34 protein-coding genes are annotated in these 46,023 nt (G+C 47.7%); 17 read left to right on the top strand and 17 right to left on the bottom strand.

Annotated features, from left to right (window positions below):
- Nucleotides 1-64: 64 nt before the first annotated feature.
- Both COV52_03540 and COV52_03535 read right to left on the bottom strand, forming a co-directional pair.
- Nucleotides 65-1,018: a hypothetical protein gene (locus tag COV52_03540; protein ID PIR11547.1), complete on the bottom strand. Its 954-nt coding sequence runs from the start codon at nucleotides 1,016-1,018 to the stop codon at nucleotides 65-67.
- Nucleotides 1,019-1,065: 47 nt separating this feature from the next.
- The gene (locus COV52_03535; GenBank protein PIR11546.1) at nucleotides 1,066-2,043 is read right to left on the bottom strand and encodes a glycosyltransferase; all 978 of its coding nucleotides are present in this window, start codon (nucleotides 2,041-2,043) and stop codon (nucleotides 1,066-1,068) included.
- Nucleotides 2,044-2,107: 64 nt separating this feature from the next.
- Between COV52_03535 and COV52_03530 the strand changes: the two genes are divergently transcribed.
- Entirely contained in the window at nucleotides 2,108-3,919 is a 1,812-nt protein-coding gene (locus COV52_03530) for a hypothetical protein (protein ID PIR11545.1), read from the top strand.
- Here the strand turns inward: COV52_03530 and COV52_03525 are convergent.
- Genes COV52_03525 through COV52_03515 form a run of 3 tightly spaced genes read right to left on the bottom strand, consistent with a single transcriptional unit; the run spans nucleotide 3,750 to nucleotide 6,360 of the window.
- Entirely contained in the window at nucleotides 3,750-4,535 is a 786-nt protein-coding gene (locus COV52_03525; GenBank protein PIR11544.1) for a sulfate transporter CysZ, read from the bottom strand. The two genes, COV52_03530 and COV52_03525, sit on opposite strands and share 170 nt — an antisense overlap.
- A gap of 26 nt (nucleotides 4,536-4,561) precedes the next feature.
- Entirely contained in the window at nucleotides 4,562-5,716 is a 1,155-nt protein-coding gene (pncB, locus tag COV52_03520) for a nicotinate phosphoribosyltransferase (GenBank protein ID PIR11543.1), read from the bottom strand.
- Complete coding sequence (locus COV52_03515) at nucleotides 5,713-6,360, bottom strand: nicotinamidase (GenBank protein ID PIR11542.1); 648 nt, start codon at nucleotides 6,358-6,360, stop codon at nucleotides 5,713-5,715. Before COV52_03515 ends, pncB begins: the two co-directional genes overlap by 4 nt.
- A 136-nt stretch (nucleotides 6,361-6,496) precedes the next feature.
- Between COV52_03515 and COV52_03510 the strand changes: the two genes are divergently transcribed.
- Entirely contained in the window at nucleotides 6,497-7,402 is a 906-nt protein-coding gene (locus tag COV52_03510; protein ID PIR11541.1) for a multidrug ABC transporter permease, read from the top strand.
- Here COV52_03510 and COV52_03505 read toward each other — a convergent pair.
- On the bottom strand, nucleotides 7,377-8,426 hold the full coding sequence (locus tag COV52_03505; GenBank protein ID PIR11540.1) for a GMP reductase: 1,050 nt from the start codon (nucleotides 8,424-8,426) through the stop codon (nucleotides 7,377-7,379). The genes COV52_03510 and COV52_03505 overlap by 26 nt on opposite strands.
- A 55-nt stretch (nucleotides 8,427-8,481) precedes the next feature.
- Here COV52_03505 and COV52_03500 point away from each other — a divergent pair, with 55 nt between their 5' ends.
- A complete protein-coding gene (locus tag COV52_03500; GenBank protein PIR11539.1) occupies nucleotides 8,482-9,072 on the top strand; it encodes a rhomboid family intramembrane serine protease in 591 nt (196 codons plus the stop codon).
- On the opposite strand, the gene COV52_03495 is transcribed toward COV52_03500, so the two are convergent.
- Entirely contained in the window at nucleotides 9,050-9,739 is a 690-nt protein-coding gene (locus tag COV52_03495; protein PIR11538.1) for a 5'-methylthioadenosine/S-adenosylhomocysteine nucleosidase, read from the bottom strand. The genes COV52_03500 and COV52_03495 overlap by 23 nt on opposite strands.
- Nucleotides 9,740-9,813: 74 nt before the next feature.
- Here COV52_03495 and COV52_03490 point away from each other — a divergent pair, with 74 nt between their 5' ends.
- The 5 genes from COV52_03490 (at nucleotide 9,814) to COV52_03470 (ending at nucleotide 14,453) form a co-directional block, all read left to right on the top strand.
- A complete protein-coding gene (locus COV52_03490) occupies nucleotides 9,814-10,695 on the top strand; it encodes a hypothetical protein (protein PIR11537.1) in 882 nt (293 codons plus the stop codon).
- Between the two features lie 46 nt (nucleotides 10,696-10,741).
- The gene (locus COV52_03485; GenBank protein ID PIR11536.1) at nucleotides 10,742-12,532 is read left to right on the top strand and encodes a hypothetical protein; all 1,791 of its coding nucleotides are present in this window, start codon (nucleotides 10,742-10,744) and stop codon (nucleotides 12,530-12,532) included.
- Between the two features lie 153 nt (nucleotides 12,533-12,685).
- The gene (locus tag COV52_03480; GenBank protein ID PIR11535.1) at nucleotides 12,686-13,075 is read left to right on the top strand and encodes a hypothetical protein; all 390 of its coding nucleotides are present in this window, start codon (nucleotides 12,686-12,688) and stop codon (nucleotides 13,073-13,075) included.
- Between the two features lie 50 nt (nucleotides 13,076-13,125).
- Nucleotides 13,126-13,716, top strand: a complete 591-nt coding sequence (locus COV52_03475) for a phosphoheptose isomerase (protein ID PIR11534.1) — start codon at nucleotides 13,126-13,128, stop codon at nucleotides 13,714-13,716.
- Nucleotides 13,713-14,453: a hypothetical protein gene (locus COV52_03470; GenBank protein ID PIR11533.1), complete on the top strand. Its 741-nt coding sequence runs from the start codon at nucleotides 13,713-13,715 to the stop codon at nucleotides 14,451-14,453. Before COV52_03475 ends, COV52_03470 begins: the two co-directional genes overlap by 4 nt.
- 172 nt (nucleotides 14,454-14,625) lie before the next feature.
- Here the strand turns inward: COV52_03470 and COV52_03465 are convergent, their stop codons facing one another.
- Nucleotides 14,626-17,007 carry a hypothetical protein gene (locus tag COV52_03465; GenBank protein PIR11532.1) on the bottom strand — a complete coding sequence of 794 codons (2,382 nt, stop codon included), beginning with the start codon at nucleotides 17,005-17,007 and terminating at the stop codon, nucleotides 14,626-14,628.
- 98 nt (nucleotides 17,008-17,105) lie between these two features.
- Between COV52_03465 and COV52_03460 the strand changes: the two genes are divergently transcribed.
- Together COV52_03460 and COV52_03455 are read left to right on the top strand one after the other, a co-directional pair.
- Nucleotides 17,106-24,185, top strand: a complete 7,080-nt coding sequence (locus tag COV52_03460) for a hypothetical protein (protein PIR11531.1) — start codon at nucleotides 17,106-17,108, stop codon at nucleotides 24,183-24,185.
- An 8-nt stretch (nucleotides 24,186-24,193) separates the two neighbouring features.
- On the top strand, nucleotides 24,194-24,925 hold the full coding sequence (locus COV52_03455) for a hypothetical protein (protein PIR11530.1): 732 nt from the start codon (nucleotides 24,194-24,196) through the stop codon (nucleotides 24,923-24,925).
- A 49-nt stretch (nucleotides 24,926-24,974) separates the two neighbouring features.
- Here the strand turns inward: COV52_03455 and hda are convergent, their stop codons facing one another.
- Genes hda through COV52_03440 form a run of 3 tightly spaced genes read right to left on the bottom strand, consistent with a single transcriptional unit; the run spans nucleotide 24,975 to nucleotide 27,867 of the window.
- The gene (gene hda, locus COV52_03450) at nucleotides 24,975-25,670 is read right to left on the bottom strand and encodes a DnaA regulatory inactivator Hda (protein ID PIR11529.1); all 696 of its coding nucleotides are present in this window, start codon (nucleotides 25,668-25,670) and stop codon (nucleotides 24,975-24,977) included.
- The gene (locus tag COV52_03445; protein ID PIR11528.1) at nucleotides 25,667-26,734 is read right to left on the bottom strand and encodes an AI-2E family transporter; all 1,068 of its coding nucleotides are present in this window, start codon (nucleotides 26,732-26,734) and stop codon (nucleotides 25,667-25,669) included. Before COV52_03445 ends, hda begins: the two co-directional genes overlap by 4 nt.
- The gene (locus COV52_03440) at nucleotides 26,731-27,867 is read right to left on the bottom strand and encodes a hypothetical protein (protein PIR11527.1); all 1,137 of its coding nucleotides are present in this window, start codon (nucleotides 27,865-27,867) and stop codon (nucleotides 26,731-26,733) included. Before COV52_03440 ends, COV52_03445 begins: the two co-directional genes overlap by 4 nt.
- Between COV52_03440 and COV52_03435 the strand changes: the two genes are divergently transcribed.
- A complete protein-coding gene (locus tag COV52_03435) occupies nucleotides 27,851-28,477 on the top strand; it encodes a hypothetical protein (protein ID PIR11526.1) in 627 nt (208 codons plus the stop codon). The two genes, COV52_03440 and COV52_03435, sit on opposite strands and share 17 nt — an antisense overlap.
- A 30-nt stretch (nucleotides 28,478-28,507) precedes the next feature.
- The gene (locus COV52_03430; protein PIR11525.1) at nucleotides 28,508-28,807 is read left to right on the top strand and encodes an integration host factor subunit beta; all 300 of its coding nucleotides are present in this window, start codon (nucleotides 28,508-28,510) and stop codon (nucleotides 28,805-28,807) included.
- Here COV52_03430 and COV52_03425 read toward each other — a convergent pair.
- The 3 genes from COV52_03425 to COV52_03415 all read right to left on the bottom strand — a co-directional run bounded on the left by COV52_03425 (nucleotide 28,804) and on the right by COV52_03415 (nucleotide 30,952).
- Complete coding sequence (locus tag COV52_03425; GenBank protein ID PIR11524.1) at nucleotides 28,804-29,196, bottom strand: hypothetical protein; 393 nt, start codon at nucleotides 29,194-29,196, stop codon at nucleotides 28,804-28,806. The genes COV52_03430 and COV52_03425 overlap by 4 nt on opposite strands.
- A gap of 147 nt (nucleotides 29,197-29,343) precedes the next feature.
- Entirely contained in the window at nucleotides 29,344-29,916 is a 573-nt protein-coding gene (locus tag COV52_03420) for a dCTP deaminase (protein ID PIR11523.1), read from the bottom strand.
- Nucleotides 29,917-29,920: 4 nt separating this feature from the next.
- Nucleotides 29,921-30,952 (bottom strand): iron-sulfur cluster carrier protein ApbC, encoded by a 1,032-nt coding sequence (locus COV52_03415; protein ID PIR11522.1) that lies wholly within the window; start codon nucleotides 30,950-30,952, stop codon nucleotides 29,921-29,923.
- 146 nt (nucleotides 30,953-31,098) lie between these two features.
- Between COV52_03415 and COV52_03410 the strand changes: the two genes are divergently transcribed.
- From COV52_03410 to COV52_03395, 4 genes are all read left to right on the top strand, one after another.
- Entirely contained in the window at nucleotides 31,099-32,739 is a 1,641-nt protein-coding gene (locus tag COV52_03410; protein ID PIR11521.1) for a methionine--tRNA ligase, read from the top strand.
- A complete protein-coding gene (locus tag COV52_03405; protein ID PIR11520.1) occupies nucleotides 32,736-33,317 on the top strand; it encodes a 4Fe-4S ferredoxin in 582 nt (193 codons plus the stop codon). Before COV52_03410 ends, COV52_03405 begins: the two co-directional genes overlap by 4 nt.
- 383 nt (nucleotides 33,318-33,700) lie before the next feature.
- Entirely contained in the window at nucleotides 33,701-34,111 is a 411-nt protein-coding gene (locus COV52_03400; GenBank protein ID PIR11519.1) for a hypothetical protein, read from the top strand.
- Between the two features lie 214 nt (nucleotides 34,112-34,325).
- Nucleotides 34,326-35,363 (top strand): pyridine nucleotide-disulfide oxidoreductase, encoded by a 1,038-nt coding sequence (locus COV52_03395; GenBank protein PIR11518.1) that lies wholly within the window; start codon nucleotides 34,326-34,328, stop codon nucleotides 35,361-35,363.
- 163 nt (nucleotides 35,364-35,526) lie between these two features.
- On the opposite strand, the gene COV52_03390 is transcribed toward COV52_03395, so the two are convergent.
- The 3 genes from COV52_03390 to COV52_03380 all read right to left on the bottom strand — a co-directional run bounded on the left by COV52_03390 (nucleotide 35,527) and on the right by COV52_03380 (nucleotide 44,926).
- Nucleotides 35,527-37,170 (bottom strand): acetolactate synthase large subunit, encoded by a 1,644-nt coding sequence (locus COV52_03390; GenBank protein PIR11517.1) that lies wholly within the window; start codon nucleotides 37,168-37,170, stop codon nucleotides 35,527-35,529.
- 168 nt (nucleotides 37,171-37,338) lie between these two features.
- Nucleotides 37,339-38,706 (bottom strand): succinate-semialdehyde dehydrogenase, encoded by a 1,368-nt coding sequence (locus tag COV52_03385; protein ID PIR11516.1) that lies wholly within the window; start codon nucleotides 38,704-38,706, stop codon nucleotides 37,339-37,341.
- 79 nt (nucleotides 38,707-38,785) lie between these two features.
- The gene (locus COV52_03380; GenBank protein PIR11515.1) at nucleotides 38,786-44,926 is read right to left on the bottom strand and encodes a hypothetical protein; all 6,141 of its coding nucleotides are present in this window, start codon (nucleotides 44,924-44,926) and stop codon (nucleotides 38,786-38,788) included.
- A 307-nt stretch (nucleotides 44,927-45,233) separates the two neighbouring features.
- Between COV52_03380 and nth the strand changes: the two genes are divergently transcribed.
- Complete coding sequence (gene nth, locus COV52_03375) at nucleotides 45,234-45,866, top strand: endonuclease III (protein PIR11514.1); 633 nt, start codon at nucleotides 45,234-45,236, stop codon at nucleotides 45,864-45,866.
- The last annotated feature ends 157 nt before the right edge of the window (nucleotides 45,867-46,023 follow it).

Genomic DNA, 46,023 nt, shown 5'->3' with positions numbered 1-46,023 from the left:
GAGTTTTTAAAAAAGGTGTTTTCATCACTTAAATCCGAGATTTTTCGACTAAAGTGAGATTATTTCAGCTTCTAACTGCGGAATCTAGGATCAACAAATGCGTTATTGTTTCATACACAAGATGATGCTTTGTGAAAGCAATAAACCCAGGCAGCTTTAAATCACTTAGCTGATCAACCAGCGTTTTAACCAATACGCCGAGCGGACTGCGATTACACTCAGCCTTTTCAGGGTGGAGCAGTAGCCCTAAAGCACAGGCATCGCTCAAAAAATTGATACACTCTGATTCTGTTTTTCCTTGAAATTCCTTGAATGCCCTACAAAACTTCTTCGCCGTTTGAATAAAGCCTTCTTCTTCACCTAGCGCTTTAACAATATCAGAAAAATCTTGCCCCAATAGAGCTGAAACGTTTGTCTGGCTAAGCTGTGCCTGAAGCAGCGCTATTGAACTGACAGGCGAGTCGTCGGCTTCGCCTCTCCCTGGCGAGGGCGGTAGAGTTAAAGCGTTTGTCTGGCTAAGCTGTGCCTGAAGCAGCGCTATTGAGCTGACACGAGATAAATACCGGGGCAGTGCTGGTCTCCGTTGAGCTTTTGGTTCTAGTGGGTCCACTGGAGGATCATCAACACCTGAAGAAGAAGAAGAGAGCGGGTCGCTAGCCTCAGGTGGCTGGGCCCGGGCAGAAAGAGTTTCAGGACTCGCTACGCTCTTCGGAGAATCGTCAGCTACCGCGGGCTGCGCGCCGTCGGCTTCGCCTCTCCCTGGCGAGGGCGGACGCCGAGAATCCATAAACAGCGATGCACTAGCCATTGTGGCCCCAAGAGAGAGACGCTGCTCCTTATTTTTACGCAATTCCTGCTCAAGAAAAGCGGCGTAGCGATAGGCTTCTGCCATGGCGGCATACCAAGCCGGCCTTGCCACATTGGCTGAAAGAAATTGACTCAAACTTCCCGTGTCAGTCAACGCCCGCTGAATAACAGCAAAAAACCCGTCCAATATAGCGATCGACGTCATCGTCATAAGTCACCTGCCTACCTTTTAAAGCGCGCCCCCAGGATCATTTGTTGTCAAGCTTCTTCCACATCAAAACCGTATTTTTCGGCAACAATATACTGTGGGCGCCGCTTCACCTCTTGGAATACGCGAGAAATGTACTCACCCAAAATGCCAATGGAAAGCATTTGCACACCGCCAAAAAACACCACGACTGTCAGTAAAGTGGCATAGCCCGGCACGGTTTCACCAAACAGCAAAGTATCAATAATGATATAAAGTGCCGCCAAAAATGATAGTGCTGAAACAAACAAGCCCACCAAGCTCCAGACGCGCAAAGGGATATCTGAAAAAGAAAAAATACCGGTAAGCGCAAGCTCCGTTAAGCGAAAAAAATTCCAAGACGAGTCGCCAGCACGACGCTCGGCAACGGGATAGACCACCTCGATAGACTTAAAGCCCACCCAAGCATACAAACCCTTCATAAACCGGCTACGCTCGCCACAACGGTTTAAGGCATCCACGACAGTTTTATCGAGCAGACGATAATCGCCTGCGTTAGCGGGGACAGAAATTTCGCCCATGTTTTTCATGAACCAATAAAACATGCGCGTGAAACTGCGCTTTAACCAGGTCTCGGCGTTGCGATTATCGCGCACGCCATAGACCATATCATAGCCCTCAGACCAACTTGCCAAAAAATTATCAATGGTTTCAACCGGGTGCTGAAAATCCGCATCGATCAAAATACAGACTTCACCCGAGGCGCGATTCAAACCGGCTGTGAGCGCTTTTTCTTTACCGAAATTGCGTGAAAAACGAATGAATTTGACCTGATCAGATAAGAGCTTTGAGACCACAATAGCGGCCGTGTCATCACGACTGCCATCATCAACCAAAATAATCTCAGCATGATCAGTGTGTTCTGTAAGCTTTGCGCTTAAAGCCTGAACAAAAGCCTCAATATTTTCAGCTTCATTGTGCAATGGCACCACACAAGAGATAAAGAGCTCTCGGCTGGCCAGACGATTTTTTCGGGTATTTTTTGGCATAGCATGCTACACTTCGCGACCTAATTTGCCGTAAGTATAACCCCATTTAAGGTTTGCGTAAAAGATGAACCGCACAACTCTTGCTTTTTTCGATCTCATTTTTATCCTTGCTGCTTGCACCCTTTTTTACATCGTATTTATCCACAGCTACATCCTTCTTACCCCAGACGAAGGTCGCTACGCCGGGATTGCCCAAGAAATGCTACGACACCACCAATGGATCACCCCAAAACAAGACGGGAACACGTTCCTGGATAAACCCATTCTCGTGTATTGGCTGGAAATCTTTTCCATGAAAGCTTTCGGCATCACCGAATTTGCCGCACGTTTTGTACCCATGTGTTTTGGGATATTGGGTGTTGGCTTGATCTACATCGCAGGACGAGCCTTATTCAATCGCCGTACCGCCATCGTGGCGAGCTTTATTTTAATGACCAGCCCCTTGTATTTTTTTGAGGCACACTACACCAATATGGACGAGGGCATTGCTGTGCTCTTATCCGGCGCACTGTGGTTTGCGATCATGGGCTTAGAACTCAAACCGGGTCTCGCCCGCAAAGCCTATTTCTGGGTGGCCTACGTGTTTGCCGCTTTGGCTATTCTCACCAAAGGACTCATGGGCATTGTGTTTCCGATCATGATTATCGGCATGTGGACGCTGATTTTACACGAGTGGCGCCAGCTAAAGCATATGAGCCTATTCAGTGGACTTATTATCATTCTATTACTCGTTTCGCCCTGGTATTTCATGGCGGAATATCAAACGCATGCGTTTTTTCACTATTTTTTTGTGGTTCAACAATTTGATCGCTTTTCTGGCAATCACTTTAATATGCATAACCCCATTTATTATTATCCGCTTATTGTATTGGCGGGCATGCTGCCTTGGTCTGTTTTTATTCCACAAACATTACTTGACCAGTGCAAACGCTTAAGACACCTGCGCACTGCCAGTAAAGAATGGTACCTAATCCTTTGGACTGTACTGATTCTTGTTTTTTTCTCGATCCCGGCCTCAAAAATCTCAAGCTATATTCTGCCTATTTTCCCGCCACTGGCGATGCTGATCGCCCGCTACTTCGACTTACATTGGCAGCAGCTTTTTGCTAGGCGCTCAACACGCATCAGCTTATGGGCCTTGGCGATATTGATCACTGCCTGCATTGTGGCGATTTTTTTCCTACCACAACATTTAATTCACTCAGGCAAAGCACCCACGGTGTTCATCGTAAGTTTTGCCTTATCACTGGTCCTTACCTTATTTTTAGGCGCAAAACTTCGCTGGCTGAGAACAAGCTTCACACGCTATTGCAGCTTCATGATCATTGCGAGCATGGCAATTTTCACGCTGACGTACAGCAGCCTACACTACTATGTACCCTCAACCGACAAGCAAGCCGCGCAATTTATCAAATCACATCTAAACAAGAATGGGATTGTGGTGAGCTACATGAATTACGATGGCGACTTACCCTTCTATATGCAAAAGAACATGTACGTTGTCACGTATGGCTGGCATGACCCAGCAATATTACGGGGTGACAACTGGCAAGGTGAGCTCGCAAAAGGCGCGAAAATGCAGCGCAATTTTTCACTCTTGCTCAACGAGCAAGAGCTACAGAAAAAATGGCAGTCATCCCAACAGGTCATCGTGTTTGTTTATGAGAAGAGCCTAAATCAGTTCTATCAAAAAATCGATAAGAACCCTACGATACTGGCTCAATTTGGTCCGTACTATGTGCTGACGCAGAATCGCCCAGCCACTGATGCCGGTAATCCAGCCACATCAGCGTCGCACCAATTACCGCAGCCGGAATCACCAAAAAGTTCAGCACCGGAATCATCAAGACAATCACCACCGCGCAACCAAAGCTAAGGCTTAAGCTTAACTGTTGGCGCATGGCTTTTCGCATGAGTACCAGTGACACTTTATGATTATCCATGGGGTAGTCTAAATATTGCATGCACATCGACCAACATCCAAAAACAAACCAAAGAACCGTGGCCACCAAGTTAATGCCGGGAATTAAAAAGAGAATCAGCAAAACCACGACCCTGGGCAAATAATACTTCAGCTTTGCGAGTTCGCGCGATAACACACGAGGAATATCTTTCAGTGCATCTGTCATCGTGTCGTCAGGATTAGGCTTATGGCCCGCCTCTATCCACTCGACCTTTTCAGCCAAGAAACTATTAAAGGGGGCTGAAATAATATTGGCGACAATCACAAAGAAATACGCCAACACAAACAACACAGATAAAACAAACAGCGGCCACAGTATCCAATTAAGCCAATGCAACCAAGTCGGCAGCTTATGATCCAACCAGCCAACAAAATCACCAAAATAATGGCCTGCGAAAAAAAACAGTACTGCGAACAAAGCAACGTTGATCACCAAAGGAATGAGGACAAATCGCTTAACGCCCGGTTTCGTCAGCATACTAAAGCCCAACAGCAAATAACCAAAACCGCTTGAAGAACGTCGTTGCATAGATCACCTCACCTTTTCAAAGAAGTTTACGCTTGCCGAGCGCTTTGCTCAAGGCGCGCCAAAAACTCACTGTCTTTACAAAAAATTTTCTCAGGCGTGTCAGATAATTTTGCCACGGCTTGTCCACGACACCCTGAAAGTTTAATCACAATAGGCAAAGCCGCCACACCCACATCATTCATCAAATGTGTGCCGATACCAAACACCACACGAATCTGGCCGGCAAACGCCTGATGCAGGGCCAATGCCTTGTCAATTGTGAGTGCGTCGCTAAACACCAAGATTTTCGTCGCCGGATCTACACCTAACGCCTTGTAGTGGTCGATGATCTTCTCACCCCACTCAAACGGATCGCCAGAGTCTTGTCTGACACCTGCAAAGGCTGTCGCAAAATGCGTATCAAAATCACGCAAGAATGCCGCCTGACCCAACGTATCCGTTAACGCGATACCAAGCTGATCGCCATATTCATCAAGCCACGTTTGCCAAGCAAAACGCTGGCTATCGCGCAAATTGCCTGCCAGGGCTTGACCGGCCTGAATAAATTCATGCGCCATGGTGCCAATGGGTGAGAGCCCAAACTGTTTAGCAAAATACACATTGCTTGTAGTTTTAAAATTCGCCAACTTGCTTTGAAACTCTTTCAGGACAAACGCTTGCCAGTCATGACTCAAGCGACGGCGCGTACCAAAATCAGCAAACGCAAAACCCGAGGCTTCTGCACCCTGCGCCTTAGTGATTTTCTGAGCTAAACGTTGTTTGCCCTCAGAAAGGTCAAGACCAGGATAAGTGTTTCGATAATATAATTCGCTGATACTCATCAACAAGGGAATTTCAAACAGAATCGTTTCAAGCCAAGGACCGCACACCCTTAAGTGCAGGCCCGCCCCCTCTTCGATATGCACATAATCTGGGTTCAAGCGAAAACCGCTCAAATAGTTAATATAGTCTGGCTGAAAAAACGGCAAGTTGTCTAAATACGCTAATTCATCTTTTTGAAAAGCAAGCGATGGCCAAGTCTTTAAAGATTCAATCAGAGGCGCTTTAACACAGGATAAATCCAAATCATCATCACGCACAATTAAGGTATATTCGGCTTCAACATCAGAAAAGCGATGAAGCACTGCTTGCTGCATCGTGAATTTATAGAGATCATTATCCAATAAAGAAACGAGCCTCATGCAAGCATCAACTCATCGCAGGAGTCAATCACATGTGAACCACGCTCGAGAATCCTATCACAGACTTTTTCAGCACCGAGCGTGTTAATCGCCCGACTGGCTGAAAGGTTCAACACTACCGTAAAGTCGGCATCTATTAATTGATCCACAGTTTCAGCCACACAAAAATCCGTGGCCAAACCGCCGACCAGCACCCACTCAACCCCTTTGTGCCGCAAAAACTCTATCACACCCGTCGATAGCTTTTTGTGCAAATCATGGTAACACGCACCGTACGGGTGCAAATCCAACTCAATACCTTTCCACACGAAAAAATCATAATCAGTGGGCTTGGGCAAGCCATCAATCGCTTCGAAACCCAAAGTACCCGGCACTGCGTGAGCAGGCCAATAGGAATCCATATTCGGCGCATCCATTTTTGTAAACGCCGGGTGTTTTTCGCTCGCCACCCAATGCGCCCTAGGACAATGCGCTTCTTTTGAACCAATGCGGTAAGCGGCATACTCGGCTTGTCGGTTCAAAGCATCGGCAATCTGGCCACCGCTCGGCACAGGCAACTCATCCGGGCATTCCGGTGTGAAGGTTTTCTGTGCATCCACATCAAAACTCGCGATCAATCGCTTCTCAGGCAGTTGAACACTCATAAGCTCCCCTTGTGCTTTTTGGCTTCAACAAAGACAGCCAGTATACGCGGCTTTTTATCATCTGTCAGGGTTGGCTTGATAGAAAGCAGCCTGTTATTATCAGCCAACAAAACCACTGAACACAAGCGAGCTGATCGTGCCAAAGGCCTTAAAACTGCTTATCTTACTCGGCTTGATTTGGGGATCAGGCTACTCGATTGCTCGCTTTGCCGTGCTCCATGGCGTCACACCCCTAGGTTATGCATTCTGCCAAAGCTTGGGGCCTGCACTTTTCTTGCTAGCTCTATGCCTTAAACGCAAAGCACCCTTACCGTTTCAACCCAAAATTTTAATCTATTTCCTGGTCACAGGCCTACTGGGCGTGGCGTTACCGAACACCACCATGTATATCACCGCAGCGCATTTACCCGCCGGGCTTTTGGCCGTGGTTGTGAACACGGTGCCGCTGATGATGTACCCTTTAGCAAGACTATTTAAGCTTGAGCGATTCTACTGGTCCCGCTTATTCGCCGTACTCCTCGGCTTTGCAGGCCTGATGCTCATGACGCTTCCCGGCGCTCACGGTGTCTTAGGCTATCACACGGCTTGGATTTTTATTGCACTGATTTCACCCTTGTGTTTCGCGCTTTGCGCGCTCTTTGCTGCTCACTTCAGGCCAGAAAAGCCAAGCTCCTTAGTCTTATCCATGGGCATGCTCATGAGCTCAGCCATATTAATCTCACCCGTACTTTTGACCAGCCAACATTTTTTTGAGCCCCATGTTGCTCATGGCGCAGGTATTCTAGCGGTGATCATCGAGATCATTCTCTCAAGCATTGGGTATATCTTGTTTTTCGACGTACTCGATAATGCAGGACCTGTGTTTTACAGTTTCGTGGCCTGCGTGGTCAGCATCACCGGTCTGATTTGGGGCTTTATCTTTTTTGATGAGACCTTAAATACCATTAGCACGACCGCTGTCGTGCTGATTTTAATCGCTTTATATCTCGTGACACGAAAAATTAACGCCTATCGTGCTAACCCGAGACATGATGAGGATTAAACACCTCATTGAGCTGTTGTGATACACGCACAAAGGTGGTGCGCTTTGACAACTCCTTGAGCGAGCTTGCGCCGACGTAGGTACAGGTTGAACGCACACCGCCTAAGATATCCAAAACCGTTTCTTCGATAGGTCCACGGTAAGGCACATTCACCGACTTACCTTCACTCGCGCGATACTCTGCCACACCGCCACGGTGTTTTGTCATCGCTTCAGCCGAGCTCATGCCATAAAAACGCTTAAATCGCTGGCCATTTTCTTCAATGACTTCGCCCAAGCACTCATCATGACCGGCAAACATACCGCCCAGCATGACAAAATCCGCGCCAGCAGCAAAGGCTTTAGACACATCGCCAGGGACCGTGCAACCGCCATCGGAGCAGACCAAGCCTTTCAAACCGTGCGCCGCATCGGCACACTCAATAACAGCTGAAAGCTGCGGATAGCCCACACCTGTTTTTTTACGCGTGGTACAAACCGAGCCCGGGCCAATGCCGGCTTTGACAATATCAGCACCGGATAAAATCAACTCTTCCGTCATCTCGCCGGTCACAACGTTACCTGCCATAATGATCTTATCTGGAAACGCATCACGCGTGCGCTTCACAAAATCCACGAAGTGTTGGGAGTAGCCGTTGGCCACATCCAAACAAATAAACTCGGCGCCCGTTTTTCTCAACACGTCTGCCAGTTTATTAAAATCATCATCACGCGTGCCAGAACTCACAAAAGCAAAGTTCAAGGCTTCAGGGTGATGTTGCTTCATCATCTCCCAATCTTCAACCGTGCGAAACTTATCAATCGCCGTCATCATCTGATGTTTAGCTAAAACCTTAGCCACCTCAAACGTACCGGTATGATCCATGTTTGCTGCGATCATAGGTACGCCCTGCCAAACTTTATTGGCATGGGGGAATTTAAACTCACGAACAAGCTCAACTTCAGAGCGAGAACGCAAGGTGCTGCGCTTGGGACGAATAAGGACGTCTTTAAAATCCAGCTTGATATCTTCTTCTATACGCATGATGATTTGACCTTTTCAGCTCACAATAAGGGCTGTATTCTACCAGAAACTTTGGATGAAAAACATGAACAACTGGGCCAAGCAACTCTCAGCGTTGATCGATGTCAGCCGCCAGAATTTGACGCTGACCCTGGGCATCGTGGCCATTTTATGGGCTGTTCACATAGTGAACGTTGCTTTGCGGTATCGACTGAATTATTTTGGCATCATTCCGCGCAGGGTCGCCGGGCTGCCAGGGGTGATTTTTGCGCCCTTTTTACACGCCAATTTCTCCCATTTACTGTTCAACTCGATCCCGCTGTTTTTGTTGATCAACCTGATGTTGCTGTACGGACAAACCGCCTTTATCGAAGCCACACTCATCATCGTTATCGGTGGTGGGCTAGCCACCTGGCTCTTGGGGCGAAAAGCGATCCACATCGGTGCCAGCGGCGTGATCATGGGATATTGGGGATTTTTGCTATTCAAGGCCTACCTAAACCCGAACCTCATCGCCGTGTTCACCGGTGTATTGTGCTTGTACTATCTCAGCGGCTTGTTCTTGCAAATTGTCCCCAGCGATAAGGGTGTGTCTTGGGAGTCACATCTCTATGGCCTGATCGCAGGTTTAGCAGCGGCCTATTTTATATACACGCCAATAATCTAAGCACGGCTTGCGAAGAAGTTTTGGCGGCCAGGGGCAAAAACTCTTCATGCGTGAGGGCAGCTTTGTGATCCGCCGTATCAGAAATCGCACGCATGACCACCACAGGTGTTTTAAAGTGGTGACAGACCTGAGCCACAGCTGTTGACTCCATGTCCACAGCACAGATATCGGGAAAGTGCTGGCGTATCTCCTTAACTTGCCGATCTGAAGCGACGAACGATTCGCCTGAGCTGACCAAGCCTGTCATGAGCTTGTGTCCATCGAGCAATACACTCTTCTGAGCGAGACCGCTCAAATGTGCATCGGCAAGGTATTCAGCCGGCATCTGAGGTACCTGACCAAACCTGTAACCCCAAATTCGGTTATCCACGTCGTGATACACCAAGCGATCAGCTAAGACCACATCGCCCGGGCGCAAGTCAGCATGCAAGCCGCCTGCCGTACCGGTATTGATTACGGCCAGAGGTTTAGCCGCCTGCAGCAACAGGCTCGTGGTCATCGCTGCATTCACGCGACCAATACCCGATTGCATCAAGACGACCTCACGCCCTGAAAGCTCACCCGAGTAATAGACTTGATCGCCAATAGCGTGGGACACGGGCTTAAGAAGCGCATCTTTTAAAATGGAAATCTCTTCTGTCATCGCCGCTAAAATAGCTACCATCATACACTACTCCTGAAAATTTCGCGCAGTATACCATGAAATTTGACGGCCTCATCAAACGAAGGAATAATTGAAATATGGCCAGACCACTTCGCATTTTAAAACCCGAAACTTGTTATGTAGTGTCCCACCAACTGCTTGACCAGCACCGTTTTGATCAAGATGAGGCCCTACACGAGGCCTTTTTCAACGGGTTAAACACTATTCCAAAACGTTATAAAATCAGCCTTCATGCCTACGCACTCACACCCACGCGTTACTTTTTATATTTAAAGGCTCACAAAGGTAACCTTGATCAGTTCATGCATCAGCTGCACCTTAGCATCAGCCAATCCCTTGGAAAACGCACTCATTTTAAAAACCGCTATCGCGCCGTGGTCATTGAACCCGAGCGCTACCGCCAAGCCATCCTAAACTACCTGCATACAAAAGGCAGTGATAACAGCGCTCAGTATTACCGTGAAAATCACTTTCCAGACTGGCTTGAAAAACTGCCGGTCACACGCCATGAAGAGGCTGATGCTCGCCTAGCCGAAGTCGAGCGGTTTTTTGAAAAACAACGTTGGCCTGCCATTTTGGCCACACGAAGCTTTCAACATCAACTGCGTCGTGGTGGCTTAAGCAGCGAAGGCTCACCCGCTTATCAAGAAACCCTGTCGTTTGAAGCAATGATTCAGCTTGTGGCCGAACACTTTGGCTGCAGCGCCGAGCAGATCAAAGCACCAAGCCCAAGGGGCCGTGGCCACACGAATCTCGCAAGAAGCTGCGCCATCAAGCTTGCCCGCGACTGCCTCGCTTACTCGTTAAAAGACATCGCCGAGCACTTTTCCCTACACCACCCTGCCAGCGCCTCGCATGCCGCCAAACAATTTGAGAAACACTTGTCCCAATACCCAGAGCAACAAAAACACTATGAACAGCTGATGAAAAAGATGAGAACCCCAGCAAAAATATGCTAAATTGAGCAGCAATAGCAAACCGCATTCTCCAACAGGCTAGGCAGCAATGAAAAAAAACGCTTTACTCATAACCACCCTTGGCGTACTCGCAGCCTTGCTATCAAGCTGCGCCAATCAATCAAGCCTATCGCACAAGCCTATTTTATCAAGCCAAACCACACACTACCTTTCGCTAGCCAGTGAACCCAACACGAACAACCGCAATGCATACGATGATGATCTTTTGGCACTACAAAACATGATTGCCAATGATAATTTAAACGCGGCCAAGCAATTAATGCAGACCTTAAAATCTGCGCCGCTTTCAAACCATCAACAACCGTCTTTAATCATTCAAGAAGCCTATTACACTTTACAATCTGGGCAACCCTACCAAGCCCTATTGAAACTTGGAAAAATCAAGCACTGGGACAGCCTTCCAAGCACCACCCAACAAAACTATTTCGCCATTAAAAGCCAAGCCTATGCGCGCAACAATCAGATCGCACAAAGCTTGGTGCTTCAGCTAAATCACTCGCAAAACCTTAACCAAAGCCAAGAGCTTAGCCTATGGTATGCACTTCAAAATTTACCCTTAAAAACACTGAATCACTTGGCGACAGAATATAGGGCGCAAAGCCTCGTGTCAGGCTGGCTACGCTTAGCCATCATTGCCCAGGAATACAGCAATACAAATATTCGCCTGGCCAACGCCATTATCGCCTGGCAACAAAATTTTCCAAACCACCCGGCTAACGCCTTCATCCCAGACCAAGCCACGCTGGCGAGTATTCAAAACACACAAACACCACAACAAATTGCGGTGCTACTGCCTAGCGAAGGTGACTTAAAAGCCATCAGCCAAGCGATTCGTGACGGCATCATGAGCGCGTATTTACAGCAAAACGACAAAAAACGAATCGCGCTTCGCTTCTATGACACCTCGACTCAATCGGCTTCAGACGCTTACCAATTAGCCGTGAACAACGGCGCACAAATCGTCATTGGACCATTACTAAAAAGTCACGTTAGCCGCATTGCAGGCGATGCAAGCGTGCCCACTATTGCATTGAACTACACAGATGATAATGACAGCAACTTGATTCAATTTGGTTTATCACCCACGCAAGAAGCCGAACAAGCCGCCCAAGAAGCCTGGCTATTCGGCGTTGATCGCGCATTGACGATCACACCCAACAGTGACTGGGGCCAAAAAGTGCTGGGGGCATTTTCTCAAACCTGGTCAGACAATAATGCGATGATCACCGGTCAACTAGCCTTCCAAACTGATAACTTAAAACAGCAACTTGCCAAACTGCTCGGCGTCGAACAAAGTGAGCAGCGAGCTGATGCGGTGAAAAAAGTCGTGAAATTCGCCCGCAACCAATACACTGACTTTGTCCCACGTCGCCGTCAAGACAGCAACGGTATTTTCCTCGCAGCCACAGCGTCGCAAGCCAAAACTATTATGCCCTTGCTGCGCTTTTACTTTGCAGGTAAGCTGCCCGTGTTTGCACTGTCTTCCATCTACCGTCCTGATGCATCAGCCGACTACAATCGTGATCTCGACAATGTGTATTTCTGTGATATGCCGCTTATGCTTAGCACACAGCCAACGATGATTAATCGCCGCCATCGCATCCAACAACTTTGGCCTACACAATATCGACATTACGCACGTTTCTACGCGATAGGTATCGACAGCTATTTATTGGCTGAACACATCACACACCTAGTGAACCTACCTTATTTCGGCCTTCAAGGCGTGAGCGGGCGGCTTTATTTGCACCCGAAAAATCGCATCTATCGCCAGCTGAATTGGGCACAAATGAAAAACGGCAAGCCCAAAACCCTTTAGACAACCAACATTAAAAACCCGGATGATCACCCGTCTTCGCATTCGCTACGACGAGGCTCAATACAGGCTACATTTAGGGCTTGTTTGGCGAGCATAGCGAGGATAACCCGGATAAATGTAAACCACTCACCCAAAAAACCACACAAGGATTTTATGCACCATTGGAAACAGATCATCAATGTCCCGAGCCATCCGAAAGCCTTGGGTTTGCTCGCGGAGAAACTTAGCATTGAACAGGCAAAGCAGCGATCTTATCGACTCATACAACACAGTTACGCCTGCAAAATGGGCGAAATTGACATTATTTTACTCTCACCCGAGCAAACTCTCGTGTTCGTTGAGGTCAAAGCCAGACAAAAAGACGACGGGCGCTGCGTCTTTGAAAGCATCACTGACAGCAAGCAACGAAAAGTTCGCTTAAGTGCAGAGTATTTCCTGATGGAGCACCCAGAATTTGCTGAATACGATTGCCGGCTTGATGCGATTGGCGCCGAACTTTTCGATAACACCCTCTCCTTCACCTGGCTAGAAAACGCTTTTTAGGGCTGTAAAATCCGTGTTATGATTCGCCGTTCGATGAGAAAGGATCCAAAATGAACTTACTTGAACGCATTGAATCACACTTTCAAGCCAGCATAGCGACCAAAGAGCGAGCCCTGGCAAATATGCCAGGCTTAATTGGTCAGGCCGGCCAGAAAATTGTCGAGGCATTATTAGCCGGTCAAAAAGTTTTAAGTTGTGGCAATGGCGGCTCAGCCGGTGATGCCCAGCACTTCTCCTCAGAAATGCTCAACCGCTTTGAGCGTGAGCGCCCAAGCCTTCCCGCGATTGCCTTAACCACAGACACCGGCACATTAACAGCGATTTCAAATGATTATTCCTACGACGAAGTGTTTGCCAAGCAAATTCGCGCACTCGGCCAAGCGGGCGATATTTTGCTGGCTTTTTCAACCAGCGGAAACTCCCGCAATGTGATTGAAGCTATTAACGCGGCCCATGACAGAGGCATGATTGTCATCACGGTGACTGGTAAAGATGGCGGCCAAATGGCCTCTTGTTTATCGGCCAACGATATCGAGCTTCGCGTGCCTTCAGACATCACCGCACGCATACAAGAAACGCACCTGCTCATCATTCACTGCCTGTGTGACTTTATCGATCAAAGTTTATTTGGTGAAGCATGAGAAAATTTAGTCTCTGCCTTCTTGTCACATTATGCTGCTCATTAAGCGGTTGTTTCATTATTGCAGGTGGTGCCGTCATAGGTGGCATGGCCTATGTGATTCACGATCACCGAAGCATTGCTCAAGCCCACGAAGACCAAAACTTACAATACGCCATAGCAGCTAAGCTCAATCAAAACGCGAGCATTAACCAGCCCAACACCTATATCTACGTGACCGTGTTCTATGGCCAAGTCTTATTATCCGGCCAAGTCCCTAACGCGGATATCAAATCACTGGCAGGCTCTATCACCAAGGGCGTCAGTGGTATCAACACGCTATATAATGAATTGCAAATTCGTGGTCGCGCCTCAGACATGACCCGCTTGAGCGACAGCTGGATCAACACTAAAGTCAAAATGCACATGTTGACAATAAAAGACCTGAAAAGTAGCCAAGTGAGCATTAACGTAAACAATGGCATTGTGTATGTGCTAGGTCACAACCTTACACCGCTGCAGGCACGATGGATGGCCGATAACTTCGACCAAATCGATGGCGTGCAAAAAGTGGTGATTTGCGGCACTCAACCGGCCAGCATAAATACGCAAAGTGACAACACCCCCATCGGCGCAAACAGCCAAGAGCCGAAAACCAACGAAGCAAAAACCAGTGAAGCCGCAAGCCCTGCAAGCGCCGAAGCGCAAACCGCCAAGCAAAAACCGGATTCACAGGATTTAGAATACGTGAATGACTAGGGCGCGCCCCTGAGCTCTCGGTAGGTGCGAAAAACAAGATAATCGAGGAAAAATAGAGGAAGGTTTGAGGCGAATATTGGACATATTTAACGAAAAGCTTCCTGTATGTTTACCGATTTGGCTTGTTTTGCAGCCCAGCGATGAGTTTAGGGACACGCCCTAGGGCGTGCCCCTAGCTCGTTAAGCGATCAATCACTTCGCGAAGTTTTTCTGCAAACACGGGCTTAACCAAAAAGTCATCCATACCAGCAGCCAAGCATTTAGCTTCATCGTCACTGTGCGCATGCGCCGTCAATGCAATAATGGGCAATCGTCGCTTTGAGGCTTCCTCGGCCTGCCGGTACTCTCGTGTAATATCCAAACCACTCATATCGGGCAGGCTGATATCCATCAGCACCAAATCATAACCTTCAGATGAATGCAGTTTTTCCAAAGCAGTCTTTCCATCAGCTGCAACGTCAGTCTGACACTCCAATTTTTCCAACATGTGCAAAACGACTTTTTGATTCATGAGATTGTCTTCAACCAGGAGAATACGCTTACCTGGAAACACTTCTGGCAGTGCCTCATGCTTAGCAATCTCAAGCTGGGCTTCACCGGCCATATACTCCATCGGAATTTTCAGGTGGAAACGAGTTCCCTTCCCCTCTTCACTCTCCACCTCGATTTTACCCTTAAGCACACCGAGCATTTTGGTGACAATGGCCAAACCCAAACCCACACCACCATGACGCCTTGAGTACTCATCATGCTTTTCACTGCGCACTTGCGTAAAAGCATTAAACACCTGCTTTAAACGTTTTTTCGGAATGCCGATACCCGTGTCTTTAACATCCACCAATAACGTAAAGCCTTGCTTTGTTTTAGGCCCAACCCTCAAAACGACAGAAACGCCCCCGTGCTCAGTGTACTTCAGGGCGTTATCCGTTAGGTTATATAGGACTTGGCGAAGCCGCTGATCATCGCCGTACAGCTGATCGGGCAAGCCATCGCAATCAATATGAAAATACAAGGCCTTCTCAGCCGCCTTATAACCGAGCTCGGCATCCAGTTGCTCCAAAATTTCACGCGGTGAAAACGGGCTTTTTTGTAAACGCAAAGTGCCAGACTGCGCTTTACTAAAATCCAATATATTGTTAATTAAATGCAATAAGGCCTGGCCTGAATTGAATATGGTTTGCAAATAGTGCTGCTCGCGCTCTCTTGGCAGCTCTTCTTGTTGTATGATGCGCGTCATACCCAAAATAATATTTAACGGCGTGCGCAGCTCGTGAGTCATCATCGCCAAAAAGTCTGATTTGGCTTTATTGGCTTTTTCAGCGACCGTTTTCGCACGCTTCAAGGCCGCCTCGGCTTTTTTACGCTGTGATATATCCAGAGAAATACCCACCATGCCCACGACTTGCTGTTTTGCGCCAAAAATCGGCACTTTATACGTCATGTAGCTAGCCGGCTTACCCCGTTCATCAAACGCCTTCTCTTCAACAATTAGGGTTTCACCCGTACTCATCACACTTTCATCGATCTGCCTGGTTTCCTCCAGAAGCTCACCTGCCAAGAAATCATCCAGGGTTCGCCCAACGATTTCATGACGATGCCCAAGCCCTGCTAAACGCGAGAGTGCCTCGTTACAACCCAGATAATGCCCACTACGATCTTTCCAATACACATTCCCCGGGAAACAAGCCAATATGCTTTCATAAAACTGGCTAATCGCAGTCACGCTGTCTATATAGCTGACATCAGAAAAGGCCTGACCCCCAGAAATTTTTCTCACCAAATCGGCTATCAAGGTTTTTTGCTGACTCGAATAGTACTGCCAATTAACACTCTCGTGCTCAGCTTGGGACTCAACAAACTTGTTAAGATCAAAAGAAAAACCAAAGAGCCCTTCCACCTTATTATCAGAAGATCTGATCGGTACTTTAATACTCAAATAATTTGACTCAAGACCTGACTCATTAAAGCCGACCTCCTCAAGCATCACAGGCTGACCCGATGCCAATACCGCTGTATCCGCCTCGATCACTTTAGACACGATCTTGCCCGCGTGCTCAAAGTATTCTTCGATGCGCTTACCTTGGATATCCGCCACAGAGCTTGCGCCCATCGCCAGCAAATTTGAGGTATTCGAGCCCAAATAGCGTCGCTCGCTATCCATCCAGTAAATATTGCCTGGAAACAGATTAAATAAATCTTCCAAGGTTAAGAAAGCACCAGGAAACAAGCGGCATGGCAGCGCTTGAGGCGCCAATGGTTTAAACAAAATTAGACTGTAGTCACCCATATAGTTTTTCAGCGTTTGCCAACGATAATCGGCCATATCACAAAAATCACCACTGGCCAGGCCCAACAATCGACTCAATGCTTGAGGGTGCGCCAGCGTTTGCAACAAGAGTCTGTCAAAAGCACAGGGCATATTTTCAATGGAGAAAAAATGGCGGGCATAGAGGTTCGCCACGACAAGATTATTCTCACGATCAAGAAGAACAGCATGTTCAGAAAAAAATTCAACAGCCTGAGTCAGCGCCGTCAAATCATGCTTGCTTGCCACAACTCACTCACTTTAGTAGACTGAAACCCGCGGGATGATTAACACTATAGACCTATAGTATGATATCTCATCGCTGACATCGCAAGCGGTGATGCACTATGAAATCAACAAGACCTCAAGCAAAGAAAGTTTACCTTTATGGTGATGACGCCTTAATGATTGAGTGCTACAAAGCCTTGTCAGCGTGTGGCCTCACTATTGAATCACTGGTGCTTGCGTCAACCACACTCATTGACTGGGCTGAATCCACTGGGCTTTCCTACACGCTGGATCACGAAGGCGCTTTCAATGGCATTAAAAAAACCGCGCTTATTATCAACAGCTGCCGATCACATCCCCCGCTTGGCGATAGATCTAAGGCTTTAGAGCTTTGCTACTTTGAAACTGAAACACCTTGCCTGTATGAGCGCAGCCCAATACCGCTGGCGCTACTCAACGACAGCGAACACTATACCATTTGCTGGGGCCTTGTAAAAAGTGACACCGCCTGCCTGGTTGAGCAGGCCAAATTAAGCCTAAAAGCCGAGCTTTCAAGCGGCGAGGTCATCGAACAATGTTTGTTGGCCGCAAGCGATTTATTGCCGCTCATCGTTGAGAAGCTTGAAGACATTTTAAAACTCAGCCTAAACTTTCTTTTGCTTGCCAAAACCCACCAATCACTGCCTTACACTCTCATTAACGAACTTAACGATCAAAAGCTGATTGCTCGATATATACGCGCGCTTTGCTTTGGCAACTTTGACAACCCTTATCAATTGCCTACCCTGGTCATCAACGATGAAGCCTATGTCTGCCAAGACTATAAAAGCCTGGATCAAAAACCACGCAGCACACCATTACGCCTCATACAAATTAATGAAGAGTCGATGACCCTAGATACGCAAACTGGCAAAATGACACTTGACCGCTTGCAACGGATTGACGAACAGCCATTTTCCAGCAAAAAACTAAAACGCTCAATCGTGTTACCCCATACACTCACGACGCCAACCGAACTTCACAGACTAAAAGCCACAAACCTCAACGAAACACACCTACTCCATATTTTTCGCAGTCAGCTCGCCTCACCTTTGCCTTATTTTGCCAGCCGAAAACGCAGCGGCACCCCTGCCAGCCAACATCATTTCAGCACACCACATGAAAGCCCAAGCATTCTGGCTGCGCTAGCCATATACATCGCCAAGCTCAACAACGCCGAAAACGTGCTGATCGGCCATCACACTGAAGACTTGCCGGATAGTTTGAAAAAGCTTGCCTCATCATGCCAGCCAATACACATAACAATAGACAAAGAAACCAGCAACGCATCCGTTCGCGAGCAGGCAAAACAGGAACTGAATGCTAAACACCAGCTTTTGCCTCACGACTTTTTCTTACGCCACCCCACAATACCCAAAGAAAATACACGATGGATAAGCGACAATATTGTAAGCTTTTCACAGCGCAAGAAAGCGCCTGAGCAACCCATTTCAGACTTAGCGGTTCATCACAATATTGAAAACCAACAAGTCACCGTCTTCTTTCAATCTGCGCTGCTAAATTTTGATGAACAGAGTGCCATTTGTCGCCAGATTGCCGCTCACTTGGAACATATTCTAAACCAAATACAGGGGCACCCTGATCTTGTTATAAAGCACCTGTCTATCAACACACCCGAAGAGCATGCAACCATCATTGCCATGAGTCGAGGCCCGCAATACACGCCGAGCCACGAACGCTTAATCCCTTTTTTTGAGCAATGCGTAAAACAGTGGCCAGATCAGCCTGCGATCATCGACGGTGATAACACACTAAGTTATAAAGAACTTGACACCCTGAGCAGCACATTGGCTAACCATCTCAAAGCACTAATGAGAGATAGCGAAACGCTTGTCGCACTTTATGGTGATCGTTGTGCAAACATTATTATTGCCATACTCGGCATTCTAAAAGCCGGGAAAATCTACGTGCCGATTGATGCAAAAAACCCTCCCGCAAGGATACAGATTATACTTTCGAGCTGTAACTGCACCCTCGTGCTTTACGATGGTAAGGCCATCGAAGAACAAACCAAAGAAATCCGCCAACTCAATATACACAGTCTTTTTACACTGCGTGAGATAACAGAAGAAAATTCGGAAATTAAAGGCGAAGACCCCGCCTGCCTTTTATTTACTTCTGGTAGCACCGGAAAACCCAAAGGAGTTTACATCCCTAGGCGCGCCATTGTGAACCATGTCGAAGTGTATCAACGCCTATTCTCTCCAAGGCCAGGCAGTAAGATATCCTTCATCTCAAGCATAGGCTTTGACGGGTCCATAGCGGACTTGTTCCCTTGTTTACTTTCAGGTGCCGCCGTTATCGTCGCTCCTAAAGGCGTTGAACATGACATAGAAACGCTGACGGACTGGATTAACGATGCGGGTATTAGTCATTGTTTCCTCTCAACCGCCTTAATCAACCTACTGCTCAAACAAGCCGACAAGCTTGAAATCAAACAAGCGATAACACTGCTGTCTGGAGGCGCCGCCCTAAACCCTTACAAAACTCAGATTCACAATGTGACATTGAGCAATCTCTATGGGCCCACTGAAGCAACAGGCTTTGTCACACAAGCACGTATCGAAGCCAGTGATGATGAACGTCGCCACCCGACCATTGGCGTGCCCGTCGACAATAATGACATTTATATTTTAACACCTGACAATAAACTCAGCCCCATCGGCGCGATAGGTGAAATCCATATCACTGGGTTAAACTTAAGCCTAGGCTACACAGACAAAGCGCTCACAGAAAAAAAATTCGTTTCAATCTCGATTGATGGCGAAACAAAAAAAGCCTACGCCACAGGCGATCTCGCACGCTACTTGCCCGATGGTAGCTTGGACTTTATTGGCAGGAAAGATACGCAAAATAAAATCAACGGCTATCTCGTTGATACCATGGAAATCAAACAAACCCTGCTGCGCCACGAGGGCATTGCACAAGTTGCTGTGGTCGTACAAGGAAAGCAAAATAAACCTGTATTAATTGCCTATCTTGTTGCCAGCAAACGTCACCCGCTAAACCTAGAGTCAATTAAAGACTACATGCAGGAGCAATTACCAAGTTATATGCAACCTGCATTTTATCTCTTACTTGATCGAATACCGACAAACCTCAACCAGAAAATCGACATAGCAGCCTTAGAAAAAACGCTCAGTACTCGAACAGAAACAGAAAGCAGACTGATCAAACAACTTGAAACCGTCATTGGTGTTCCACTTGAGCATTTTATCCATCGTCATACTCGCCTATCCAGCATCGGTCTTAATTCGCTCATGCGTATTGAACTTGCCTTTGCGCTTGAAACCGCCTTCAATGTACCTGTAAGCATCAAAGTTTTTTACGCCTATGATTCTTTCGAATCACTTGCAGCCTACCTAGACTCCGCAAAGAAAAAAACAGAACCATCCAGGTTTAATCTACCCCAAAAGACTTCTCTTTCTGGGCCGCAAATACTGATCGCGAACTTTATAAAACTCAATCCAGAGTCGCCTGCTTACAACATCGCCATCAGCTGGCGCCTCAATGAAAAGCTCGACTTAACACGACTCAATCAAGCATTAGCCGAACTCATCAAACAACAGCCGATATTAACTTCACGGATCGACCTAAACAAAAATGAAATCGAGCTCACAAACCAAACCATTACTGTAAAAGCGAAAAGCTTTAGCGATAGCGACTTACTCAATCAGTTCAAAACCAAGCTGCAAGAAGAGCCATTTGAACTAGCCAAAAAACCTGCTTTTCGAGCTGTACTGATACGGCACAATGATCACGATGAGTTTTTCATTGTCGTTCACCACATTATCTTTGATGATTGGTCATTGGGTATCTTTTGCGAACAGCTTTCTAAACTTTACAATGGGGAATCACCAAGTCATGCAGAGCTAAACTACCTCAACTTCTGCGAAAAAACCCACGAAACTGTCGACGAAAACAAACTAAGTTATTGGCAACAAGAACTTAAAAATATAAAACCGCTAAGTCTGCCCTACGATAAAGTTGAGAATGAGCTTGCCCTACACGGAAAAACCTTACAACACAGTATTCCAGCCCCGCTGGCCTCACACATCAAACAAACGCTTTCCGAAAACAATGTCACATTTTTTGGTGCTTTATGTGCGGTGTTTGCGTTTAGCCTAAGTATCTTTTCACGCAGCGACGATGTTTATTTTCTATTTCCCTATATCAACCGCGAAGACAGCGGCTTTGAGAAAATTATCGGCTACTTTTCAAACACACTACCTTTAATATTTAATCTCGACCCAGAAAAAACCTTACATGAACTCATCTCTACAAGCTTAAATCGTGTACACAACGCGATAGAGCATGCCATTAACTTTGAGTCTATCAACGCTTGTTTACCCAAAGAGCTTAGAAAAGACGTTCACCTTGCCAGCGCACTGATCAACTATCAGCTTGAGAAAAGCAATCGCCTTGCACTTGGCAAGCAATTATCAGAAGAGCCCTCAATTTACTACACAGGCACAAAACTTGACTTGAGCATTAACGTCTTTGAACGATCCGGCAAGCTCATTGTAGAGGCTGAATTTAACACCAATCGCTTTTCAAATAATTTAATCGAGAAATTCGTAGCCTTCTTTGCCTATCAGCTTGAAAATATTGCTTGGCAACTTGACACACCGCTTAAACAACTACCCCTCTGCCCGCCTGAACTAATTGAATCAATTTCAGGGTTTGAGCACGACGGCGAGTTGGCTTTAGGTTTTAACCATTGCTATGACGCTTTCGCAGACATCGTAAAAAAATACCCAAACAACACAGCCATTATCAGCGATACGCAAGCCGTCTCCTATGCTATTTTAGGCGATCACGTCAAGTGCATTTACAGCACGCTATCGCAACCCAATATGGCGTCTTCTCGGGCTACAGGGCTACTTATCACCCCAGGCATAAGCCTGGTTGCTACCATGCTTGCCTGCTTGCGGCTCGGCCGCCCCTATATTTTACTAAGCCTTGAAGAAACTGATGCCGCTATCAGTGATTTACTCAGCAGCATGGACGCATCACTACTAGTGTGCGACAACAACACCGTATTGCGCGCCAAAGGACTATCGCCAAACACACTAAACATTGACGAGACAACCCAAAACCACATCATCGCGGAGAAAACACCAAGCTTAGATGACTTGGCTTGCTTTTTTTACACCTCAGGCACAACCGGTCGTCGAAAAATCATCAACATCAGCCACGCAAATATCTTGACGCTCGCACAAAGCCAAATCAAAACACTCTGTCTGGATGCGAGTGATCGCGTACTGAGCGTGTCAAACGTGACCTTTGACGCTTTCCACTGGGAAGTATTTGGCGCCATTTTATCCGGGGCTAGTCTTGTTTTATTCAGTGAAAAGATCTTACCCGGCCAAATGCTGAACCAAAAGCTGCGTGATTACGACATCACACAAATTGCGTGCACACCGGCTCTACTCACTTACTCATCACCAGATTCCAACATTAAGCTTAAACGTATCATTATGGGCGGTGAGACTTGCCCACTCAACACCGCGAAACGTTGGCGCACTGCGACAGAATGTTTGTATGTCGCGTACGGGCCTGCCGAAGGCAGCGTGGCTGTTACCCTAGGGCTTTATGAAGCAAACAAACCACGCAGCGTCGGAAAAACTTTTGGTAATGCAAAGGTGTACTTGCTCGATAAGCATTACCGACGACTGCCCCCAGGTTTTATTGGGGAGATCTACATTGGCGGGATGAATGTCTGCCAAGGCTATCACAATCAAAACCAGCTTAATGATAGCCGTTTCTTAAAAAATCCTTTCGGCATCGGCAAGCTTTATAAAACCGGCGACTTAGGACGATGGTTTGATGACGGTGACTTAGAGTTTCTTGGCAGGGAAGATTACCAGGTCAAATTATTTGGCTATCGCATCGAGCTGGAGGCCATCGCAAGGGCTTTTCTAGATGATGAATATATTCAACAAGCTTATGCAGCCGTCATTTCAATAGAAGATAGTCCCTGCCTTTGTGTCTATTTAGTCTCACAAGACACACTGCAACTTGACGTGTTGAAAGAAACTGTGAAGCATAAATTACCTTTCTATATGCTTCCTCACAGACTTATTCAGATTGAGGCTATTCCACTCACACAAAGTGGCAAAGTGGATATCAAAGCACTACCACTGCCTAAAGCCAACGACGATCATACCTTAAAAGTCAGCAGCCCAACCGAGACAGCGTTGATCGCTTTATGGCAAAAGCTTCTCCCCCATGCGACCATTAATCATGATACGCGCTTTTTTGAGGCTGGCGGGCATTCTATTTTAGCCGCCTACTTGATAGATAGCCTCAAAAACGAATTTCAATTATCAATTTCTTATGCTGATCTGATTAAACACAACTCCATTGAAGAACTGGCCGCACTGATCGATGGGGATGCCATACAGAAAGACAATGAATTGCTGCATATTAACGCTGTGCATAACGGCACGCCGCTGATTCTCATTCACCCGATGGGCGGCACCATCTTCTGGTACTTAAATACCGCCAAAGATATCAACAACCCAGTCTTTGCCATACAAGACCCCAGCATTGAACGTGACTGTGAATTCAGCTCATTGCAGGAAATGGCCAAACATTATTACGACTTAATTAAAACTAGCTTACCGAAGGGGCCGTATATTCTCGGAGGCGCTTCATCAGGCAGTAATATTGCCGCAGAGATCAGCGAACTCATGCGTCAAAACCACGATGAGATCCTGGCAATACTATCACTTGATGGCTGGGCACTTTACCCTAAACGTTTTGAAGAAAAGCAACTCGTAAAAGCCGCGGTAAAAGCACAGGTCGACAAATACACCGAACAGTTCAAACACTACGCGATCAAAGATCCGGCTCGCTGGTTAGCTCGCCAAGATGCGCGAATAGAACTCATGCTACACTACAAACCTTGTGAGGTTCACTGCCCACTGTATCTTTTCAAAGCGCAAGATATTGGTCCGCTCTTTGAAGCCATCGATGCCAGTGACAATCACTGGACACAATATTGTCATAAATCAGTACACATCGTGACAGTTTCAGGCGATCATGAGAGCATGCACGATCAACGCCACGCCGCAAGCTTGGCAGTTGCCATCAACACAGCCATCGATGTATTGAGTCATCCAATAACCAGTTAGGAGTCAGCATGGAAGTGATTATTGTGACAGGCGGCTCAAAAGGGATCGGCCAAGCCACCATCCAATTACTACAACGCCACGGCAAAATAGTCTACAACCTCGACATCGTTGAGCCTGAAAACAGGGATACTTATTATATCCACTGCGACCTAACACAGGCCGATGACATTCAATCTGCCCTGGAAAAAATTCACACCAAAGAAGGACGTATCGACCAACTCGTCGCGAACGTTGGCAAACATTTGTCTTGCGACATCGAGCACTCAAGCCTTGACGATTACCAGAACATGATGGACGTGAACCTTAAGAGCGCTTTCCTAAGCCTTAAATTCTCGATACCTTATATAAAACAACAAAACCGTGGCGCCATTGTGCTGGTCGGCTCAGATCAAACCTTCATCGCCAAACCCAACTCAACGCTGTATGCGATGAGCAAAGCCGCGCTGGGTAATTTGGCCCGCTCAACCGCGCTGGATTACGCAGCCAATAATATTCGCGTGAACTGTGTGTGCCCAGGCACCATTGATACCCCCCTGTATCGTGAAGCCATCGCACGTCACAGCCAAAAAAGTGGCATTCCTTTGCATGAGATTGAGCAAGCCGAAGCACGTGAACAGCCCTTAGGTCGCGTGGGCAAACCTGAGGAAGTCGCCGAACTGATACATTTTCTCTTATCAGATAAAGCAAGCTTTATTACGGGTGCTTTATATGCGATCGATGGCGGTTATACTGCGGCCTGAGGCAATCATTCACACGCTCAAGGCGCGCGCGCCCATTGTCAACACGCCCTTACAGACCTAAGACAGATTTCACAAAAGGCACGGTGAGTTTTCGCTGCGCACTCAAAGACGCTTGGTCCAGCTGATCTAAAATATTGGCTAATGTCGCCATATCGCGCTGACAATGGCGCAACAGATAATCGGCCACCGGCTCGCTTAAGGTGAAACCGCGATGTTCAGCTCTGAAGTATAAGGCCTTTTTCTTTTCTTCTTCGTCGAGTGCATGAAGCTGGTATACCACACCCCAGCTCAAACGAGAACGCAAATCCGCCAAACGAAATAACACATTTTTGGGCGCTTGATGCAAACTCATAATTAAACGATGCCCGCTCTCGCGCATACGATTGAAAAAATGAAACAAAGCTTCTTCCCAATCATCTTGACCCGCCAGCGCATCAATATTATCCAAGCAAACCAAGTGCAAGGCTTCTAAATTGTCAAACGCATCGACTGAACCACACGCAGCCAAACAGGCCATGTCTAAATACATCGCAGGCAAGCCAATCGATGCTGTTTCTCGGCAAGCAGCCTGCAGTAGATGCGAGCAACCCGCGCCCTGCTTGCCCCACAGCAGTAAATAGTGCTCGCCACGCCCACGCGCCATTTCGCGCACGCTGGCAAGCACCTGGGTATTTTTTGCAGGGTAAAAGTTCTCAAAGCTCGCGTTATCTTCAAGCTGTACACCTAAAGTGAGCTGCTCACTCATACCTGCTCACCTTCCACACCGCTTGGAAAATATTTTCGGCACAAATGACGGAAAAAGACCATCAACACCGCTGAAACTGGCAGCGCGAGCAAAACCCCGACAAAGCCAAACAAGCGCCCGCCAACGAGCACAGCAAAAATTACCGCAACAGGATGTAGACCGATACGATCACCCACGAACCAAGGTGAGAACACCAGGCTTTCGCAGACTTCACCGATGGCGTAAACAATCAACACGCCAATAATGTAATACCAAGAATGAAACTGGACCGCGGCGGCGATTAAGGCCACAAGAATACCGGTAATAAACCCGAGATAAGGCACCACGCTCAAAATACCCGACATGACGCCGACCAATAAGGCGACATCCAAACCCACAATGGATAAACCTAAAGAATAGACAAACCCCAAGCCAATCATCACCAATAACTGGCCACGAATAAAGCCCGCCAAGCGATCACCGCACTCACTGAGCAAACTTAACATTGTTTCACGCCTAGCCGCCGACAAAGGAATATACAACTTACCTTGCGTGCGCACCTTTTCCCAATCGTACATCAAGTAGATGGTAACGACAGGAATCATAATAATATTCAACAACACTTCCATGATGGTATAGCCTGAATGCGCGACCGTGGTAAACACCGCTTTAACCAAACCACCGCCCGATTGAATATGCTGCAAAAGTAAGTCGCGCGCATTTTCAGCACTAAAGCTACCGCCCGCCGCGGCAAACCAACTTGAAATGCGTGGCAATACGTTTTGCGAAACCCAGTCGATCATGTGAGGCAAGTTCGTGATCAATCTCACCAACTGTGTTTCCAGGGAAGGAATTAAAACCAATAACAAACCGACGATCACAATCACGGCCAAAATAAACACAATAAAGGCTGAAACAATACGCGGCACATGAAAGCGCTGAAGACGCGTGACCACCGGGTCTAGAAAGTAGGCGAGTAAGAACGAAATCACAAACGGTATGAGCACAGGACTTAAAACATAGACCAGCAGCGCAGCAATAATAATACCCACAAACACCATCCATCGTTGCGAATCTGTCATCATATTCTCCTTAATTGATACACCAAAGCGTTGGCGTTCTCTGGCGACGGGCTTTTCACACGAGACAATACCGAGCCGAGCGCTATCTCACGCGCCAACACGGTCACATCGCCATGTGTTGTCACCTCAAAATCGATTTGCCCATTGTGCGCGCTTTGAAGGCTTACCGTTTTAACCGCCGTAAGCTGGTTTAAATATTTTAACACCCGAGCGTAGGCATCCAAGGTTTCAACCCCATCCACACTCAGCGTTGCGCTGGATGCACTAGTCCCCGCAAGGCTCACCGAGTAATTACTTGCCAGTGAATCACTGACTGCGTCCACCCCTTTTTGCACTAAGAGCGAGATATTATCCGCCGTGATTTGGAATCGCTGCTGCTGGCCGTTAGAAGACAACAACCACACGCTACTGAGTGCCGCAGGGTCTGTTTCATCGACGCGCACCACCAACACCGCATCGGGCACATAACGTGCCGAAGCGCTCATGACCGCACTCATTTGTAATTGCCAAAGCTCGCTTGCACTCAAGGCTTGCATATCATTGATATCCAGCATCGGTAACATCAAGGGTAACCCTCGGGCATGCGCGTCGAGTTCAAGCTGGCCGACCGGGCTTGAAGAATCACCGCTATTAAGTATTTTCATGCCCTGGTCATTTTTAAGCACCAACCAAACTAAAACGACAGGGCGCGTTGCCCCCCAAATGCTCTGACCGGCACTCGCCAATAAGGCATTGACCGAATCACGTGAAAACACAAAACGCACTTCGTCCGAGGTGCCGTTGCTGCCCGACACATAGGCGTATTCTTGCAAATAATTACCAGGAGACTGTAAGGCCGTTTGCACCGCTGGCAAACTTGTGACGGCGGAACTGCCGCTTAAACGAACTAACATATTAGAAAAGGCTTGAGACAAGGCTGTGTTACGAGCATCGGCCGTGCGATTAGCCACAGGGAGGGTATACGTGTAAAGATTGGTCAAGCTCGCCGCAAAGACACTCGTGGTCAAGCATATCCCAATTAATAGCGCCCAGGCTTTTCGCATTGCGCTCTTTCCTCTATCCATTGTCGTCATTTTTTGATTTAATGGAGCATAGCATGACAAAGCAAGGAACGAAATCATGTTTAATTCAGCCATCGACCTTCTTCACAGCTCCGGCATTGTTAAGGGTCGCGAAACACATTTAAAAGCCCGCCTGGTTGTCGCGTTGATCTTACTCGTGCTATCCGCTCTAGGCGTCTTCATGACAGACTTCGCCCCGGAAGAAATGGCCTGGAAATACTGGGTCTACGTCACCCCGCTTTTTGCCGTGATCTGCATCGTGCTGTCTTGGATTGTTTCACGACACCACGAACTCTCTTTCACCATCGTCTGGCATGAAATTTTGCACTGGATCGGTTTACTCGGCGCGATTTACCTAGTTTCGCTGGTCATTAGCTCTGGCATCATCAGCTTTTTGGTCGGCGGTATTTTTGCGCTCACCTTATTGTCACTCGCGATGTTTTTAGCCGGAGTGCATTTTGATTCCATGTATTTGGTCATCGGCATCTTGCTCGGCTTTCTCGTTGTGATCCAAACACTGCTTGTGAAGTACCTCACCTTCATCTTGATCCCGCTCATTGTGATCGTCGCGCTGTTCTTTTTCTGGCGTTATCGCCACGGCAAAAAGACCGATAACGCCCCAAAACAGGAAAAAAGTGAAAAAACCGTTCAAAATCAAACACATCATTCCGATGATGAGCTATAATGCCCGCTAGGTTTTGTGGAGAAGGACACCATGACAGCCATTAAGTCACGGATCATTGAAAAAATCAGCCTGAGCCAAGATCAGCTCAGCGTGCAAGATGTTGCCATGAGCATCAACGCTATTTTGGATAAATTTGCCGACCACCTCGCAGAAGGTGGCCGCATTGAAATTCGCGGTTTCGGCAGTTTTTCACTGCACTATCGCCCACCGCGCCAAGCACACAACCCGAAAACGGGCGAAAAGCTCGTTACCCCACCGAAGTACGCAGTGCACTTCAAACCGGGTAAAGAGCTGCGTGAGCAAGTCGATTATACGCAAGACGAGAGCTAGTTTTCACAAAGCGTAACATTTGGCGTAGTCGTACCCGCCACACAATAAACGTAATAAAAATTCGTTGAGGCTGCAAACGTTACGCTTGAAGATTGAGGAATGTCTGTAAAATCAACAACGTCATGGCTATCGTCGTCGTCATCATTTGACAACCAAAAGTGATAGCCGGGACTGCTAGACCAACTTCCTTCAACCTCACCCACCGCAAGCTCAGAGCTTGCGCCAAGACAAACCACACAAGCAACCTGGCCTGCAGACCCTGTCTGGTATGTGACAGCACCTTCGTTACCAAAATAGCCAGTCACCTGCCCACGCTGACCCAAATTTAAAGCAAAAGCACAGCTCGAAAAAGCCAATAATATCATTAATACCCATAGCTTAGTTTTCATTATTATTCTCCAAAAAATTAGGCTGGCACATTATCGTGCTATCGCAGAAAAATACAATGAGTTTTTATCGGCAGCAACCCGGCAGGACCCTGACTCGTGTTGCCCGATCAATGTGCTTGAGCGTATGCCTATGAATCAAAGCCGATGCTATGCTTTAGGCAGGGTCACGCCCGTCTGTCCTTGATACTTGCCGCCACGGTCACGGTAGGAAACCTCACACAACTCATCACCTTCGATAAAGAGCATTTGAGCCACGCCCTCATTGGCGTAAATTTTCGCTGGCAAATTGGTGGTATTGGAAAACTCGAGCGTCACATGCCCTTCCCACTCTGGTTCTAACGGGGTGACATTCACAATAATACCGCAACGCGCATACGTTGACTTGCCTAGGCAAATCGTAAGCACATTGCGCGGAATACGAAAATATTCCACCGTGCGCGCCAAGGCGAACGAGTTCGGCGGGATAATGCACACATCGGATTTCACATCGACAAAATTCTCTTCAGAGAAATTTTTCGGGTCGATGATGGAAGAGTTAATGTTCGTGAAAATTTTAAACTCATCAGCACAGCGCACATCGTAACCGTAGCTTGACACGCCATAGGAAACGATTTTGTGGCCACCGTCTGTTTTGCGCACTTGATTGGCGGCAAACGGCTCGATCATTTCGTACGTTTCGGCCATTTCACGAATCCAACGATCAGATTTTATACCTGCCATGCGCTCACTCCTGTTGATGATGTACCTTGATTTTCAACAACTTATCAGCATAGGCGCGGGCTTGCAACGATAATTTCACCGCCAATTGAAGCGCTGTGTCTAAGTAGGCTGTTTGAATCGCTGTGTCTGCGAATAAGACGGCAGGCTTACCCTCATCCGCACCCTGGCGAATCGTGCTATTTAGAGGAATACGCCCTAACAATGGCAAAGAAAATTGCTCCGCTAAACGCTCACCACCGCCCTGACCGAAAATCGCATCGTCGTGTCCGCAGGCCGGGCAATGATAATACGCCATGTTTTCCACGGCACCCAAAACCGGAATACCCACTTTCTTAAACATCGCCAAGCCTTTTTGCGCATCTTGCAGCGCCACGTTTTGCGGCGTGGTCACAATCACTGCGCCACTGACGGGAATTTTTTGCGACAATGTTAGCTGCACATCACCCGTGCCGGGTGGCATGTCCACAATCAAATAATCTAACGCTGGCCAAGCGGTATCCGTGAGCATTTGCGACAGTGCAGTGCTCACCATCGGTCCGCGCCAAATCGTCGGCTGTTCGGCATCAATTAAATAGCCAATGGACATCGTGGCCAAACCAAAATGCTCAATGGGTTGAAACTGCTTATCGATAATCTCAGGCTTTTCACCGGTGTGCGCGAGCATCCCAGGTTGATTCGGCCCGTGAATATCGGCATCCAACAAGCCGACCTTGGCGCCATGCGCTTTGAGTGCGAGCGCTACATTCAAAGCCGTTGTCGATTTACCCACCCCGCCTTTGCCCGAAGCCACGGCAATAATGTTCTTGATATTGCTGATCGGCTGCACGCCAGCTTGAGTTTTATGCGCCAGTATCTCGCTTTTCAAGCTAATCTCTGCAGGCGTACCCAAATGCTCGGCCAAGGCCTTCTTCAACGGCGCTTTGACCTGCTCACAGGGGTAAGGCAGCGTGACACTCGCCTCTGAAAGCACCACACCCTGGCAATTGCCCCAGGTTTGTTGAAGATAAGGATCAAAAAAATCGGATAATGTGCCCACGCTTGCTCGCCGCCACTGTTGTTGTCATTCGCTTGGCAGTATACCTGAACAAAACGGCATTGCGAGGGGCGAGGATTGAATAGCAAGGGTTTTGAGATGTCAGGCTTCATGCTAAACTGCGCCTCTTTAATTGATATGAAGCCCCTATGAGCCGACACATCCTGATCACCGCCTCACTGCCTTATGCTAACGGGCCTTTGCACTTGGGCCATATTTTGGAATACACCCAGGCTGATATCTGGGCGCGTTTTCAGCGCTTAAAAGGCCACCAGGCGTATTACATCTGCGGCAGCGATGCCCATGGCACACCGATTATGCTGCGCGCGCAAAAAGAAAACCTAGACCCCGCGGTAATGGTCGAGCAAATTCGCGAACAGCATATGGCCGACTTTCGTGATTTTGATATCGTCTTTGATAATTTCTACACCACACATTCTGAAGAAAACCGTGAACTGGCTTGCGATATCTTTGAAAAAATCAAAGCGGCTGGCCACATCACTGAAAAAACCATCGAGCAAGCGTTTGACCCAGAGAAAAACATGTTCCTGCCCGATCGCTTTGTCAAAGGTACTTGTCCCAAGTGTGGCGCAGACGATCAGTACGGCGATGCCTGCGAAGTGTGCGGCGCGACCTACGACCCTACAGATTTAAAAAACCCGCTCTCGGTGCTCACAGGCGCCACGCCGATTCAAAAAACGTCGACACATTATTTCTTTGAGCTCGCTCCTTTTGCAAACGCCATTCAAACCTGGATGCGCGACAGCCACTTGCAAGTGCCGGTGATCAAAAAAATGAATGAATGGTTTGAGTCGGGTTTGCAAGCTTGGGATATCACCCGCGATGCGCCCTATTTTGGCTTCACCATTCCTGGCACCACGGGTAAATATTTTTACGTGTGGATGGATGCGCCCGTGGGCTACATGGCAAGCTTCAAACATTTTTGTGCGCAGCGTCCGGATATCGACTTCGACAGTTTTTGGCAGCAAGGCAGCAACACCGAGCTTTATCATTTCATCGGCAAAGATGTGATGTATTTTCACACTTTGTTTTGGCCGGCCATGTTGCTCGGCTCGCATTACAAACGCCCCAATGGCGTGTTTGTGCACGGTTTTGTGACGGTCAATGGGCAAAAGATGTCAAAATCGCGCGGCACCTTTATCACCGCACGCGCTTATCTCAAGCATTTAGCGCCCGATTATTTGCGCTACTACTTTGCCGCCAAGCTTAACGCGCACATTGAAGACATCGATTTAAACCTCGAGGATTTTAGCCTGCGCGTGAATGCTGACTTGGTCAACAAACTGGTGAACATTGCCAGCCGTACTGCTGGCTTTATTCGCAAAAAATTTGATAATCGTTTAGCCGCCACATTGGATAACGAAGCCTTAATCCAGCAACTGCAAGATCAAGCCGACCACATTGCTGAGCTGTACGAAAGCCGCCAATACGGTGAGGCCATGCGTGTCATTATGCAATTAGCCGACGAAGTAAATAGCTACATCAGTGACGTGGAACCTTGGGCACTGGCCAAAGATGAAAGCCAGCTTGCGCGCGTGCACGCGATCTGTACCACCGCTATCAATGCCTTTCGCATTTTAATGATTTACCTGACACCGGTGCTACCGACTCTCAGCGAGAAAACCGTTACGTTTTTAAACGTGGTGCCGTTTACATGGCAAGAGACCCAAGTGCGTTTGCTCGATCATGCGATCAACGATTTCAAACCGATGATCAGCCGCGTGGATCCTGAAACACTCTCGGCGATTTTGGCCGAAGGTCAGGCATGAATAAAATTTTCACTTTAACCGTAGAAGCCGTGGACGCGATTTTACCGCAAACCCAATGTGGCGATTGCGATTACGCCGGCTGCAAACCCTATGCCGAAGCTATCGTTAATGACAACGAAGCTATTGATAAATGCCCGCCAGGTGGTGTCAAAGGCTTAGAAAAACTCGCCGCACTCACTGACCAAACGCTCAACGATAACATGATCCTCACGATGAGCGAAAAACAAAAGCCACGGCAAGTAGCAGTGATCAATGAAGACCTATGCATCGGCTGCACGAAGTGTTTACCCGCCTGCCCGGTGGATGCGATTGTTGGCGCGCATAAACTTATGCACACGGTGCTTCAAGCCGAATGCAACGGCTGCGGACTGTGCTTGCCGCCTTGTCCGATGGATTGCATCGAGATCGTCACCGTAGGCGAAGGTGAAATCACCCCTGAGGAATCTGAAAAATACCGCAAGCGTTATGCAGCACACACAAAGCGCTTGGAACAACACCAGCGCAAAAAACGCGAGAAACATTTAAGCGCCAAGAAAAAATCGCCGTTGGATTATTTGAACGCTGCGAAGTCGAAGTAGTCATTCTCACAAAGCCAATCATCAGGTCTGGCTGTGTACCTCAAGCACCCTAGCTTGTCAGGCGTAAATCACAGACTTAAGCCTTGGAAAAATAAGTATCATCATGCACAAGAAAATCAAGATACCCCTCAACTTAAGATTTGCTCACAATAAGAGCAAATTACTTGAAAAATAAGATACAAATCGATATAATGGCCGACATGAACAATTCACTGACGACAAACAATTCAAACTTCGCCGATCTTCGCATCGTCGTCAGCGCTGCTTATGACTTTTATTACGGCCTGTAAGGCCGACATTTCTTATTTTTCCACACTTTCATTTTTTGCCTGCTGCTACCGTAACGGGCTAACAAACAATTAATTGATTAAAGGTATTAAACAATGAAAACCGCTTTATTCACAAAAATATTATTAACAAGCAATTTATTATTAGCCAGTACGGCGGCATTTGCCTGGGGGCCATTTCCACAAAGCAATGCTAGCGTGCGCGTTTTTAATGAAAGCCCGTTAACTATTCCTGCCAAACTGACCAAGCTCAATGGCACTGGCATCCAGAATAATCCATCAAGCCTTCCAGCCGGTACACCGAGCACACCCAGCTCAGCAAACTGGTACGTTACAGGCTACTTAGGACAATACGGCGAATTTAACTTAACACTCGGCACAGGATGTATCATCCATGTCAAAGTTGGTACTGTCAGCATTACAGAAAATGATGACCCTCATTTCAATTGCACATTGAAACCGAATGGCCCATACCAGATCAACGACGTTAATGTGACGCCGAAATAACAAAAGCCCCCTGCTGTGATGTCATAGCAGGGGTTTTAAAAGACAGAATTTCAGTCGTTAAGCATGCACGAGGCAAAACTTTTTCCTCGCGCTCCAAAACTCATCTGCCACACTCACCATGAAATCAACCGCCCAGCCTTTGACTTTTATCATTGGTCGAAGCTCAAGCAAAGGCGTATACTACCGCCATTCAAAAATGAGACAGGCACAGACTATGACAAAAATTTACGATTGGGCGATTGTGGGTGCAGGGCCTGCAGGGTTAGCGGCCATTGGTCAGCTGCTTGATCAGGGCGCGGCCCCTAAAAGCCTCCTCTGGATCGACCCTGAATTTCAAGTGGGTGATTTAGGCAAATATTGGGGTGAAGTGAGCAGCAACACTAAAGTGAAGCTCTTTAGCGATTTTTTACTTGAAAACCGCTCATTTGGCTATGACAGCTGCCCGATTGATTTCACGCTTAATCACTTAGATCCCGAGGATATTTGCGAACTGCAACACATGGTCGACCCTTTGCAATGGGTCAGCGATCAACTCGTCAAGCGCGTGAAAACACAACGCGGCAAAGTGCGCTCGCTCAAATCAGCCAACGGCACATGGGCATTAGATACTGATGGCGAAACACTGCATAGCCGCAAAGTCATACTCGCCACTGGCGCTGTGCCCAAAACCTTAAATCAAGACATCGACACCATTGATATCGAAACCGCGCTTAAACCGAGCCAACTAAACCAAGCGGTCAGCGCAGAGGATACCGTGGCTGTATTTGGCTCATCGCATTCTGCCATGATCATTGTGCGAAGTTTAATTGAGGCGGGCGTAAAAAAAGTGATTAACTTCTATCGCTCGCCCATTCGCTACGCAATCTACATGGATCACTGGATTTTATATGATAACACCGGCTTGAAAGGCGAAACGGCACGCTGGACACGACAGAATATTTCTCAACACTGCTTGCCAAACATCGAGCGCTATCACGCCACGCAAGACAACCTCGACAACCATCTGCCACGCTGCACCAAAGCGGTTGAAGCCGTGGGCTTTGAATCACGCCACCTTCCGGCTGAAGGTGTAAACACGGCAGAATATGACGCAAGCAACGGCATCATTGCGCCAGGTTTGTTCGGCCTTGGCATTGCGTATCCGCAAAAGGTCACCGACCCTTTGGGTAAAGAAGAAATGAGCGTGGGTATTTGGAAATTTTTAGTGTATTTGCGTTCGGTGTTACCGATTTGGATGCAGTACGATATTTAAATTAAGAACGGATCAACAGCCTGCCGACAGTGTTTGCATGGCATTATTTTAAGGCTGTGTGAGGCAGGATGCCGAACCCAGAGCCCCCAGGGATGGGTTTACGGCGTCCTTGAAATAATGCCATGCAAACGCCCAAAGGCAGGCGGTCATAGCAACTGAACCATCAACCCGAACTCACAATTTCACCCAAGCGCTCAGTCAGCTTCATATTCTCAGAATAATCCACCGGCACCACAATCACACTGGGTTTATCGTGGCGGGCAAACGCTTCCTGCAAAACCTGTTTTAAGTCTTCGGGTTTTTCCACGCGCTCTGCGTGCGCACCAAAACTTTCTGACAAGGCTTTTAAATCAGGGTTATCAAGCGCTACGTGCGATTCTTGATGATACGCCGCTTCTTGCTTCCACTGAATCAAACCGTAGTGATGATCTTCCCACACAAGCACAACCATCGGCACTTTAAAACGCACCGCTGTGGCCAAGGCTTGGATACTCATCATAAAACCGCCATCACCACACAAGGCCACCACGTTTTGTTTTGAGCGCAATTGTTTGGCCAGCAAAGCACCTGGCATGGAGCCGCCCATGGAGCAAAAACCATTATAAATAAAGCAGGTTTTGGAACGATACGTTTCATATTGACGCGCCACCCACATTTTGTGCGCACCCACATCGGAAATTAAAATATCATCACCCGTCATGAGCTCACGTAAATCGTGCAGAATACGCTGCGGTTTCATCGGTATACTTTGATCCGTGTAGAGGCTTTCTAAATCCGCCAAAATACGCGCTCTGATTTTGGCAAACACGCCAAGGTCTTTTTTATGTGCACGACCTAAATGCTGATTCAACAAACGGAAAATTTCTTTGACATCGCCAATCAGCTCCAACTCCGGCACATAGGCTTCATCCACTTCAGCCGGCACGGTATCAATATGAATAATGGTTTTATCATTGTTCGGGTTCCAGCGCGATGGCGCCCACTCCACTAAATCATAACCCGCGCAAATAATCAGGTCAGCTTCATCAAAGGCTTCTACCGCGATGTCCTTCATGCCCAAGCCCACGCAGTGCAAGGATTGCGCATGGCTGGCCGGCACCGCACCCTTACCCATAAAAGTATCCGCTGCGTAAATGCCGGTTTCTTCAATAAACTGCAATAATTCTTTGTCGCACTCTTCGCGTACACAACCAAAACCCACCAGCAATAAAGGCTTTTTCGCCTTTTCAATCAGCTCCAGCGCTTTTTTCGCTTTAAAGGTTTCCACGCCGCGCACGGTTTTTTCACGCGGGATAATCACTTGCTTATCCGTGTCTTCTTTGGCCACATCTTCTGGCAGCTCGATTAAGACCGCACCCGGTTTTTCTTCGGTGGCCACCTTAAAGGCTTTGCGCACCACTTCCGGAATGACATCCGCTTCACGAATGGTGGTAGACCACTTGGTCACCTCTCGATACATCGCCACCGAGTCCATATTCTGATGCGATTCTTTGTGTAACCGCGTGGTTTCAGCTTGGCCGATTAAGGCAATTAGCGGCACGCGATCCATGTTTGCATTGGCCACCCCGGTAATGAGATTCGTCGCACCGGGGCCGAGCGTGGCCAAACACACGCCGGGTTTGCCGGTTAAACGACCGTGCATATCCGCCATAAACGAGGCGGTTTGCTCGTGACGGCAGGTGATAAATTTGATCGGCGAATTCAGCAAAGAAATCATGATATCGGCATTTTCTTCACCCGGCACGCCATAAATAGCCTCCACGCCTTCGGCTTCTAAACACCTTAACAATAGATCTGAGGCTTTCATCCTGTTCTCCTACATTGATTTATCTCTGATAGCGTTATTGCGTAGCCACCGTCTTTGCGAGGAGCGAAGCGACGAAGCAATCTCCAAGCTAATGAACGAGATTGCCGCGCTCACTGCCGTTCGCTCGCAATGACATTGGCGACAAAGTGTAGCCCGGGTTGAGCGAAGCTACTCCACACACACGGTTTTTACGTTTACAAACTCGCGAATGCCTTCTTCGGATAACTCCCGCCCAAAACCGGATAACTTAATACCACCAAACGGCAAGCGCGGATCGGAACCCACAAAATTATTCACCGCCACACAACCGGACTCGATCACGTTCGTGGCAATGTGTTCACCGCGCTCTAAATCTTGCGTAAACACCGCGCCAGCCAAACCGTAGGGTGTTTCATTGGCCATGCGCAGCGCTTCGTCTTCATCTTTTGCAGGGATAATGGCAATCACCGGGCCGAAGAGTTCTTCTTTAAACGGCGTCATATCCGGCGTGACATTGCAAAGCACCGTGACCGGATAATAAAAACCGACACCTTCTGGCATTTCACCGCCCATCACCAACTGGGCACCTTCTTTAATCGCCGTTTGTACTTGTTTGTGCAATTGCTCACGCAAATCCGCGCGCGCCATCGGACCGAAATTGGTTTTTTCATCGAGCGGATCACCCATTTGATACGCTTTGGCTTTTTCAATCACCAAACGCTCAAACTTTTCCAACACGGACTCGACCACAATCAAACGCTTGGCCGCAATACACACTTGCCCGGTGTTTGATAAGCGTGATCGCACACAGGCTGTGGCCGCTTTTTCCAAATCAGCATCGTGTAAAATCACATAGGGATCACTACCGCCAAGCTCCAACACCACTTTTTTCAAATGCTGGCCGGCTTCGCTGGCCACCGCTTTACCCGCGCGCTCACTGCCGGTGAGCGTCACGGCCGTGACGTTGGTATTGCCAATCACTTCGGCGGCCACGTCGTTATTCACAATCAAACTTCTGAATAGGTTTTTCGGAAAGCCCGCCTCTTCGACCATGGCTTCAATCATCAGCGACGTGCCTGTGGAAATCGGCGCATGGGATAAAAGGCCCGCATTACCCGCCATTAAACACGGGCACAAAAAGCGAAACACCTGCCAAAATGGGAAATTCCACGGCATGATCGCAAACACAATACCACGCGGACGATAAGACACTTTGCTTTTCAGTTTTTCCGTTTTAATCAAGCGATCGGCTAAATGCGCCTGCGCATTCTCGGCATAATACTCACACGCCCAGGCGCATTTTTCCGCCTCGGCCATACCCTGCGTAATGGGCTTGCCCATTTCATTGGCCATAAGCTCGGCCATCTCGCGCTTTTTCGCACGGCACAGATCAGCCAGCTTTCGCATCTTCTGCGCCCGCTCATCAAAACCCGTGCGACGCCAGGCTTCATACACCGCATGCGTGGTATCAATAATGCTCGCCACCTCGGCACCGGACATTTCCGGATAGTCGTGGATAAGCTCGCCCGTGGCTGGATTAATGGTTTGAATGCCCATGCGCTGTCCCTCTTGCTTGTGGCTAGAGGGACAGTGTAGCAGTGTTTACCCCGGGGGAGCAAAAAGTTCGAGGCGGGGCTTAGCGGCGTGGTGGTGGTGATGAGCTTGGCGAAGCTGACTGCGGTGAGCGCGGCGATGAAGCACCCGAGCCCGCAGCAAAGGGCGAAGTGGAACTCGGCGATGTTGGTCTCTGATGAGCGCCCGGAGAAGCAGCAACATTGGAAGGTGACCGCGAGACTGAAGGCTGCTCACGCAGCTTAATCATGGAAACCTCCATACTCTTAGAAGGCAAGTCAGCGTTAAGCAAACCATTGTTGATAGCCTGATCTAAAAAAACTCGCCATGGTTTAACCACATTTTCATAAATAGCCAAGCAAGTAGCTCGACTAGCAATACGTTCTCTAGGATACAAAGTGTTATCCACAGTAACCCATTTACGCATCAACTCAAGCACTGCATTTGAGCCCCGTTGGCTCTTCTCGAGATTTTGAACGAATTGTTCCAAACTCACGCTAACCTTCTCAAGAAATTGATTGCAACTACCTTCATCAAGCGTATCGACGGACTGAAGATCTGTATCCAAATCTTCAGTCCGAGGGCACATCCTGTAAATCTTCATGAGACGCTCTTCTTTGCGCCATTGATCAATAGGAAGGTTTAATTCCTCAGAATCCTTCTGAAGGAATACTTCAAAGCTGATCAATCTCGGCCTGAGCTCTTGAAGAGGCTGGGTCGAAATTACTTCCTGAAGATAGGCAAGATACTTACTAAAAACCTCGACCTTCAGAGAGCGAGATTTCCAGTTCGGGCAGCCAAAAAATTCTGGAGAAATCCCGTATTTCATAGCAAGATCTAGAGCAGAAGAATTATTTTGCAACAAGCGATGCAAATCAGTCTGGAGTCTTTCCAGAAGAACAGGGCGAATTGCTTCTGCCATACGATCAAAATAAGCTTGCACAGTGCTTTCTCGTCGAGCAACTGCATCAAACCCCTGAAAGCGTCCAACCTCAGACACACGCTGATGAGCCTGCGCCCACTCTGAACTTAGCCCAAATATTGCAAGCTGTGCCAGCTCAAAAGAAAAATTATTCGCGGCTGCATCAACGTCTTCTCGAACAGTGGCGTTGCGTAAAGCCGCACAGATCTGTGGATTTTTAGACTTCGCCCTAAGGGCTGCCTGACCCAAGTGGTGACCATCAAACTCACCCCAAAGTTCCGGGTTATTTCTAAACAACTCAGCCTGCGCACTGATATGTATGGGAGCCATCGGAAGTCTAACATACTGACTACAAAAACGGTCCAAAGCATCACCTTTTACACGAGTAGCACCGTTTCGGCCCAAGCCGTAATAAATAAAGCCATCCAAAGCACGAGAATAAATTGCAAGATCAGCGCCATTGCGTTTAGTAAAAAAATCCATTGCTATTGAAACAATGTCTGTGCCCGCGCGCGTACTTTTAATATCATCAAGTTTTACAAGAATCGCCCGAGCAACACTTTTTTCAGGAAACTCTTCAGGAACCCTATTGCCAAACGCACCCGTCAAAGCAATCAACGTCACCAAGTTACTGTGGACTGGTTTTTTAGTGTCATATTGAAAATGTGAAAAAGCTGACATCAACTTATTCGTAAGGCCAATATTCCTATTTCTCATCGCTCGAAAGTGAGATAACTCAAAAAGGTCGGCCATATCGCGAGGATTCTTTGCGGAAAGCATGTTACCAGCCAACTCAAAAGTTTCAAATGAATCGAGAGTGTCAGCGGCGTTACTGTCTAGCTGTCGAAAATGAGCGACAACTTTATTAAACAAGTTAACGTCAGTTTTTTTCAACGCAAGTAAACGCTCATGCCATTTGACATCTTTTTCATCCATCGACAACCAGGCCGCAAAGATAACAGGATTTCGATCAAGGGTGGCCCTGAAATTTTCATCGGCGGCCACGGGCTTAGATGAAAGCGAGTCGCCAGTCTCAGGATATGTTTCGGCCATCCCTGCCCCCGCAACACGCTCGACTGACGCGACAGCTACCACGGGCTGCGCGCCATCGGCTTCGCCTATCCCTGGCGCGTGCGGCGGTTGATACCAATTCCAAAGGGATGAAATTCCTTTACAAGGATGGTATTGCTCGAAGTATTGACAGCACCGAGGATCAGATTTAATGAAGTGCGCCAACAGCCACTGAACCTCAGGCGCCACAGCCTCACCCTCAGGCACTCTGCTGAACAAGAAGTACGCCTCAATTTGTTGTAGCCAAAACTCTGCACGCTGCTCATCTGTCAAAGTAGGCAGCTCTTGAGCTGTGGGTGCCAATCTCGATTGATCTTGAGTAACATAGGTACGGAACACCTCCATGCGATCGGATGTGCGGCCTGTAGATTCAAGAGCTTTCAAAGCCAAAGAGCTGCGCTCAATACACTCGTCTCGGGATCTCACCGTCACGCCTGCTTGCGCCAACTCTGCTTGTTCAACAGGGAGGGTTTTCAAATAAACTTCGATTGTTTGAAGCTGTTCTTTTTTACCCCCATAGTCAGTGCAACGCTGCTTAAATTGATCCAAATTTGAACGCGCAGCAGAAAGCACTGCATCGAATTGACTATGAGCAACCACAAGACTGTTATCCAAAGCCCTCACAGCGTCAGTATAGCCCTCTTCTAAATACAGCTGATCAGCCGCTACATAATTCTGAGAAAGCTGCTTACCCAACGCTTGAATAGATTTAACCTGGTTTTGAATATCGTTGTAGTCTTCAGATAGGCATTCAAGTTTAGTTTTGTTAGCTGGCGCAGCCGGTTGCCCCGTAAGGTTTAAGCTTCGTTTCGCTGGTGTTGCTGCCCCGCTCCTCGCAGCCGCGCCAGCATGAGCTCGATCAGAAGCTGGCGTAGGAAAGTTTCCTCCTCCATGAGCAGCTAGCTCGCCTGTGGCTCCTGACTTTTCCGGCGAGCCAGCGACGACCTCAAGCTTAGCTTCATTATTTTGTCTTATAACGAGCACTTTGCCCAAAAACAAATTCTTAACATCGCCAACTTCCTGCTTAAGCACAGGGTCCAATGTAGTTTCATCAACCGTTAAAAAAGCAGCCATCAAGGCTTTTTGTTCATCAGACAAGGCTTTTTTGGATGCCAAAAGTCGCCTGAATGAATGGTAGAAGCCATAAAGCGGCGAGCGTTTAGAATCTTTCTGAGCACCAAACAAAGCAAACAAATCGGCTTTGGTGAGTAGCCCACAGGGAAGGGTTGGCCTCAGTGGTTCTTGAGCATACTCCAATTGACTCTCGGGCGTTAAAGTGGCTTTAAGTTTTTCAGCGCTTAGCAAAACCAAAGCATTCTGAAGCACTTGAAGCTTTGCGACCAACGGTGACGCCGTGCGTGTTAAACCGATAGGGTCTCCATCATTATTAAAGCTGTTCACCTTGACATCAAGATTACGATCATCGCTAGTAAACGTGTCCCAAGACGCGCCTGATTGCAACACTTTCTTCAAAGCAGATAAACGATGCCTTTGAGCTCTTTTCAAGCTGGCAAGCCCTGCTCTAAGCTGCTTGTTAGCAACACTCAGTGTTTTTGAGACATCACGCCCAACCGCATGAGGCGATAAGTTTGTCGCCGCCCTCACGGCAGTAATACGCTCATCAAGATAAGCTTGGTCATGCAGATGTGTAAATTGATCGCGGTACGCTTGCCCAATTTCACCTTCAAAAGCTAAGGTAGCGAACACACGTTCATTACGTTTTTGAATAGCTGATTGTTGCTTTTTAACACGCGCCAAAACTTTTGCATTTGAGGCTTCCAATGCGCTCAACGTGCGAGATAAGGGCTTAGCCGCTAAACGAATATCATCATTCAAATCATTAAAGCAAGTCTGCAGATTGTTTGTTGTGATACCACAACCAAAGAGGTGCAATGCAAGCTTCTGGCGAAGTTTTCGAGAACTCGGTTGATCAATCAAACGATCACACAGCTCACGTGCTTGAGCTTGATGGTGACTATCTCCAAAAACATGGAGCTTTACGCGCCCATAACACAACTCACGAGTAAAACTGCCCGCCTGCGGGTTTAGATTTAACTGGCCAAATGATTCAATAGATTGCAGCGCCTTAATCAGGCTGGCAAAATTGTAAGAAGCATCTTCCGAAGTGAGCGGCGCGGGCGAAAGCAGTGGATTAGGAGGAATTGAACCAACAGAAGCCGAAGAAAGCGAGCGTGCGCTGAGATCTGATTGATCATCAAAAGCTGGGCTTAAACCTCTATCGCTAAAAAGCAAAGCCTCAGTGCTGCCCACAATAGGATGGCCATCATCATCAACAAATACTTGAGGCCGCTTAGGGATCGGATGAGCCACCCGAGGGAGAAGAGTCTCAGGATGTGTTTCAGCCGTTCCTGGCGCGTGCGCATCAACAAAAACCTCAGCCGGCACTTGTGACTCAAGCTTATTAAGATTAGCCAGTATATCAGGGCTCCAAGAAGAAACTTCAAGTAACCTCCCAGGGTTAGTCTCTAAATACTTCAAAACAGCTTCAGGGCTTTCACACAAACTAGCTGCTAAGAAAGCCACGCCGGCTGATTTAACTTCGTTCGTGCCGTTGACACAAAAACGAGGATGACTATCAAGCCAATTTTGGGCAGCTTGATAACGCTTGCGCCCATTTTCTATTGAAAACAGCTCACGGAGGCTTGTCTGAAAGTCAACAAGGTTTCGTTTGTTCGGCAAAAGGGCAATAATAACCCTGTAGATGTTTTCATGGTCAGTAAGTTCAAGACCAGCAGACTCAAGAGGAGGCCTCTCAATCACGTTGTAAGCGAGAAATTTACACAAGCCGGCACATTCTTCATAGTCTGTTGGCAGTCTAACAGATGAAAGCTCTTTCCAAAGAGGGCTAACCGCCAAAGCTCCAAAAATAGGCTCAAGCTTTTTTTCAAGATCATCCCATATTAATGAATACTCATCCGTGCCAAGCGAATCGCTAGTCCCAGGATGTATTTCGGCTGTCCCCGCCCCCGAAACACGCTCGACTGATGCGACAGCTACCGCCGCGGGCTGCGCACCATCATCGGCTTCGCCTATCCCTGGCGCGTGCGATTGCTCTCGCTTAGCTTCAGCTTCAGCAAGCCTTTCCCTAAAATTAGATGTTTCATAGAGCACCACCGCAAAAACATCGCTTTCTAAAAGCGTTGGGCGGCGAGCGGGAGCAGGCCGTTCTGCAGGCTGCTCAGCTTCTAAAGAGGCCGACGCCTCTCTTCCCAGTTTTTCACCTAGCGCCGTTAACTTTTCTTCACCCAGATTCTCTGAAAACCTGCCTGGCTCAAGGGCAGTTTTACAATGCTGCGCAAACGCCTCAGCCAACACCTTTTCCGGCGGTACCGTTTTATGCCGTTGCAAAAAATATCCGCGAACCGAACGTATAAATTTTTTCTCTGGCAGCATTAAACGTTGGTCGCAAAGAAGCGTTTCACCATGAATTATCAACTCACTACACTTGGTTGATAAACGCAAAAACAAGTTTTTCCTAACTTCCCTTAGTTCCTCTAGTTTTTGAGCGGCAGTGAGACTGGAATCGCAAATAATTTTTTTAGCCTGGCTATGGGCCTCATCAAACAATGTCCCACATTCCACCTGAAGTGTTTTATGCTCTAATTTAAACTTAAGTTTTGAAAATTCAAGTTGATATTTTGCAAGGGAAGCCGCATCATTTGGTTCCTTCAACTTCTCAAACTGTTGTATTAAAAAAGATTCAGGTTGACTAACCTTGAGCATCTGCAGGGAGACTTTTATTTGCTCTTTGATTTTCACCTTTTCATCGGGTAGCTCAGCCTGAGAGAAATCGAGGTCATTCACACATCGCTCAAACTGGGTAATAGCCCAAAAAAACATCCCTTGCTCGGCTTTCGAGAAAGCCATTTTAACATCCTGGATAACACCGTTAAAATCATTGACAAAACTTTCTTGCTGCACGCGAAAACCAGCTGTCGCGCTTTCAGGAATAAGCGACGGAACAACCTGCTCAGGCGTTTGGCGAGATCGATATAGGCCAGCGTAAAGACGAAAAGCCGGCCGCAAGATGTTTATCCGAACAGCAGGAAGCTGCATCTCAGAAGAAAGCCCTTCATCGTAATAGCGAGAAACCACTTGAGAGCCGAGATGTTGATTGAGCGCAATGAGAGAATCAAAATCATCCAAATCACGCCTGGCCGTTTCGGCCGAAGGTTGCCCTCTTCTTCCCATAACCCACCATTTTTTGTGTTTCTTGTGTTTAACTCTAGGCAGCAAATCTTAACGTAAGCTTAACAAGGCCACGCCAGAATACAGCTGTACTGGGCAAAAACAACGCGTTTTTTCGCTATCGGCAATTGAAAAAAACTCTAATTATTTGAAAAATAAGCTTATTTAATTTCTCTGTCGGCGCCAAAAAAAGCGCCAAGACAGCAAGATTTTTTTATTTTTTTTCTAGACAACGGCCTTATCTGCTGCCAAACTGCCCGGTTTTTTTCAAAAACTTGCTAAAACTTGTACAAATCACTACGCTTACGCCATGAATAAAACCAAACGCATAGCCCTATTTACCCGCTTACAAGCCGCCAATCCCGCGCCTACGACCGAGCTTGTCTACCATTCTCATTTTGAGCTACTCATCGCCGTGGTGTTATCGGCGCAGGCCACGGATGTGAGCGTAAACAAAGCCACCGCCAAGCTTTTCCCGATGGCCAACACACCGGAGGCGATCGCCAAACTGGGTGTGGCGAAACTCAAACGCTATATCCAAAACATCGGCCTGTACAACACCAAAGCCGAGAATGTGATTAAGCTGTGTAAGCAGCTCATCGAGCTACATCACAGCCAAGTGCCACACACGCGCGAAGCCCTAGAAGCGCTGCCCGGCGTTGGGCGCAAAACAGCTAACGTAGTGCTCAACACCGCTTTTGGCCAACCCGTGATTGCGGTGGACACCCATATTTTTCGCGTGAGTAATCGCACCAAGATCGCACCCGGCAAAACAGTGCGCGAAGTGGAAGATCGATTAAACCGCGTGATACCCAAAGCCTTTAAGCAAGATGCGCATCATTGGTTGATTTTACATGGGCGCTACACCTGCACCGCGAAAAAGCCCAAATGCGAAAGCTGTATCATTAATGATTTATGCGAATGGTCGGGCAAGTCGGTGTGAGCAAGCCCCGTGACAACTCCAGGAACGTGGCTTAATTAGCTTGAAACACCGCTCGAAGCTTTGCAACATCAGAAAGAGTCAAATTCAGCGCTTTAGCGATAAACGCATCGTCCATGCCCATAGCAAATAAGTTGAATGCCGCATCGTTGCTGGCGAC

This window comes from Gammaproteobacteria bacterium CG11_big_fil_rev_8_21_14_0_20_46_22 (assembly GCA_002796245.1).
In the GTDB taxonomy this organism is placed as follows: Bacteria; Pseudomonadota; Gammaproteobacteria; order UBA12402; family UBA12402; genus 1-14-0-20-46-22.
The sequence above is the reverse complement of the archived record's forward strand: the minus strand, read 5'-3'. Positions and strand labels throughout refer to the sequence as shown.

What these genes read in the sequence shown, in the direction of transcription:
- COV52_03540 (PIR11547.1), bottom strand. Translation starts at nt 1,018, where the DNA reads ATGACGATGACGTCGATCGCTATATTGGACGGGTTTTTTGCTGTTATT.
- COV52_03535 (PIR11546.1), bottom strand. Translation starts at nt 2,043, where the DNA reads ATGCCAAAAAATACCCGAAAAAATCGTCTGGCCAGCCGAGAGCTCTTT.
- COV52_03530 (PIR11545.1), top strand. Translation starts at nt 2,108, where the DNA reads ATGAACCGCACAACTCTTGCTTTTTTCGATCTCATTTTTATCCTTGCT.
- COV52_03525 (PIR11544.1), bottom strand. Translation starts at nt 4,535, where the DNA reads ATGCAACGACGTTCTTCAAGCGGTTTTGGTTATTTGCTGTTGGGCTTT.
- pncB (PIR11543.1), bottom strand. Translation starts at nt 5,716, where the DNA reads ATGAGGCTCGTTTCTTTATTGGATAATGATCTCTATAAATTCACGATG.
- COV52_03515 (PIR11542.1), bottom strand. Translation starts at nt 6,360, where the DNA reads ATGAGTGTTCAACTGCCTGAGAAGCGATTGATCGCGAGTTTTGATGTG.
- COV52_03505 (PIR11540.1), bottom strand. Translation starts at nt 8,426, where the DNA reads ATGCGTATAGAAGAAGATATCAAGCTGGATTTTAAAGACGTCCTTATT.
- COV52_03500 (PIR11539.1), top strand. Translation starts at nt 8,482, where the DNA reads ATGAAAAACATGAACAACTGGGCCAAGCAACTCTCAGCGTTGATCGAT.
- COV52_03495 (PIR11538.1), bottom strand. Translation starts at nt 9,739, where the DNA reads ATGATGGTAGCTATTTTAGCGGCGATGACAGAAGAGATTTCCATTTTA.
- COV52_03490 (PIR11537.1), top strand. Translation starts at nt 9,814, where the DNA reads ATGGCCAGACCACTTCGCATTTTAAAACCCGAAACTTGTTATGTAGTG.
- COV52_03485 (PIR11536.1), top strand. Translation starts at nt 10,742, where the DNA reads ATGAAAAAAAACGCTTTACTCATAACCACCCTTGGCGTACTCGCAGCC.
- COV52_03480 (PIR11535.1), top strand. Translation starts at nt 12,686, where the DNA reads ATGCACCATTGGAAACAGATCATCAATGTCCCGAGCCATCCGAAAGCC.
- COV52_03475 (PIR11534.1), top strand. Translation starts at nt 13,126, where the DNA reads ATGAACTTACTTGAACGCATTGAATCACACTTTCAAGCCAGCATAGCG.
- COV52_03470 (PIR11533.1), top strand. Translation starts at nt 13,713, where the DNA reads ATGAGAAAATTTAGTCTCTGCCTTCTTGTCACATTATGCTGCTCATTA.
- COV52_03460 (PIR11531.1), top strand. Translation starts at nt 17,106, where the DNA reads ATGAAATCAACAAGACCTCAAGCAAAGAAAGTTTACCTTTATGGTGAT.
- COV52_03455 (PIR11530.1), top strand. Translation starts at nt 24,194, where the DNA reads ATGGAAGTGATTATTGTGACAGGCGGCTCAAAAGGGATCGGCCAAGCC.
- hda (PIR11529.1), bottom strand. Translation starts at nt 25,670, where the DNA reads ATGAGTGAGCAGCTCACTTTAGGTGTACAGCTTGAAGATAACGCGAGC.
- COV52_03445 (PIR11528.1), bottom strand. Translation starts at nt 26,734, where the DNA reads ATGATGACAGATTCGCAACGATGGATGGTGTTTGTGGGTATTATTATT.
- COV52_03435 (PIR11526.1), top strand. Translation starts at nt 27,851, where the DNA reads ATGTTTAATTCAGCCATCGACCTTCTTCACAGCTCCGGCATTGTTAAG.
- COV52_03440 (PIR11527.1), bottom strand. Translation starts at nt 27,867, where the DNA reads ATGGCTGAATTAAACATGATTTCGTTCCTTGCTTTGTCATGCTATGCT.
- COV52_03430 (PIR11525.1), top strand. Translation starts at nt 28,508, where the DNA reads ATGACAGCCATTAAGTCACGGATCATTGAAAAAATCAGCCTGAGCCAA.
- COV52_03425 (PIR11524.1), bottom strand. Translation starts at nt 29,196, where the DNA reads ATGAAAACTAAGCTATGGGTATTAATGATATTATTGGCTTTTTCGAGC.
- COV52_03420 (PIR11523.1), bottom strand. Translation starts at nt 29,916, where the DNA reads ATGGCAGGTATAAAATCTGATCGTTGGATTCGTGAAATGGCCGAAACG.
- COV52_03410 (PIR11521.1), top strand. Translation starts at nt 31,099, where the DNA reads ATGAGCCGACACATCCTGATCACCGCCTCACTGCCTTATGCTAACGGG.
- COV52_03405 (PIR11520.1), top strand. Translation starts at nt 32,736, where the DNA reads ATGAATAAAATTTTCACTTTAACCGTAGAAGCCGTGGACGCGATTTTA.
- COV52_03400 (PIR11519.1), top strand. Translation starts at nt 33,701, where the DNA reads ATGAAAACCGCTTTATTCACAAAAATATTATTAACAAGCAATTTATTA.
- COV52_03395 (PIR11518.1), top strand. Translation starts at nt 34,326, where the DNA reads ATGACAAAAATTTACGATTGGGCGATTGTGGGTGCAGGGCCTGCAGGG.
- COV52_03390 (PIR11517.1), bottom strand. Translation starts at nt 37,170, where the DNA reads ATGAAAGCCTCAGATCTATTGTTAAGGTGTTTAGAAGCCGAAGGCGTG.
- COV52_03385 (PIR11516.1), bottom strand. Translation starts at nt 38,706, where the DNA reads ATGGGCATTCAAACCATTAATCCAGCCACGGGCGAGCTTATCCACGAC.
- COV52_03380 (PIR11515.1), bottom strand. Translation starts at nt 44,926, where the DNA reads ATGGGAAGAAGAGGGCAACCTTCGGCCGAAACGGCCAGGCGTGATTTG.
- nth (PIR11514.1), top strand. Translation starts at nt 45,234, where the DNA reads ATGAATAAAACCAAACGCATAGCCCTATTTACCCGCTTACAAGCCGCC.